This is a genomic window from Legionella anisa (genome assembly GCF_001467525.1).
Taxonomy (GTDB): domain Bacteria; phylum Pseudomonadota; class Gammaproteobacteria; order Legionellales; family Legionellaceae; genus Legionella; species Legionella anisa.
On sequence record NZ_LNXS01000019.1, the window covers coordinates 115,344 to 173,014 of the forward strand.

Sequence of the window (57,671 nt, forward strand, 5' to 3'; positions counted from 1 at the left end):
GGACTTACATACGCTTTATCTATATCGTCTGAATTCATAACTAATCCAAAAATAACTATAATTTAAATCAGGTATTTTATAGCTTTTTTAGCTAAGTTACCATTATCCTAGAAAAAGTAGTTTAAACGTGCTATAGCGTTATCCTCTAAGTTATAGACAAGGCCAAGTAAAGTGAGGTGAAGGAGTGTACACAAAAGTACATGACTGAGCCGAACGAGCTTGCAACGATGTATAGAGCTTAGAGGGTGGCGCTATAACTGAAATTAGGGGCTGAAGATGAGTTTAAAAAAAGCAGAGTTACATGTCCATTTGGAAGGAACCATCACTCCCAAATTAGCAGCACAACTGGCTGCACGTAATAACTTAGTTCTGCCTGAAGGCCTTGTCGCTTCAGATGGGAAAAGCTATTTATCCAAAGACTTTCTCGATTTTTTAAAAGTTTATGATACGCTTGCGGCGGTGATTCGGCATCCTCAGGATTATTATGATATTACCTTAGATTATTTACGAGCCCGCGCACAGGAAGACGCTATTTATGTCGAGATGATGTATTCACCTGATCATGCCGAACTCTCCAGCAAAATTCCTTCTGCAGAACATTTAGCTGCAATTCAACAAGCAATTGACGATGCTGAGGAACAATTTAATATAGTAGGACGTATTATAATTACTGCGGTTCGTCATTTTGGCGTCCAAGCAGTAGAGCACGTTGCGCAACAAACTCATAAAGATAGGTTTCCATGTGTCACGGGCTTTGGTCTAGGCGGGGATGAAGCAAAATTTCCTCCGAAACTTTTCAGTAAAGCATATCGCATTGCAGCCGATGCGGGATTGCAATGTACGGTACATGCAGGTGAATTTGCTCCTGCAAGCGGAATGGTTGAAGCAATGGAGAGTCTTCCAATCCAACGTATAGGCCACGGAGTTAATTCAATTTATTCACCTGAAACAATGGCCATGGTAAAAGAGAGAGGGATTACTTTAGAAGTTTGTCCTTCAAGCAATATCTTTTTGGGTTTGTTCAAAGATATGAACGAACATCCCTTACCTAAATTTTATGACGCAGGCATCAAAATCAGCATCAGTTCAGATGATCCGCCATTTATGAGCACCACGCTGGGCCAAGAATATCAACGTGTACAAAAATCGTATCACTACAGTGATGAGACAATGAACAAAATCACTCATATGGCTATAGAATCGGCTTTTGTTGATGAAAAAACCAAGGCAGAGCTGCTCGCAAGAATTTAATTTAATCTCTCATTAAAGAGCTAAAATTTAAAGCCTAGGTAGAGACGAAGTCTTAACCTAGGTTGAGCTATTAAATCTTTAATTTCTCTTCATTCACACGAATATAAGCTTAATCTTTTTGTTGATTCAACTCACCCAAAAGCTGCTCAATGTAGCGCCTGCACGTCAGCGGGTGATGCAAAAAATTAATAATGCGGCGTGTGCCACCAGTTCCAGTAATGGATATCATCCCATAGCTCAACATACTGCCTAAGATCGATTGACGAATATCGATTGCTTCAATCTTGCTTAATGGAATATCAATCGTTTGTCTTACAACAACCCCGGTGCGGATAATAACATGATTTTTCTTGATCGTGACTGAAGAAAAATAATAGGTCATCCACGTCATTCCTACCCATAGCAAAGCTAACGCAGCCAAACCGTATCCAATTTTTTGTAAAATCTCCAGTTCTACATAAAATACGATTGCCAAAGCACCGCATAAGGCAAGAACTGGCCAAAGAAATATTATCCAATGCATTCGTGTAAAAAAAATAACATTACTGTCGTATGGCTTCTCAAACATGGATTCACCTATAATCCTGAATTATTTACTAAAAAATTATAATATTGCATTTAGCTTGAATTTGCTATTCTATACTTCGTATGAAGTATATACTAACTCTCTTAATTTTTTTTAGAATCGAAAAATGCGCTCAATCAGTCGTTGCCTTAATAAACAACTTGCTGACCTTTGCCAACGCTCTGTTCAATTGGAAGAGCTAACAAATAAAATCAAGCTCATTCTACCTGAAGTTTTAGCAAATGAATGTCAGGTAGGAAGTTTTAATAAGGGTTGTTTGTTATTAACAACTACTGATGCCGCCTGGGCATCGCAACTACGGTATGCGATTCCTGAACTGCGTGATAAATTACGTAAAGAAGCAGGTATGTATCAGCTTTCTTCAATTAAAGTGACTGTTGTTGAAGCCAAAATTCATAATGAAAAATCGCGGCAGCCTCAAAAACATGGATTATCAGAAAAAGCTAAAGCGATCATCGTTAGTGAAAGTCAAAGTTGTACTTATGAACCATTACAAAAAGCATTGTTGCATTTGGCTGATGGTGATGATTAAGCAGCCTTTAGATAACAGGTCATGAAGGGATCTTTCACTTTTTATGCATTGTAGCCTGGGTGCAGCGCAGCGGAACCCGGGTTTCGCTGCGCTGCACCCAGGCTACAATGCTATTTTCAAAATAGGTCCATATTGAGCGCTAGTGCAAAACGACGTGTTACCCATTCTGAACCAAGATAAGTAAAACAATCGTGCAAGTAGTCATTCAACTCATCCTCTTCCATCACATGTTCTTGACCAATAGGTTCAACATCATGATGAAAATAAGTATCAAAATAGTGTATTGAAAAATCAATATAATCTCGAGTATGAAGAATAAAGGAATGCCATAGCTCATCAAGAATAAGTAATGGACCAAAAAGATAGGTTTTTTTGCCCTGTTTTGCCCTTTGCACATTAAGCCACATCCAGGACAATAAATCCGCGAATAAGACCTGACTCTCTTGCTCAGAAAACTCAGGATGACGCTGGCGAAAATGGTTTAGTACCGCTTTATTTTTATAATCAAGCAGAGCGGATAAATTAATCATCCGCAACATGCTTTTTTAGTACTTGGTCTTTGTGTTACATAACGTACAATACGGCAGATCATTTCTTCTTTCGTCATTATTATCTCCACGATTGTGATTATAAATAAACGGTGCAGACAGTCTAACCAATGTCCATAATGGAAGCAATTTAATTATTTTATTTTTCACTTCAATTAAATTGTTCAAGCTCAATCCTGAATATTCAGGATGAGCGCTTAATCACCAGATCACACAACGATTTTTATTCACCATAGGGCTGTCATTCGGAATGTGGAAGGCTTCCTGAAATTGGGGAATATTAGCCAAACTCCCATTCACTCGATATTGGGCTGGAGGATGCGGATCAGTAGTTACTTGGTTACGCAATTGTTGCGGTCGAATGTTCATTGCCCAAACATGTGCTGTTGCTATAAAAAATTGCTGGTCCGGCGTCAAACCAGCAATTGTAGGTGCATTTTTATATGCGTCAGAATGCTTGAAGGCTCTATAGGCAAGAGTGATTCCTCCCAAATCAGCAGTAGCCTCTCCTACAACCAGTTTTCCTTGTACATGCAAACCATCACCTACATCATATTGTGAAAATTGAGTCACAATACATTGTGTTGCCGCCTTAAATTTTTCTAAATCACTTGGTGTCCACCAATTCTTTAAATTACCATGACTATCAAATTGTGCACCTTGATCATCAAATCCATGAGTCATTTCATGTCCCATCACAAAGCCAATGGCTCCATAATTTAATGCAGCAGGTGCATTAGGATCAAAAAATGGTGGTTGGAGAATGCCCGCTGGAATATTTAAATTATTCATGGAGGGATCATAATATGCATTAATCGTTTGTGGTGTCATAACCCATTCAGTTCTATCTATAGGTTTACCAATTTTATTAAGATCGCGTTGGGTTAAAAATTCATTGGCTCGAATTACATTTAATACGTAGGGTCCTCGATTAACTACCAGTTTGGAATAATCCCACCACTTAGAAGGATAACCAACTCGTTCTTCCATCATATCAAGTTTTTTCAATGCAGCCTTACGCGTAGCAGGAGTCATCCATGATAAAGAATTGATGTCCTCACGCAAAACTGCGCGAATATTTTTGAGTATGTCCAAAGCCTGTTTTTTATCTTCGGGAGAGAAGTAGCGCTCTACATACATTTTTCCTATGGCAAAACCTAAAGCTCCATTTTCTGTACCGACAACCCGTTTCCATCGAGGTAATATTTTCTCAGCACCAGTCAAAACCGCTACCATTTTAAAATTTTGATCGACAAAAGGTTTCGATAAGTACGAAGCAAAAGCATCAATTAAATGCCAACGCAAGTAAGTTTTCCAATCCTCTAAAGAAACAGTTTTTAATTGTTGGTTCATATCCTTAAAAAACTCAGGCATTGCTAAATTCATACTTTTTATTTGAGCTTGTCCCATTGCCGAAAAATATGCAGGCCAAGAAAAATTGGGGGTCACTTTGGCAAGCTGGGCTCTATCCATAATATGATATATCGCATGAGGATCGCGCTGATCTACTTGAGACATGGAAAACCTAGCCATTTGTGTTTCTAATTTCATTACAGTCTTGGCATCAGCTGCTGCTTTATCTGGAGAATCGCCTAATAGCTCAAACATTTTAGCAATATGATTGATATAAGCCTCACGAATTTGTTTAAACTTAGCATCATCTTTTAGGTAATAATCGCGATCAGGCAAACCTAACCCGCCCTGCATGGCAGCAGCAATCATCTCTTCACTATTTTTAAAATCTTGCATGCTTCCAAAATTAAAGAAAACGCCTACACCTATGCGATGCAAATGTGCTATTTCACTTTGTAGATCCGTCAAATTTTTTAAATCATTAATGCGATCAAATTCAGGTTGTAATGGTTTGATACCCAATTGGTTGATGCTGGTTTCATCCATACCGCTGTAATAAAAGTCACCTACTTTTTGCTCTATGCTACCTGGTTTAGCTTTGGTATTTTTTGATGCATTGATTAACATCTGGTGAATAATATCTTGGACTTTTTCATTGATAAGATTAAAGCTTCCCCAGCTTGAATAATCAGCAGGAATTGGGTTGTTTTTTTGCCAATTACCCACTGCGTAAGAATAAAAATTCTTACTCGGTGAAGTATTGGTATCCAACCAATCCAAATGAAGTGCTTGTTCCGTTATTTTTTGTGGTTCGGTGTTTGCAGAATATATTGAGGAGCTGCACAACAAAGCAAAAGCAAAAAGGCTACTATAAAGTTTCATACCACAACTCTCCACCAATTATTTATTGTTAACTCACTAAGAATCTAAATAAACCTAGCCAGGTGGAGGCAAAACCATAACCAATAATCGCTGTAGTCCAGTTTTCCTGGGTTATGACTCATCTTCACCTTACACTTGTGCACCATTTAGCAAAAAAATGCCATGTGACCAAGAGACAGGTTACTCCCAGGCTACATTTTCCTACGCTTCGACAGGATAAAATTCAGTTTGCATTGCAGGGAGATATTCTTCCGTATCAAAATAAGTATATTCCCAAGCGTCTTGTCTTGCCATTAATTCACGTAATAATCTGTTATTCAGCTCATGTCCTGACTTATAACCTTCGAATGCGCCAATCAAACTAGAACCTAACAGATACAGATCACCAATTGCATCCAATACCTTATGAGAAACAAACTCTGACTCAAAACGAAGTCCATCATCGTTGAGAACACGATAATCATCAACAACTATGGCATTATCCAAACTTCCGCCTTTTGCCAAATCGCATTCTCTTAATTTTTCATAATCAGAGAGGAATCCAAACGTACGTGCTCTGCAAACCTCTTTGACATAAGAAGTTGTAGAAAAGTCAAAACTTACTGTTTGTGGTTTATCATTGAAAGCCGGGTGATCAAAATCAATGGTGAAGGAAATTTTATACCCATTATAAGGATAAAATTGAACAAATTTCCCATTATCTTCTACACGAATAGGCTTGAGAATACGTATGTACTTTTTGGGTGCATTTTGCTCGCGTATACCTGCTGATTGAATCAGGAAAACAAAAGGAGCCGCACTACCATCCATAATTGGCAACTCTGGAGCATTCACATCAATGTAAGCATTATCAATGCCCAGCCCTGCCAAAGCAGAGAGTAAATGTTCCACGGTTGCGATTTTAACAGGCCCCTGGTGCAATGTGGTACATAACATAGTGTCACCCACATTCTCATATGACGCGGGTATTTCTACTACAGGTGAAAGATCTACTCTTCTAAAAACGATGCCTGTATTCACAGGAGCAGGTCTCAAGGTTAAAAGCACTTTTTCACCGGAATGCAATCCAACACCAGTTGCCTGGATCACCTTTTTAGGAGTTCTTTGTTTTGTCATTCAGTGCTCACCTTGTTCCTCATCATTTTTTAGTTTTACTTTGCACGCAAAACTTCGTGATCGTATCAATATTTTAATATTTAGTCTAATTATTTTTGTATCAAAGACTTAAATTTCCCTTCCTCAGCACTATGAAGAGGAAGGATCAGATTATTTACACCTCTTCTTGTCGACGTAAAAACGCAGGAATATCAAGATAATCTACATCTGGAATACTCTCACTATTTTGTTTTATAGAAGAGGACATATTTGCTTGAGCTTGTTTGCGAACAAGGGCTGGTCTCTCTAACTGCTGATAATCTAAAGAACCATCACTACGCGTTGTTTCAATCAAACGTGCACGATGTCCGTGTTGTGGTTGTGCTTGCTGATAACGTTGTCTTCCATCACCCAAACCTGTCACAATAACAGTTACACGCATTTCATCCGTCATTTCTGGATCGATAACTGTTCCTACTACTACAGTTGCATCATCAGAAATAAATTCTTTGACTACATCTCCTACTTCCTCAAACTCACCAATTGACATATCAAGTCCAGCGGTAATATTGACTAGAATTCCACGGGCACCTGAAAAATTTACATCTTCCAATAAAGGAGAAGCAATTGCAGCTTCAGCAGCTTGACGTGCTCTTTGCTCACCTACAGCGCTGCCTGTACCCATCATAGCCATTCCCATTTCGGACATTACAGTACGTACGTCTGCAAAATCTACGTTGATCAAACCTGGGCGAGTAATTAAATCTGAGATCCCTTTAACTGCACCGAGTAACACATTATTCGCTGCCTTGAATGCATTAAGAAGACTAATGTTTTTTCCTAAAACGCTGAGTAATTTATTGTTAGGAATTGTGATCAATGAATCAACATGTTCTGCTAAACGCCGAATTCCTTCCTCGGCTGCTAACGCCCTCTGCTTGCCCTCAAATGAGAATGGCTTAGTGACAACGGCTACGGTTAAAATGCCTAATTCTTTGGCAATTTCCGCAAAAACAGGCGCAGCACCAGTTCCAGTGCCACCGCCCATTCCTGCAGTAATAAACACCATATCTGCGCCGCTTAAGATTTCGCGAATATGGTCTCTGTCTTCTTCTGCTGCTTCACGACCTATTTGTGGATTTGCACCAGCACCTAAGCCTTTAGTTAGCTCATCACCCAGTTGAATGTGTATTTTCGCATTTGAGCCTCTTAATGCCTGCGCATCAGTATTAGCACAGATAAATTCAACTCCATCAATATTTTCTGCAACCATATGCTCGACGGCATTACCACCACCACCGCCAACACCAACTACCTTAATAACTGCATTATTACTATGGTGTTGGCCTTCCATTAATTCAAACATAACCCTGCTCCCCTCATATGTTTAATCTTTTAACAAAAAACTGGCAGTACACTTTTAGTCGAGTCGATTACCAGTTTTCATTTTTTAAACGTTGTTTGAAACCTAAAAATTACCTTGGAACCATTCTTTCATACGTGCCCACAAACTCTGGGTATTATCACTCATTTTAGGTACATTGTAGTTTGATTCATACTGTTGCTGATAACCTTGCAACAACAATCCTACGCCTGTAGCAAATGAAGGATTTTCGGTTGCTTCAGCCAATCCAGAAACATGATGAGCACAACCTTTTCTCACTGGCATTTCAAAACAAAGTTCTGCAAGTTCAATGCCTCCTCTCACATTAGCAGCACCGCCAGTTAGCACAATGCCTGCAGCCATTCTATCTTCAAAACCACTGCGTCGTAATTCATTTCGTACTAAAGTAAATAGCTCTTCATATCGCGCTGCAACAACATCAGATAAGGCTTTAGCTGATATTTTTCTTCCAGGTCTATCATTAACACTGGTCACTTCCAACATTTGATCTGAATTGGCTAATTCGGTTAATGCAACCGCGTGATTCAGTTTAATCGATTCTGCCGCTTTTGTTGGTGTGCGTAAAGCCATAGCGATATCATTGGTTACTTGATCACCTGCGATAGGAATTACGGCTGTATGCTGAATTGCACCTTCACAAAATATCGCAATATCTGTAGTACCACCGCCAATATCAATCAGGCAAACACCCAGATCTTTCTCATCATCGGTCAATACAGCATGGCTTGAAGCAAGTTGCTCGAGAATGATGTCATTTACCTCTAAACCGCAACGACGCACACATTTAACTATATTTTGTGCAGCACTTACTGAACCGGTGACTATATGCACACGCGACTCAAGTCGTACTCCTGCCATTCCTATAGGTTCACGGATGCTACCTTGTTGATCGATGATAAATTCCTGAGGTAAAACATGCAGAATTTTTTGATCTGCAGGAATTGCTACTGCTTTTGCGGCATCAATTACACGCTCTACATCCGCCTGCGATACTTCTTTATCGCGAATGGCAACGATACCATGCGAATTCAAGCTACGAATATGACTACCAGCAATACCTGCATATACAGTTCTCACCTCACAACCTGCCATAAGTTCAGCCTCCTGAACAGCACGTTGAATGGAATTCACAGTAGCCTCTATATCAACCACAACACCACGTTTTAAACCACGAGAGGGATGACGACCTATTCCGATAATTTCTATTGCACCGTCAGAGGTAACTTCTCCAATTAATGCAATTACTTTTGAAGTTCCTATATCCAATCCAGTGATAATATCTTTTTCTATTTTTTTTGCCATTATCGTTCCGTTTGTTGTTTCCACTGCACCGCCATACCACGTGGATAACGCAGGTCCACGCTAGACAATTGCTCAATTTTTTCTGCAAATACCGCAGGATATGCTTTACAAAAACGCAGCAATCGTTCTTCTAACTCTTTCTTTCCTAAATATATTTTTACACCATTGCCTAAAAACAATACCCAAGATTGGTTTTCTCTTAGATGCAGTCCAGCAGCGTTTAAACTATATATTGATAATATCTTACTCAATTTTTCGTAAACTTGTAAGACTTCTGCTTGTTGAGATAGTGGTCCTTTTAATCGTGGTAAGTTTAGACCCTCTGGTACAGCACCCTCATTAAATAACCTGCCGTCCTCAGTCATCAAGGCATTATCCCAAATCGCAACTGGTTTTTTTTCAACGAGCCTTATTTTTAATGTATCTGGCCAAACACGCTCCACGGTAGCAGTGTCGATCCAGTTCAGCTCATTTAATTCACTCTCCAATGCTCTTACCGATAAAGTAAAAAAGCTATTGCTCAAGTGTTTTGATAATATACCTTCCAATTCTTTATGTGTAACATGTTCATAATTTGCAGCAATTTTGATTGTAGTGACTGGAAACCGCTCCGCATCGGACACATAATAATAGCCTAATCGCCAAGTTAAGAATATGGCGCTTAAACTGAGTACCAATAACCAAGAGATATACCGCAAATTCCCGGAATCAACATCCCTATTTTTATTCATGGCATTCACAGATAATTGGTTACTAAATGTCGCCGGCAATTCTGATGTACCGTCGCAATACGAATCAACTCGTCCAGCAACTCAGGATAAGTTAAACCACTTGCCTGCCATAGTTTTGGATACATGCTAATCGAAGTAAAACCAGGTAAGGTATTTACCTCATTAAAATAAATCGTTTCGGTTTTGTCATTAACAAAAAAGTCAATGCGCGCCATACCCTTACATTTTAATCGGATAAAAATATCTGCGGCTGCCTTTTTTAATTGCTCATACAAAGACTGACTTAAAGGAGCGGGTATAATTAGATCTGTTTGTCCACTCTCTAAGTATTTCGCTGAATAAGAATAAAAACCATCAGGATGATTAACACGTATTTCACCAGCAATGCTGACTCTTGGAGCTCCTGCAGGTACAGCACTCTCCAATACTGACAATTCAATTTCTCGTCCAGGAATAAATGATTCAATCAAAATCTCTTCGTCATAACGTAATGCATCATCAACTGCTACGAGTAATTCAGCCATATTTTTTGCTTTATGTATGCCTACACTGGATCCCATTGCACACGGTTTAACAAATAAAGGCCAGCCAAATTCTTCTGCAACTTCCTGACAAAAACGTTGTCGTTCAGTTGCTGGGGTATGCCATGAGAAAAGCTTATAGTTCGCTGATTTTAAACCATTGACGCAGACGATACGTCTTGCCATATCTTTATCCATTCCAATGGATGACGAAAGTACATCACAACCAACATAAGCAACACCTGATAATTCAAGCATTCCTTGCAAACATCCATCTTCATATAAAGGGCCGTGGACTACGGGAAAAACCACATCAGCATCAACAGATAAACGTCCATCAATAAATAAGCTTGGCATAGGTTTGGAGTGTTCTGTGACTACTGGGAGTTTTTCTTTATAAGCGAGTAAATCTTGATATTGATGAAGATGAAATAATCCATCCTTATCCATTGCTACAGGGATAATGTTATATTGTTTCGCATCCAAATGTGCAAGAACAGAAGCAGCTGAAATTAATGAGATTTCATGTTCTCCTGATTTTCCACCATAAAGCAGAACTAGATTGAGAAGCTTGGACATTAACGGTCTCCGATTATATGAACTTCGCGCATCAACTCAATTGTTGTCTGCTCACGAACTTTAGTTTGTACCAAATGTATCAATGCTTCAATATCTGCAGCAGTTGCTGAGCCTTGATGATTGATAATAAAATTAGCATGCTTCTGAGAAACCACTGCACCTCCGATATTGAACCCTTTTAATCCACAAGATTCAATTAGCCGAGCTGCAAAACTCCCTGGAGGATTTCGAAACACTGACCCACAATTGTATTCATTAGTTGGTTGTGTATTTGCCCGATGAGCCAACAAATCTTTTATAGCGTGTAATGAAGTTTCTTTATCACCAGGATTTAATTTAAATGTGGCTGAAATAAACCACTCATCAGGAGGTCCCGAAACATGTCGATACGCTACTTCATATTCCTCAGGTTTACGAATTCTTATTTCACCGTTTCGAGTCATGGTCTGCAGTTCAACTACAAACTGCCAGGTTTCACCACCATGACAACCAGCATTCATTCGTAATGCCCCTCCCATGGTCCCTGGGATTCCAGCCCAAAACTCGCCACCAGACAAATTATTGCGCGCACAAAAACGAGCCATGCTCGCACACGATACCCCAGCTTCGACTTTAACAGTCTGCGTGTCTAAGAGTGCCATTTCTTTTAGACATCCTTGAGTCAGAATCACTGTTCCTGAAAATCCACCATCGCGAATCAAAGAATTGGAGCCCAATCCTAACCACAGTAAAGGTTCTGTTTCAGGCAGCTGACGAAGAAATAAAGCGAGATCAGGGATATTTTTTGGCTTATATAGCTTGGCAGCAGGCCCCCCGACACGCCAGGTTGTATATTCCGCCAAAGGCTCATTATAGAGCAAACTGCCTTGAAGTTCAGCTTCTACAAGACCACAATCATTCTCTGTTGGACTCATGTTGCCCTCACACTTCTTTCATCAAGTTCACAGCAATTTGACCAATACTCCCAGCACCTTGCATCAGAATCACATCGCCATCTTTAATCAACTGATTCAGCTTTGCTTTAAGCGATTGCTCATTTACAAGAGTTACTTTTTTATCTTTACCTCTAATTTTTTGTGCCAGACTCTCACTGGTTATCCCTGGAATTTCGGGTTCCCCTGCAGAATAAATATCAAATAAGAACAATTCATCGGCAAGACTTAACACATCAACAAATTGATCTTGCAAGGATTGAGTTCTTGTATACCGATGTGGTTGAAAGACGTGTACAAGACGCTTATTGGGCCAAACATGTCGAAACGCATCGATGGTTGAGAATATTTCTTGGGGATGATGGCCATAATCATCGACGATAAGAGCCGTACCATGCTCAAATTTTTTCTCGCCTAACATTTGAAAACGACGACCTACTCCCTGAAATTTTGCTAAGGCACGTATAATCGAAGCATCATCCACACCTAATTGGGTCGCGATCGCAATAGAAGCCAAGGCATTTAGCACATTGTGACGACCAGGATACTGAAATTGAATGTTTAATGAGGAATACGGTACGGGGCGTACTACCGTAAATTCACTAATTAGTTCATTTTGCGTCCAATTAGTCGCTCGGTAATGAGCCTCCTCAGCAAACCCGTAAGTTAATGTAGGTCGTTCAATAGCCGAGAGGATCTTGCGCACCTCTGGGTCATCAATACATACCACTGCCAACCCATAAAAAGGCAAATGGTGTAAAAATTCAAGAAAAGTTGTTCTTAATTTATTAAAATCATTCTCATAGTTATCCATATGATCTGCATCAATATTGGTTACTATAGCCATCATAGGTTTTAAGAAGAGAAATGACGCATCACTTTCATCGGCCTCAACAACAAAATATGGAGATTGACCAAGTTGAGCATTAACACCCAGACTGTTCAATTTTCCACCAATCACAAAACTTGGATCTAACCCACCTTCAGCCAAAAGACTACTTACCAGGCTTGTTGTTGTCGTTTTGCCATGAGTTCCAGCCACAGCAATGCCATGACGAAAGCGCATGAGTTCAGCAAGCATCGCTGCTCGTGGAATTACTGGAATCATTTGTTCGCGAGCGGCCATAATTTCGGGATTATTCATACCAACTGCTGAAGAACGAACTACAACATCAGCACCTTTTATATGTTCCGCTTTATGCCCCATGTAAACAGGGATTCCTAAAGATTTTAACCTTTGTACCGTACTGCCTTCACCTAAATCAGAACCTGTAATACGATATCCTTGGTAGTGTAATACTTCAGCAATACCACACATACCTACACCACCAATTCCAACAAAATGTATTTGTTCTACGCACCCCATCCTTGAAGATATAAATTGTCCTGAATTACCCACAAATTCCCCCTTATGCTGACAGAGACCCTAATCCCAGAGCCTGCCAACGATTTTCATGATCAATGCGCAATAATAACGCAATTACAACACAATTGATAACCATACTTGCGCCACCATAGCTCATTAAAGGTAAAGTTAATCCTTTTGTCGGTAATAGACCCGAGTTAACCCCCATGTTTATAGCAGCTTGTAACCCCAACCAAAATGTTAAACCGTAAGCAGTATATGAAGCAAATAACCTCTCCTGTATATAAGCATTATACGCAATAATCAAACCTCTAATAACCAATATAGTGTATAGAGTCATGACCATTAAAATACCTACGAGTCCTAACTCCTCGGCCAATACAGCAAATAAAAAGTCAGTATGGGCTTCCGGTAAATAAAGCAATTTCTGAATACTTTCTCCCAAACCTGATCCGAACCACCCTCCTCGACCAAATGCAATCAAGGATTGGGTCAACTGATATCCACTGTTATACTGATCAGCCCAAGGATCTAAAAATGCAGTCAAGCGGGCAACTCGATAAGGAGACGAAACCGCCAAAAATGCCAGTGCGCCCATGACTACAATCATTAATCCTATATAATAGCGTAATTTTACACCAGCTAAAAACAGCATAGCCATAACTGTACCTGAAATCACTACCGTAGCCCCAAAATCTGGCTCAAGTAATAATAAAAAAGATACCACTCCTAAAATAACCATTGGCTTAATAAAGCCAAAAATACTATTACTGACAGCTTTTTGTTGACGTACTAAATAACCTGAAAGATAAAAAATCATCGTGAGCTTGGCTAGCTCGGATACTTGGATACCTATTGGCCCAAAAGCTAACCATCGTCGACTTCCGTTGACTGCTCGACCTATTCCAGGAATTAATACAATAAGCAACATCAATACACAAATTAGTAACATCGGCATGCTGATGCGCTGCCAAATACTGCTATCCATCCTAATTACAATAAGGGCAATCATTAAACCAGCAAATAAATAACATGCTTGACGAATTAAAAAATGAAACGGTTGATGAAAGTATTTGGTAGAGATCATGACTGAACTCGAAGCCACCATCATTAGCCCAATAATGAGCAAACCGATGACCACTCCAATTAACCATTTATCATAAAGTGAAATAGGTCTGCTGACCGGTTTGCCTCTTTGATTCACATGTCTTGGACGCATCGATTACAATCCATTCACTAATGAAGCAAACGATTCGCCACGGTGATTAAAATCACGGAACATATCCAAACTGGCACATGCTGGAGACAATAAAACAACATCACCTGGTTTTGCCTGTGACTTCGCTATAACTACGGCATTATCCAATGAGGAAGCACGCGCTATGGGCACTACATTAGCTAGTGCGGCTTCTATCTTATCGGCATCTTCACCAATTAAAATAATGGATCGTACATAATCAGCTATAGGCTGCGCCAATTCACTAAAATCAGCCCCTTTTCCTTGCCCACCTGCAATAAGTACAATTTTTCCTTGCATAGAACCTCCTATTCCATTAATTGCAGAAATCGTTGCACCAATATTCGTCCCTTTTGAATCATTAATCCAATCAACACCATCAAGAGTTCGTACCCATTGACAACGATGCGGTAAACCCGTGAATGAAGTCAATACACTTACAATATTTTGTTGTGAAATACCTGCAGCATCAGCTAAAGCGGAAGCAGCAAGAGCATTAAGCCAATTATGAACTCCTTTAATCAATACAGACTCAACGGGCAAAATGCAAGTATTTCCCTTCGCCAAATATATTTTATCGTTTTGAGTGATCAATCCCCAATCATTTTTTTCCGGGGCTTCAATACCAAAAGAAATACGATTAACCTCTGCAGTTGGCGCAGTATAAAAATCATCGCGATTAAATAAGGCAATCTGTGCTTTATCATATATTCGTTGTTTGGCTTGGATATAAGCCTCCATAGTATGATGCCTGTCCAAATGGTCGGGAGTCACATTGAGAATGGTCGCAGCAATTGGAGTTAATGAAGAGGTTAAATCCAATTGAAAACTGGATAACTCCAAAACCCATAAATCATACTGATGCTCATCATGAAGCATATCGAGAACGGGTGTTCCTATATTGCCAGCCACAGCAACTTTATATCCTGCTGCCTTCGCCATTTCTCCTACTAAGGTAGTAACTGTTGATTTTCCATTGGTTCCTGTAATTGCGATCACTGGGGCGTGAATCTCACGGGCCAAACATTCTATATCTCCATACACAGCAATGCCCATTTGCATGGCCTTTTTTAAAAAAGGGGTATCCAAAGGTAAGCCTGGACTTGCAATGATATCTGACAATTGGCCTATTATTTCATCAGGAATGTGCTGGGTATAAACACGAACATTCGGAAATTCTTTTGTAAATTCGGTGACACTCTGAGCCTGTGCGCGTGTATCAAAAGCAATAAAGGGCTTATTTTTACTCTGTAAATATCGTGCTACCGATATCCCAGTTTTACCCAAACCTGCAACTAAATACAAAGGAGGATTCATGAGTGCACCTTTTTATCGAAGTTTTAAAGTCGCTAATCCACATAATACAAAGACAACAGTAATAATCCAGAATCTGACAATTATTTTAGGTTCTGACCATCCTTTTAATTCGAAATGGTGATGTAAGGGCGCCATTCGGAATAGGCGTTTACCATGAGTATATTTAAAATAACCTACCTGCAAAATAACTGAGATTGTCTCAATAACGAATAAACCACCCATCATTAATAAAACCAATTCCTCTCTGATAACCACAGCGACTATACCTAAAGCGGCCCCTAAAGCTAACGACCCTACATCGCCCATAAACAATTGTGCAGGATAGCTATTGTACCAAAGAAAGCCAAGTCCCGCGCCAACAATGGAAGAGCAAAAGATCGTTAACTCCCCTGTATTAGGAACATAAGGTATACCCAGATAAGGTGCATAGACTGCATTGCTGGAGGCATAAGCAAAAATCCCTAAGGCACCAGCAACCATAACAATGGGCATAATGGCCAAGCCATCTAATCCATCTGTCAAATTCACTGCATTGGAACTTCCAACAATTACAAAATAACCTAAAATAGGAAATAAAATACCTAAGCCTATAGTCAGGGATTTAAAAAAAGGTACAGTCAACTGGGTGTGGACAGGTAAGGTAGCATGCATATATAAATAAATTACAGCAATAAGGGCAATAACTGATTGCCAAAAATATTTCCACCGGGCCGGCAATCCTTTACTGTTTTTTAATACCAGTTTGCGGTAATCATCAACCCAACCCACTACCCCATTCGCGAGAGTAACCAAAAGAACAAGCCATAAACTGGACTGTTGTAAATCACCCCAAAGCAGACAACTCACAGTGATTGCCAACAAGATTAAAACCCCTCCCATAGTTGGGGTTCCTGCTTTGGATAAATGTGTTTGCGGACCGTCATCTCGTACCATCTGGCCAATCTGCAAACCGCGCAACCAGCGAATCATCACCGGACCACACAGTAACCCTACTATAAGTGCGGTCAATGAAGCCAAAATGGATCTGAAAGTTAGATATTGAAAAACTCTTAACGCATGATATTGCCCTTGAAATAGCTGCGTTAGCCAGTAGAGCATAATTGTTCCTCTTGTTTACCCCAACTTATGGGTTTGTTTTAAATAATGCCCAACGGGATAATGGGCCAAAAAAGCGGCCAAGCATACCATAAATCAACACACCATTCAGCATCATACAAAAAAATTCTTTTGGCCTTAGGGTCTGTTTGCAATTCGCTATCTTGAGCCAAAATGCTTCGATTTTAGAGCACCGAAACGGAGCATACACGAAGTATGTGAGTATCGGAGCGCAGAAAATCGAAGCATTTTGGCCAAGAAAGTAGAATTGTAAATAGGCCCTTCGATTATGGTTGCCACATAGGTCAGACACACTGGACTCCATTCAGTCTACATCAGTTGGTGTACAATTTTTTCCATGGCACTGGATCGAGATCCTTTTACCAAAACAACCGTACTCGGGGATAACTTTTCCACCAGGTTTTGCACCAGTTGTTCTTGATTAGTAAAATGCTCGCCACCAATACCAAATGACTCGGAAGCCAATTTGCTATTGGAACCACAGCTAAGTAATTGATTGATCCCCAAGCGACGTGCTGCAAATCCAACTTCCTGATGGTGCTGAGTTGCCCAAATACCCAACTCACCCATGTCCCCAAAAACAAAGATCTTTTTCCCAGGGTATTCTGCCAATACTTCTAAAGCAGCTAAAACGGAACGTAAATTTGCATTGTAAGTATCATCGATCACAATCGATTTATTTTTTCCTTCAAGAATGGTTAAACGTCCTTTTACTCCACCAAAGCAATTTAGTCCCTGTTGAATTTCTTTTACAGAAATGCCTACAGCATGGCAACATGCTGCAGCAGCCAAGGCATTACGAACATTATGTAAACCAGGAACTTTTAAATGGATATCCGCTTGTCCGTTAGGTACGATTAAAGAAAACTGACCACAGCCATTCGCATCCAGCACCACCTCTTGGGCATAAATATCCGCAACGTGATCTAAAGAAAAGCGAAGGACCTTTTTTTCAATCAACAGCTCATCCCAGAAATGGGCATAAGCATCATCATCATTGACTACTGCAACACCAGCAAGAGATAAACCTTGATGTATTTCTCCTTTGGCACGAGCGACACCATCTATAGAACCAAAACCTTCAACATGTGCTGGAGCAATGTTATTAATTAAGGTCACATCAGGATGGACCACTGCAACAGTATGCGCGATTTCGCCTGGATGATTTGCTCCTAACTCAAAAACTGCATAACGATGTTTGCTATTCAATTGTAAAATGCTTAATGGAGCACCAATATGATTATTTAAATTTCCTTTGGTCGCATGGGAAGGAGCCGGTAAAATAGCAGCAATCATTTCTTTGGTTGTGGTTTTTCCATTGGATCCGGTTAACGCGATGACAGGACAATGTATATTTTGTCGATGCGCAGCTGCTATTTTGGCCAATGCTTGTATCGGATCCGGAACAACAAATTGTGGTATATGTATTCCATCTACAGCATGATTCACTATTGCAGCTACTGCACCCCGCGCTTCAGCTTCCTTAATAAAATCATGCCCATCAAAGCGTTCGCCGCGTATGGCAATAAACAAACTACCTGGTTTTAGTTCGCGGCTATCAATACAAATACCAGTAAGTTCAGCATTGATCTGACATGATTGGGCAAGTAATGCAGCAACAGTATTTAGGTTCATAGTATTAAGACATGGCCAAAAGTCTAGTGTACTAACACTTGAGCATAGAGTTCAAGAGGGTGGCGCAGTAAAAGCACTTTAAGAAGCGCAGAATGACAAAAAGCTGTAGCCTGGGTGAAGGCGAAGCCGTAACACAGGCTACATTATATGCGGATTTATACAGCAGCAGACTCAAAATGAGACTGATTCATTTGCAACAGACGATGATAACGAGCAATACGCTCCTCAGTCAGTAACTGACGCTGATCATCGAGTAAGTGAGCATCCAAACCTTCACTTAATTGTCTTGCTGTTTCTAACATTACTGTAAATCGCTCAATATCAATACTGGAATTTTTTGAAGAGTGCATATATAAACAAAGACCACGCACGCTAAAGGCACCTATATTTTGCAAATCAAAAACCCCTGTCGCAGTTGCTGCTGCCAAGCTACACAAAACTGGACCTTGGCCATTAGGAAATTGATGGCGATGAAATAATTGACCTTGTCCAAAACGTAGTCCAGCCGCCAAAACGGTTTGTAATAATTCATATCCTGCAAATTGTCTGTTTTCTTTTGCAAGTAAAAAAATCATCAAAGTAAAAGGATTATCTGTTTTTGCTGTGTCCTCAACTGTTACTTTAGGTTCTGGTTTTGGCTCTGTCATTAGTTTGATTTCATCTTCATCATCCTGCGGCATCAAACGTGGTTGTGAAGGCTTTGCATTCGGTTTTTTAAATACGTGCAAGTCCTCATCCACTTCTATTTCATTCTCCATGGCTGCAGCATTGATTTTGCGTACAGCAATTATGTCATCATTATAATTTTGTGTGTTATCAGAACCCTTTTCGTTTTTTTCCGAACTAGGTTGATAACGTTCGGGACTTAAGCTCTGTCTTCGAGCTTTCATTAAGCGCCCAATTGCTACGATAACACCGATTAACAACAGGACATTAAGAATTAAGCTCCAATTTGCCTGCATCATTTACTCCATAGCCAAAGCTTGTGTTACATCAACCGCAACCAAGCGAGATACCCCAGGTTCACGCATAGTTACCCCAATCAAATGATCTGCCAACTCCATCGTAACCTTATTATGTGTAATAAAAAGGAACTGTACGAATTGTGACATCTCTTTCACTAAAGCGCAAAAACGCCCGACATTTACATCATCTAAAGGTGCATCCACTTCATCCAGCATACAAAATGGTGAAGGATTCAACTGAAAAATAGCAAAAACTAATGCCACTGCAGTCATTGCCTTCTCTCCTCCGGATAACAAATGAATCGTACTGTTTCGTTTTCCCGGAGGTTGTGCCATTACTACAATACCAGCTTCCAGCAGATTATCACAAGTCAATTTAAGTTGCGCTCTTCCACCACCGAACAGGCGGGGGAAAAGTGCCTTGAATGAAGAGTTGACTTCTTCAAAGGTGTTTTCCAGACGCGAGCGGGTTTCTTTGTCCATTTTTTCAATGGCGGTTTCAAGAGTTGCCAACGCTTGATTTAAATCATTATACTGCTCATCCAAATACATTTTACGTTGTTGTTCTGTAGTAAACTCCTCAATCGCAGCGAGATTAATCGCCCCTAAGCGTTTGATTTTTTCAGAAAGAGCGATTAATTCATCTTCACGCATGACTTGAGTCACACCCTCAGGTATTTGTTCAAGTAATGATTGTGGTAACAAGCCTAACTCATCAAGAGATTCATGCACGGAGCTTGCACGCACTACTAAGGCCTGCTCTTCCATTCGAGTTTGGCCTATTTGTTCTTGGATCCGTTTTACCTCGACATCATAGTTTAAAATATTCTTCTCACACTCTTCAAGCTCCATTCTAAGTTGTGATAATTGCTCTCTACTTAAATTTAATTGCAATTCTACTTCACTGTGTTTTTGCAATTGTTGGGCAAGTTGCTCTTGGAGTTCCTCTCCCGGGCCTTCAGTTTGCAAACAAAGCATTGCCAGGTTTTCCAAACGCTCCTGCAAAATATTTAAACGCTCTTGCTCCCGCAAAATGCGATCGTTGAGTTGCTGTATTTTATTTTTTTCTCTATCGTATTCCAACTCGGCATGATGCAGTACACCTCGCGATTCTTCTACGTGTTTATTTTTTAATGCCACACTTTGCATCCATTCTTGTTTTTCATTCAGGCACTGTTCTTGTCGTTGCTCATAGTCACTGCATTGCTCTTCTAAAGAATGCAATTGCTCCTTTATATTGCATTGTTCTACGACTATTTCTTCTAAAACACATTTCAACTCTTCGCATTCAAATGCTAAAGCAGTCGCTTGTTTTTCGGCATGAATAACAGCTTGTTCATTGGTATTCAAAGCAAGGCTGTTCGTTCTTAGTGCTTCATTACTGGCATTGACATTGAGCTTTTGTAATTCAATTTCTTTTAAGCTTTTTTGAAGCTGCTGATGCGTCTCATCACGTTCTGCTCTTAAGACGTCGATCCTCTGTTGTAATTCCTGCACAACCACAGACAACTCAGTAATTTTTTGTTGTCGCGCCAATAAACCCAACTCGTCCTGTGTCTCGGGAGTAGCAAATTTCACCCATCCTTTTCCTAACCAAAAGCCGTCAGGCGTTATAATCGATTCATGTTCTGTCAATTCGGGCAACCAACTTAATGCTTCATCAAAATGTTCTGCGGTATAGATATGCTCCAAAGGATGTGCATTTGCCGGGATATCCCCTTTTATCTTATCTATGAGACGTGGGTAAGACCTGGAGTTAAGCGTTTTCCTTTTCAGAGTGACAATATTTTCGCCTTGTTGTTCGCAAATTGCTCGCTGCGGCCATAGCTCCTCAAACGTTTCCAAAACATATGCGTGTAATGCTTCATTAAGAACTCGTTCACAAGCAAATTGCCATTTCGTTTCAACGTCTAGAATATCCATCAATCTAGGTTTTGCTGACCATTCCTTAATAGGATTTTTATTGTTTTGCATACCTTGTCGTGCCGCACGCTGTGCTGCCATCAATGCAGCATGCTCACTGTTTACTTGATGAAAATCATCTTGTAACTCATGCAGTTGTTGCTCTATATCTTGCAACCTTGCGCGCAATCGTTCTGTATTCTCATGGCTTTGTTTTAATTGAATCTCATCAAACTCTTGGTCTGCAATTAATTTAGTATGCTGATCTTCTAAGTTTTTTCGAATCTGTTGTAAATCCGCTATAGAAATCGTTTCTTGCTCTAATTGAAGTTTCTCTAACCTTAAAAGAGTGTGTTGATGTTTCTCTTCTAAATGTTGTGCTTTAACCTGTGTGACTTGAAATTCTCTTTTCAGATTGCTGGCATGGGCCTGGACTTCTTGCCAACGAAGTTCCCATTCACTGTGTTGTTCTTGCGCATCTTGCCAATGTGCTTCATGTTCTTTAAATTGAACCCTTAATTGTTCCAGTCGAGTTTCTAGATTATGTGCATTCTCCCGACAATGAAGTAATTCTTCTTTATCGTGTTTGAGTTGTTCTTGTGCGACTTGCCAATCATTCTGCATTTGCTGTTGATCGTGTTCCAAACGTTTCTTTTCACGTATTTGCTGTTGAATGGTTTCTTCCAAACGTGCAATTTCTGTCCCTAACTGATAGAAACTCGCTTGAATTTGCTGCGTTTGCTCATCCACATCATAAAGTGTTTCATTTAAAGTGACTCGCTCTTTATTCGCTTTGGTTAATGCACTTTGCTGCTGTTCGTAACTCACCGCCAATTCGTGTATTTGGTGTTGCTTTACTTCTTGCTGGACAATAAAATCTCGCCATTTGAGTGCTAAAATTTCCGCACGACATAGTCGTTCTTCATCTTTGAGAATAAGATAACGTTCGGCGGCTTTAGCTTGACGTTCTAGACGTTGCAATTGTTTGTCCAATTCCTCTCGAATGTCTGCGACGCGAGTCAGATTTTCGCGTGTGTGCTCAATACGTTGTAATGTCTCACGCCGTCGCTCTTTATATTTGGAAACACCTGCAGCCTCCTCAAGATAAACTCTTAAGTCCTCAGGCTTGGCCTCAATTAACTGGGAAATCGTGCCTTGACCAATAATTGAATAACCACGAGCTCCAGCACCGGTACCAAGAAAAATATCGGTAATATCTTTACGTCGACAACGACTGCCATTCAGATAATAAGAAGAATCACCATCTCGAGTCACTACACGCTTTACAGCAATTTCACCATAACTCGAAAAAGGACCAGTTAAGCGTCCAAGACTATTATCAAATACCAGTTCAACAGAAGCCTGACCTACAGACTTACGATTAGAAGAACCATTAAAAATAACATCGGTCATGGATTCACCGCGCAAATTTCGTGCAGAACTTTCCCCCATAACCCAACGTACTGCATCAATAATATTTGATTTTCCACAACCATTGGGGCCCACAACTGCAACCAATTGGCTTGGGAAATGAACCACTGTGGGGTCTACAAACGATTTAAAACCGGCTAATTTTAATTGCTTCAAATGCATAGGAATGGCAATTTTAAACAAAAATAAGTGGGGCATTATAACCGAGGATGAACAGGCTATCCATATAAGGACAAAACCTCTTACCAATTGGCACAAATATTATTTTGCAAGGCAACGATTTATTTAAATTGTTGAAACAGTTGAACCCAAAATGGTGCTATCGCATCATCATAACATTTTAGGTGCACCACTTAATTGAGGATTACTGCCCCCCCCTTAGTACCATGATCTATACTATTGATATAAATTGTTTTCAGGACGTTTTGAATGTATTTGCAAGGATAATAACCGTGATTCCTCCTGACAAACCAGAAAATGAAGCGGAACGCTTAGCAACACTTTATAAATTACGAATATTAGATACAGAGCAAGAAGAGCGTTTCGATCGAGTAACTCGCATTGCATGTAAACTTTTTGAAGTCCCTATTTCTGTAATTTCATTTTTAGAAGCTGAGCGCCAATGGATGAAATCCACTCAAGGATTTGACATCAAAGAGGCTGCGAGAAAAACATCATTTTGTGGTCATGTTATTCTTTCAAATGAAATTATGGTAGTTGAAGATGCAACGAAAGATAAACGATTTTATGATAATCCTTTTGTCCTGGGGAAACCAAATTTCAGATTTTATTTAGGTTGTCCTTTGAAAATTAAAAAATATAATGTTGGTGTACTTTGCTTGATTGATAACAAACCCAGGTCAATAGATTATGTCGATCAAAATGTCGTTTACGATCTCGCTCAAATGGTGGAAATGGAGCTGGAATCATTACATTTATCCATCACTGATGAATTAACAGGCTTATCCAATCGGCGTGGATTTTTAAAACTAGCCAGCTATTTGTTTCAAAAATGCCAACTTGAAAATAAAGTGTTTAACTTATTATTTTTTGATTTAGATAAATTTAAGCAAATTAATGATAAATTTGGCCATGCGGAAGGTGATAAGGTATTAAAAATATTTTCTAATTCTCTTCTTCAGAACTTTCGAAGTTATGATGTAATTGCACGTTTAGGCGGAGACGAATTTTGTGTATTTTGTTCTGGATTAAATCAAAAAGATGTCTCTAGCATTATTAAACGTTTAAAAGACTCATTGAAATCTGTAGAAACAAAAGGATATACAATCGAATTCAGTGTAGGTAATATCCAATATAATCAAGAAGAGCATCGGACACTTGAAGGCATGCCTGCTTCTGCTGATTCCAAAATGTATGGTGATAAAAAAGGTAAATAACGTGATGCAATGGCTGGTGCCCATATCAATAGTTTAATCGCTTCAATTCATTTCGAGATATGAAATAATGAGAAATAATTTCATCATTACACGCTGAAACTCCTGGCATTGAAATGCATTTCAATGCCAGGAGTTAGGAACAACAAAGTAATCGCTCATCATGTAGAAATTCTACTTCTTTACTCTGTTCGGTTGGCAAAGCTAATTTATTAATCTGAATAGCTTTTAGTTGTTTATTTAGTCCATTTTTTATGATTTTTAGTCTTTCTTCCTGACAATTTGTAAGTGCAGGCATTTTGTTATAATAAGTAATGAATAAAATGGGGTGTAATTTTATAACTAATTAAAAAAAAGCAATTAATTCGTAATTGATCAATGGGATCAGAATATTACGCCAAAGCGATATTTTTCTCAGTGAAAAACCCATCGAAATAGGAGGCAATTATTGGAACTGATTTGACAAACAAATGAACAAAGATATAATTCTGCCATTTGGCAAAAATGGACAGATAATGACACGTTTACTCAATAAGTCACTCACCTTAATTATACTTGGCGCCACGTTACTTTTTTCCAATCCAATTTTTGCAGATCCACCCAATCTGACTTTAGTTAAAAATGAACTCAAAAATTATTATGATTCAGGCCTTTATCAAAAAGAGTTCGCGCAAGTGATTAAAAAAGCACAAAAATATATTGATCAACAAGCGGAGATAAATCAAAAAGAAAAATCACCTAAAAAATTAGCTCTGGTGTTAGATATTGATGAAACCAGCTTATCAAATTATAAGTATATGATTCAACGTGATTTTGGTGGAAATCGTAATCAATTTCACAAAGACATAATGGCAGCTAATGCTCCAGTGATTAAGCCTATGCTTGCCTTGTATCATGATGCCCGAAACCATGGCATCAATGTATTTTTTATTACGGGAAGAAATGAAACTGAGCGAAAAGCAACAGAGAAAAATTTAAAAGACGCAGGTTATTCTGAGTGGTCTGGCCTGTATTTGCGTCCCAATAATTACTCCGCTAAATCGATTATCCCATTCAAATCAAGTACACGAAAAATGATTACGGAAAAAGGCTACACAATCGTTGCCTCTATAGGTGATCAGTGCAGTGATCTTAAGGGCGGGTATGCTCAAAAGGTCTTTAAACTACCCAATCCCTTTTATTATTTACCTTAAATAAGGTGCACACGTAAGTGCTTACGTGTGCACAAATCCCTAAGCTTTTTTAGGACTATCAGGCACCATTTGATTTGTATCCTGATGGACTATATCTTTCAAAACAAGTGACATCAACAATTGAACTTGTTGTTCATACATAGTTCGATCATATCCGCCTTCTAACCCCCAATATATTCTTTCAATATGAGTTTTATTTTCTTGATACAGTTTAAATAGACTTTCATAAAAATAGGTTAAGTCTTTTGAGTTAAAACGAGTTTTTCGTGCCTCGGCAGCCCCCATTAATTCACCATCAACATACTTTCCACAATAAGCGGTTTCTTCTTCATGTGAATCCCAACCGGTGGGCAAAAATAGAGCCACTTTCTGATGATTTTTTTTTGCCTCTTCGATTTGCTCCTCAATTTTCGCTAACGCAAAAACCAAAGCAGGATGTACTAAACCTGATTTACGTAGCGTGCGGCTCAAATCGACTGCAAAATAGTCTAAATTTCCTCGTTGCCACAATTGAATTTTTTGTCCTGCATCTTTTCCACTCTTTTTGAAAGCCTCAGTAATAAACGCATCATCTTGTTGGGGATAAACTCTTGAGTCAAAAACGTCTATATGACATATATCCATATCTGAAGCAGAATTCATTAAAATATCACATAAACCATTGTCTCGATTTACGTCAGTCCCAACAATAATGTGTTTCAGTGGCTTACTCGATAAGCTCTGTAGGTATTTAATTAGTACTGCTGACTTATTTAAAATACAAAAACCACTTCCTTCATCACTGTAAGCATGGTGAGTAGGCAAACCAAAAGAAAAATGAACTTTTCCCGAGTGAAATAAAGTCATGGCGATATCTTTAATCAACACTTCAAATACTCCCGGAGTAATAAGAATATCTGGAGATAATTGTTTCCATCCTTTTTGTTGGGCTTGCATGCAATAAAGAATGATTTCCTGTATGTATTCTTGTGTATGTACCGCGAGTAACGCGCGAAGAATTTCATCTTTTTCAGGAGATTGAGCAAAAAGTGCCAATGCCGCTTCTGCATTGCCTTTCTTCATTGTGGAAAATAGTTGACTCCAGTGTGTAGGTAACTGCACAACATCTGTAGTAACAACAGGTAATGAAGAATCTGTAGATTGAGTTTCTGCGATCACCTGAACCATATGCTTTAGCCGTTTAAATTGGTCTTCATCAGCACCCGCAGGCATGTTATGCATTTGTTCTATATCTTTAGCAGAGGGAATTTGAATACAGCACTCTTGATTTTTTTCTTTATGTACATCCACAGAGGTCTTATGTCTAAAGAAATATTTATGCTTCATCATCATTTACCCATAGGAAAATAAAGAGAAAAGAAGCTTTGCGCAAAAGCCAAAACTTCTGCCATTTCTCTTAGATTATAGAGTCTGGTCTGATGATGCAATGAGGAAAAAATCAAATTAACTTAATATACAGCAATGCTATAGGATGGAGGTTCATCATAACTCTCAATCCCTTCTTTAATATCCATAAGCTCTTGAGACAAACCTTTACGCGCTCCTGACTCAATTGCTTTAGGACCGGCAAAAAAAGTTAATCCGATTCCAGCGGTAGCCGCTAGAGAAGAAGCCATGCCGAAAACAAATTCTGTTTCAAATAAACTTAGACCTAAGGCAAAGCCCCAAGCACTAAGTACTGAACTCGAACCAAAAGTCGTTATAAAACCTACAACACTGGCACTAATGAGTAACGCCCCAAACACAATAAGAAGACCGCCTAAAACGTGTTTTCCAACAGAATTGTTTCCTGATGCACATTCAGCAATCTCACCTAAACGTTTTGCAGATTGCTTATCTGTAGGATTAACGAAAACATTATTCAAAATACAAACAGCACGTCCATAAAAATGATAATCAATTTCCTCGTTTTTTTGTTTTTTCATTTTTACTTCTGCATCAATTAAATTGACTGCACTGATTATATGTTTTTGGAGTGCAGTAGGCTGATTAGGTCTATTCTGAGCAATAAAAGCAATTCCATTATTAAGAATTTGTTCTTCTAAAATAGGTAAATGGTGCTCTTGAATTGCAAAACATTCTGGCATACTTTGACTATTACTTCCAAACCAGGCAGTAGCACTATAGCCTGTTAGCGTTGGATAAGGTAAATCCCCATGCTCAGCAACATGAGTACTTTCAATAAGACTTCCTAAAATCTTCTCAAACGCAACATCCTTTTTTTCTTGTTTGACCTTAAGGTACATATCCCATAAAAAACCACACAAACGAAGATAATTCGCTCGATGGATTGGGTTTGTATAGTCAGGAGCATATCCTCCAGGGTAAAAAGTCAGTTGATTCAAATATCGAACAGCGAGCAGACATATACGCACTTGGGGAGAAAGTCCGGTCAAGTGCGTGTCTTCGTAATGAATCAGTGCTTCCCAAATTTTATTGGTCAAAGTCTGCACTAACTCCAAAGGATTTTCTTGTAATGTGTGTAAAAATAACTTGGCAGCAGGAATATGCTCCTTTAACCAGTCTCGGCGAGAATACAATTCATCCAGACTTGCCTGAGCTTCATTAATTGCGCGTTCGTAAGGAGCCATGCGTCTTTTGAGCTTATCACGCTCCTTGAGTAAATTATCTAATCTGAATTGCAACGTGTATGTATTTAATACCTGAATAGAACTCCCATAATAATCAGGCCTTGGATAGATGATATTTGAAGGCATGCCTAGATTCATATCCATCTGCAACTCTATTGAGGAAATGCTTGAATTTAGAACGTCTAATTGTCTTTGGAGGGGGTTAAGGTATTGTCTCTGCTGCTCTTTAATGAATTGTAAGTTTTCAGATATTTGCAGTTCAAGTGGAGGTAATTCTGCTTGCCAGGAAAAGAGATCCGTATAATTGTAAACAACCGGATTAACTGAAGGCATAATGGATCCTCGCAAGTGGGTTACATTATAAATGTGCGGTTGATTATACACGGTGAAAACTATTGATTCAATTATTGCATTTTGCACTCAAAAACAACGTTATCTCACTGAGTTTAATGATAAAATTGACCATAGAAAAATTAAACTTTCAGCCTTTTTGCTACGAAGTTATTATGAGTCATCCATTGTTAGGCCAGATTAATTATGCCAAGAAATATAAGGATTATACCCAGGCATAAAACCGCATCATTTGCTTTCTTTAAAACATTCACCAATGTATAGCGTGTCACCTAGGCAACAAGATACAATACCAACAGTTCCTAAAAATTTTTAAGGACACATCAGTTAATGAGCACCCAAAAAACCTTTGGATCCTATTTTTTTCCCTTTATTTTAATTACAGCCATTTTACTCGGAGGCTTAGTTGGCTATTTTTTTGGAACAATTACTCCCTACTTAAAACCCTTTGGGGAGATTTTTCTCAACTTAATTTTTACGGCAATTGTTCCTTTGATTTTCTTTAGCGTTTCTTCAGCAATAGCACGGGTCGGCTCTATGGGCAAACTAGGTAAGATCGCTTTTTATATGACACTTGTATTTTTATTTACTGGAATCGTAGCAGCAGTTTCTTCTCTTTTTATTGTCAGTCTATTCCCTCCTGCTCAAGGCGTTGTCTTACCACTTACGGTTGCAGAAAAACACGCTGCCTTAAGTTTCTTTAATCAAATTGCGGGTATTTTTACTGTTCCTGAGTTTAGCAAGCTTCTTTCGCATCAGCATATTTTGGCACTCATTATCTTTTCAATCTTAGTAGGTATAGCCGCAGCGAATGCCAATGAAAAAGGAAAAACATTTATTGATTTTTTAAAAGCAGGCGAAGAAATTTTTATGCGTGTTTTTACTTTGATTATGTATTATGCACCTTTTGGTTTTTTTGCCTATTTTGCTGTTTTGGTTCATGACCTAGGGCCGCAATTGATGGCGAGCTACCTCCGAATTGCTGTTCTTTATTATACATTTGGAATCATTTATTTTATTGTTGCGTTCACACTATTTGCCTATTTAGCTGGAAGAGCTCGAGGTATCAAATTATTTTGGCGCAACATTTTTCTACCTGTTGTGACATCAATCGCTACGTGCAGCAGTGCCGCCAGTCTTCCTGCTAATTTAATGGCAGCAAAAAAAATGCGGATCTCTCCTGAAATTTATGAAACAGTAATTCCTTTGGGTACTATTATTCATAAAGATGGTTCTGTAATAGGTGGAGTTTTCAAGATTGCTTTTTTATTCGGAATCTTTCACTTAAATTTTTCAAGCCCGGGTGTACTGCTTACTGCTCTGGGAGTTTCTTTATTAGTAGGTACAGTAATGGGAGCAATTCCAAGTGGCGGAATGCTCGGTGAATTACTTATACTTAATGTATATGGATTTCCTCCTTCAGTTTTAATAGCAATAGCTGCGATTAGTATTATTATTGATCCACTTGCGACTATGCTTAATGTAACATGCAACAGCGTAAGCACTATGATGGTTGCACGTCTTGTGGAAGGGAAAAAATGGTTAACATACTCGTAACCGGATAAGTTACATCCGTTTATTAAAAAGGCAAATTATGAATCAACCTTATAAAAAATTGAATCAACCCTATAAAAAATTATGGCGATCCCGTAAAGATCGAAAAATTGCTGGGGTATGTGGTGGTTTAGGAGTTTATTTTGGTGTCGACCCTGTATGGATGAGAATTATTTTTGTGATTTTCTTCCTCGTTGGAGGCACAGCACTTATTGCATACCTTCTGCTATGGCTCATTATTCCTTTAGAGCCTGAAGACTGGCAAGATGCATAACTTAACCGCCCTAATTTAAGAGAGGAAAATGGCTCAAAGAAACCTTATGAGCTTGTTTTTTGCGTCAGCCCTTATAAATTTTCAATGAAAATTTATAAGGGCTGACCTATTACTGATCTTTTCGTACCCAGTTAGAATTCGCCTAGTGATGAGCAGCAATATCTATATGTGGTGCATTATCATCCACACTATGCGCCAATACTTCCTTAGCAATAACCCTTAGTGATCCAGGAAGTTTTTTAACCTGGTCTGGATTGTCTCTCAAATATTGTATTACCTCGTCATCAGTAGCCAAATTTTGTACGTCTTGATATACTTTTGAAACGGAGGAGTCTTGGAATAATCTGAACTTATTCGTGTTGTTTGTATTCCAAGTGTCTAATGCATCTTTAAAAGCAGTTACATATCGCGCTTTTGTCTGATCATAACTGGCAGTAAAATCTTCTGCGAGAGTGATATCTTTATGGGCGCTATCAGTCCAAGATTTTAGAATCAAATCCTCAATGTCATTAAAAGTCCTGTACAAACGACTTTGTCCCCTAAAATGAACCCTTGGGAAAAGCTGTTTTGAAGCCTTTTCACTATCCTTATCCATAAGATCAATTTTAATGGCTCTGACCTTCTCCAACAGCTCTTCATAACTTTTACCCTTATTCGCAACGAGTTGCTTTAACTCATCAATTTGAGGCTTCATGTCATTGTAGCGTTGTTTGTCTTTTATCCATAACTTATCATAAGAATTAATCTGGGCTTTTATTGCCTTATCTAGACCTATTCTTGCATCTCCTTCAGGTTTTGGTTTAAATCTAGGAGGATTAGCACCAACTGTCTCTAATTCACCCATCACGTTAAGCACTTCTTTTTGTTGTGCAGAGGACAATCCTCTAGGTTGCTCCTTAGATTTCTGTTTAAGTACTCCAGAAACATGCGCTTTATAAGCATCAAGTCCTGCTTGATATACCTCGTTTGCTTTTTCTATGGAGAATCCATAAGATGGCAATCGAGAAACAAAAGAGTGGTTCTTTAGCAAATCCATTAACGCCAATCGTTCCTCTCTAGAATATTTCATAAATTCATTCTGTATCCATGCCTTGTGGTCACTATGATTATCATAAAATAATTTAATCATCTTATTTTGTACAGAACTCAGAGGCTCAATACCTACCAATGAACTTAAGAGAATGTCTGTTTCATGATTTTTATTGTTGTCGAATAATTTTAACAATGCAGGTAACTTATCAGGCCCAACCAAAGGTTCTGTATTGAAAGCCCTTCGTACCACACTTATTGGAGTTTTCGTGGTATTAATATTCTTAAGTAAAGCCTCTATGGATTTGAAAGTACTCTCATACTTCTCTCTGTCATCTAATGTGGCGATATAAGAAATCAAAGGTTTTATCGCTAACAAATTATGTGCATGAGCAGGAAATGTTTTTGAAAAATAAAGCATTTGCTGCATTTCTTTAAAAGTTAGTGACTTTAAAACCTCAGCGCAAACTTTGTCTTTTTCAACAATTCCTGCTTCCAATAATTGCCTAATCCCTGCTATAGAGCTTGCTTGTTCCGCAGAGGACAAATCCATATAGGAATCAGAGTCCAGATAGTGTACAAAAGCAGGTGCAAGAGAGAGCCAATCTTCCTCCATATTTGAGGAATGGATCATTGGAGTTAAAGAGTCAATAGAGAGCCCTTCTTCCGCCATGCTTCGAAAATTATTTATTAGACTCAATAAGTAATGCATGTCTTTTGTAGAATAAGCTTTGAGCTTTTCTTTTATAGTATCAACTGGAACTTTCTCTAACAGGATACGTATTCCGTCAAATTCAGAAGCATATTCAAAATCTTTGCTCAGTAAATAAGGACCAAATAATTGCTTAACCTTATCGAATTTATATTGTTCATCAGTAAATAGATCCTGCAGTCCTTCCAGCACTTTATTATATTCTGCAATTTTAACTTGCTTTTTGGTTTTTAAACTCGTCGGGAAGAATTCTTTTAAAAAGTCTTGAGAGCCCGCGATTAATTCAGGTTGTAACTGCAAAATTGAATTAAATCGGGAGATAAACTCTTTACCTTCTGTAGCAAGAATTTGTTCAACTAGAGGTAAAAACCCTAAAACGCGTGGACCTACGTTTGCCATATTATTCCAAATGGCATCCAGCTCTTTAATGGGTGTCCGTGGTGCTTCATACTTTTTTTTCATTTTCTCAATGAAACGCTTCAAGACATTTAAATGTTCTGGGGCTTTTAAGTTTTCACCAATCTCAGCCAATTTCTTTAATAACTCAACATTGGACATTCCTGATCGTTCTAATATTCCTTCGTATTGAGCCAATAAACGTTTGCGATGCTCCGGTTGATTCTCCATTCCGCGCACAAATTGATTAAATAATTCACTATATACTTGCTCGTTTTCTTTCACATCAATGAAGCGGTCAAGAAAGCTTTTGATAGCAAGTAAATGATCTGCTTCCAGATAAACCTTTTCTGTAAAACAAGTTGCGGGCAAAGTTAAAAGACTATCTCGGATAATCGGGTTATTCCAAAATGAAAGACTCAAATCAGGATTAGCCGCACTGTATTGGAGCATAGGTAATATCTGTTCTACATATTCTTTCCCACTATATTTAGGGCTTAAAATATACTCCAAGGCCAAATTACTGGCTGTAGGATCCATCCTCATTAAGGATAGTTGCAATATTTTTTCTTGTTGGGCGTTTAATTCAAATTTTAAATCGGATAACTTTTCAATCTTTCTGCCTTCACGTAATTCAGTAATTTGCTCTACCACCTTGCGTTCTTTTATGAGTGTAGCTACTTGTTTTTGAAATGCTGCAAAGTATAAAGTTGGCGTGTTTTCATAGATTTGTAACAAGGCTTCCATTTGCAGTTCAGTCATATTACTCATATCAGTAATAAGTTGATTCCAGGATTTGGAATCTTCCGGTAAATCCGCAATTCGCAGTACCAAGCCTTGAATTGCAATCTGCAATTGATTTTTCCGTGCTTCTGCTGGGGTATCTAGAATAAACTTTGGCTGTTCGGGTATTTCTATCTCAACTTCGAATCCTCCCAGATCCTTAAACATGGAGTCAAGCCTTCCATTTCTCTCACAATTTTGACCTATAAATTCTTGTAACGCTCTAATGCATTCACCTGAATCATCTTTATAACGTGTTTGAATTTCCAGCCATTTCTTTTCCAGATCATTTAAATAATTTGCAAAATCTTTAATTAATTGATCTTTCTTTTGAGGATCAGCTTGGCCTATTTTATTGATTCCTTCCGAAGACAGTTTTGCCTTCGCTTCATGATAGAAACGGGACAAGTAATTATCTTTTGCGGCGCTATACTCTCTAAGACGCAATAACAAATTAAATTTATCGTTTGGTTGGTATTTAGAGAAATCATGTTCCTCAGAAAATGCATTCATCAAAGGATGTTTAACCCGATCCAGCTCATCAAGCAAATTGGATTCAGCCAAAAACTTACTCCATGCCTGAAGTTCATCATCAATTTCTTTAGTAATGTAGTACTGAAGAACTTCGCCTTCTTCACCATTACGTGCTGTTCGGCCTCCTTTTTGCCCTAAATCATTTTCATCTTGTACGGAACCTAAGATTACCGTTTCAACACCCACGTTATCACCGCGTCCAAAACCAGCCGCTATGAGAACAACTCCGCGTTCTTTCTGTCCTAAATAATCCCCTTCCATTTGTTTTTTACGACGTAAAATTTCTGCTGGTGATTCATGGGACTCATTGGTGTAAGAAAGAAAATATTGTTGATATTCTTCTGCAGTAAAATACTTTTGTATTGCTGCGGTCATTTTGAGGACTTCTTTATCCGTAGCACAGCACCATAAAATAGATTTTTTCTCACGAATGCGTTGCCTAATATCTGCCGCTATCTTTTCTAAACGAGCCTCCTGTGCCTTTTCCGTATTCTTATTGTCAAAAAACTGAGGTGTAGGCCATTTCCGCAAATCTTTTTGATTTGTGGGTACACGAAGCACGGCCGTAGCATGCTCTTCATTTAGCTCATTGGATTGCGATGAAGATACTGTTCCCGTAAATCCTTCCCAATGCCCCCATAAAGTTTTCAGTCTTTGAGAAAAAACTTGGGAACTGATAATGTTACTCTCAGGATGGACATGATAATTTTGCGGCTCATCTTTTAATGCGGCTTGTTCATTTAGACGTGCAGCAAGAAGTTGATGAACACCGTGGCTAAATGAAGAACCTACAGCAGCTTGCATGTCTTTTGTGAGAGGATATATTTCTCGTAAAGGAAATTCTTCTTCACCTACTTTCACCTGTTCTAAGCGGACCGTGTACTGAACACCGAATTGCAATGTTGCAGCCTCATGTGTTGATTGCAACCAGCCTAGTAACTCCATAGGACTTAAGCTTTCCAAATACAGTAAGCCATCTTCATTTGCTTGTTCTGCTAAAAATTGAAAACACTCTATTATCTGCTTTGTAGTCAGAGGATGTTCTTTTGGATCATTTTTGAATTCAGCAGGTAAATTATCATAAAACTCATTAAGACCCCGATAAAACCAAGCCATTTCTTTAGGAGTAATCCCTGTATGACGGGCATAGTTAAACTGAGTTTTTTGGCCTTCATAATAGAGAAAGTCAAATTCATCGCCTAAGCCTACTCGATTTGCTTTATCAATGGGGATAGGCTTGCCCTGGCTTGCCTGCTCATCAAGAAATAAAGACAAATCGCCTGGAGTAGTATAAACCACTTGAGCATTGACATAGGTATCATGTTCGGAACGCGCATGCACATTGGCGGTGGAAATACCAAGAAAATCAAAAAATGGTTTATAATCGAGCAAATCACGCTCTGCGAGACTCCATTTGGCAGTACACACATCCACTTTTTTACCTAATCCTACATGGCGTGCTGCACGAAGGGCAACGAAATGGCTTTTTCCCTCTCCTGTTTTTAATTGTAAAATACTGGATGGATCGTCTGAAAGTAATAAATCGTTAGAAATCAAAGCAAACTGTTGTGCTAAATGAGGGTACTTACCCGTTGTACGACCTAAAACTTCAAATAAAATTGCCCAAACCTGGGTTTTTGTCTGCATGTTATTTGGGTCTTCACTAGAAGCCTCAGAGCACTTCTTGAATGCTGCTTTTAATTCTTCCTCGGTCATTTCGCCAATCGGCTTTTCATAACCGGCTATTTTAGATACTCCCTGTTCAAGTTGTTTCAAGTACTGGAACATGAAGGTGAGTTGAATTCCTGATTGAGCATCTAAAGGTTTAACTTCCTTGCCTCGAGTTACATAAGTCAACTCAAGCATTCTGGCTAAATCTGCTTCCCGTGTACTGGATAAGCGTTGATAATCTTGCCTAAATGTTGATTGTTCTTTTGTCAGAAAATCTCCAAGGGCTTTATCTAATGGCCGAGATTCTTTATTTTTAATGAAGGTTAATAAATTTCGCGTATCGGGTGCAGGCTTGCCTGGATAATTTTGGGCGAGTGCGCTAAGTTCCTCTTTTGATAATTTTGATAAACGAGTAACTAATTTAACTGCTTTAGGATGATCCCCTTTTAAATAATCTCCTCGAGGCACTGTTGGATACTGATTCGAGGAAAAACTACTCCACGCAGCAATGTGTAAAACCAATGCTTTCTTGTCAGCATCTATTTTTTCTAAAGCGAATTGTTCTTCAAGCTCTGGATACTTGGTTAATGCTTCAATCCATAACTGGCTTGTTGCTTTCCAGTCTTCATTGCGAATGGGAGCATGATCCAAACGAATAAGATCAGTGCATTGTTTAAAGATGGAATCAAACTGTTCTGGAGGCTTCTTGCTGCTTAACAAACGGGCTAAAATAACCTCACGAAGGCCATCATAATCTTTATGAGTTAAGCTTGTGACAAGAGAAGTAATGAATCCAGGTTCTTCACTTGTTCGAATTGCCAATCGAGCCAAATTCGCTTGTTGTACTCGATCGAAGGTTTCTGCTTTTGATAAAATTAATCCAAAAACACTCTTCCATTTTCCTTCTTTATCAAAATCAGGCTGTACTTCATCGATAGTTCCAGGAATAAAGGGACTATCCGGTTCAGTCAATATCGCCTCTAGAATACTAATAGGAAAACTGGAAGTACTGTCTTGAGGTTGCAAGCTACGTAAAAGTCCATCGAAATAACTAGAGGTCCAAGCTCCTTTATCATGTTTTTCTAATACTTTTTCAAGGGTGGAGAGCAACGGCTCCACTTCATTAATATAGGTTTTATTCAGCTGCAACCGTTTGAAAAACTCAACAATAGGCTTTAATGGTTGATTTGCTAACTGTGCCTCAGAAACAGCAATGTGGCTGGTAAAGAATTTGCTCAATCGGCGATGGTGTTCTGCAAAGAATTTATCAAGTCCTAAATCCTTGAGATCGCCTGCATTCACCATTCTGTAATCACCAGCAATAGAGCTCTTAAACTTCAATCCATGGATGTCTTTTAATTGCTGCATTAATTGCTTACGCTTCTCCGCGATCTCTAAAGGATGAGCATCCATTTGTTGAATGCCATCAAGAATTGCTTGCCAAATTACTTTTCTTTGACCTGGCTCATCCGGTAAGGTATCCGCATCTAAAGAAAGTAATTGGTTGGAAAGAATAAGTAATTCATTACTTGTCACCCTTTTCAAAGCTTTGGTGGCTTCAAAAAATGTGTTTAACTCCGCTTCGGATACTCCGTAGACGGTGGCCAACAACAATCCTTGATCCAAATGCCTGTGCTGTTTTGGGGCATTTTCAAATAAGGTGAAAATGCGCGCTAGATTTTCCTCTCTAACATCCTCTGGCAGTATATTAAGGCATTCAAAAAAGGTAGTATTGTTGGGATACTTCGTAAGAATATCTTTAAGTTTTGCCCAATGATCCCCCAGTAACCCGAAAATCTCGAGAGGAAAACGTCGATAGGCTTGATGCGTTTCATAAAAAATATGATAGAAGTGTGCGGCAACATCATTTAAAATAGGCTGGTTTTTACCTGTATTAAAGAAATCAAGTAATTGCTGAGCGCCTAGCCATTCAGTATGTGAAGCCCAAATTAATTCAGCTTTCGATAGGTTTGCCTCACTCAATATCCTGTAATCCTCAGGCTTAATATGGCTTTTAGAGGCTAAAGCACGATTGGTATGAAGCGGCTCCTTCCAATGATGAGTAAATAGTTTGTCCATCGGCGGACTGTATGTTGGACTTCCATTTTGAAACTCAGCAAGACGAAGTGACTTATCAACTAAAACAAAGCCCTCATGACATACAGCATAAGGTACTCCTCCCTCTGTTAAATCAGAATGGGGAAGCGCTTTTATAAACTGTGCTTGTAGCTCTAGGCTGGGAATATTTTCCAATGATTTTAAAATGCGTTCAAAACAAGGGAATAGATTTTGTCCCTTGGGCTTTAATGAACGTAAAAGTTCTGGTGTAAACTCTTTTTCTAAGCCCATTTCCTTAATGCGGCTATAAAAATAATTGAATCCTTTCCACAAGTTAGAAATATCGTCCCATCCAGCAGCCTCCATCTGCATATCAAGGAATTCTAGGAAGAGCTCTTTCTCACCGCTCTCGTCCCTTGATAATTCCGCTAAGATGGTATCAAAAGTATTTAAGGCTGACTCTTGTAATAATGGGGAATAGGTAGTGCAATAATAAAGATAATTTTCACCAAAAGCTTCTAAGAATTTTTTTCCTAATCGATCTTCGATGGTTAATAAAAGATTAGAAAACCGTTCTAAACCGTAATTGCCGTATCGAGAATAAATTTGGCCCAAACCTTTTACATGGATAAAACCTTCATTTCTCATTAAAAGATCAAATATACGTTCTTTTTGTCCTTCCTGGTCCCTATCTGTGTAAATGTTTTGAATTAATAATCCAATCGCTCTTTCTTTGGATAATTTTTTAGGTTGTTGAGAAAACCATTCAATTATATCCCGCTCAGGAATGGAAGATCTGAAACCTGCGTAAAATAGTTCCCAATTGTTTATAACCCATGTCCTGTTTTCTTCTTGCTTTAGAAAAAGTTGCCAGGACTTAGATAATTTCTCTCCATGCCACAAAGCATCTAACCTTAGCTCACGTTCTTTTTTGGATAACTCAGGCTGCATTTCAGCCAATAATTGCATTTGTTGCAGCAAATCTTGCAGACGAGGTACTTCATCGTGCTTATTAAACTGCCGATAATCTCCTAAAATACGCTCGACTTTTGGAATAGAAGTAGTTAATTCTAAAGTCAATGGATTATGATCGGTTGTATAGCCTAAAGTGGGTTTGTATCCTAAAACCAGTTCCCCAGATCCCAAACGTTGGGTGTAAAAACCCCGAGGTAAATTAGATACATTCAAGCCTCCAGACAATTGACGATGGTATTTCAACAGCATTTGTGCTGCATAGGGCGTCATTTTTTGAATAATATGTTTCGCTGGAACTTCAGGATTGGCATTTACCCAAGTATGGAAAAACGATTGCAGTATTTTTTCATCATGCGTTTTTAATGTTATCTTACGATCGTCAATAGGATAATCGAGATTCAGCTCATGATAATATTTCCCTAGTTCATCATGAATGTTGGTATAATCAATCAATAAAGGAGGCAATACATCTTCAAAAGCAGTTCCTTTTTCCATTTCATTTTCTAAGGAGCGGCTTCGTTCTTGTTTTATTTGCTGTTGCTGTTGCATTTGTAAAGCAATGCCGCCAGCTCGACTCAGTGATAGCTGCTGTTCTCCTAATGTTTTAACACATTCTTTTCCAAATTTTCGGACTAACGCTTCACTTTCGAGACCTTTTTTGTCCTTTATTTGGACTTCTTTTTCATGATCTTCAATTTCTTCAGCTACTACTTGAGATGCTACTTTAAAGTGGTTGATCTTCAATAAATCTTCATCACTCTTCTTACGCGCCCTCTGAACTAAGATATTATTTAAGTCACTATAAAGCTCATAAATTTTTGCCAATTGAGGATTATTTGAAGGCTTTTCTAATTCAGGGATATGAATAGGGCAAGTCCAGTTCTCATTATGTTCAGCTCGTTTGCTTACTTCCAAAAGAAAATCACCTAAAGCATCTATTTTTTCAGGAGTTGTTGTGCAATCCGTTAAACTGATTTTATCAAAATAATTGAGCTCATTCAGTTGTTCTAACAAATCAGCAATATCTTTCGTTGCTCCAGGAACAAAAGAAAATTGAAATTGCTTAAAAGGAAAGTACTTTTCTTGCTGTAGATGATTAACTAGAGCTTGTGTATACCCCCTAACTTCTTTTGCAGGGCACCCGGCATAAAAAACAGGTGGGTTCTCTGTTTTGCGAAGCAGTTTATTAAACTCTGGTTTTAACTCGCCTTCTTTATTTGAAAGATATGTTAATAAAGGTTCTAAGCCATGCAGACCCATTTCCCTAACACAACTTTTAAATTCCAAAACATCTTGTTTATCCGACAGTAAATCAGGGGATTGTTTTAAGTAAGCAACCCAATATTCCGCAGATACATTCCAGAATTCATCAAGCAAAGGAGGTAAATACCCGTTAATAGAGAGCCAGCGGTTACGGGCAAAAATGTGCTGCAGATTTTCATTGATGAGTTTTAAAGACCTGTTATTGCTAGGATTTTCAAAACGACAAACAAAAGGATTACGCTGCATTAAATAACAAACTAGATTTTGTTCTATTTCATGTAGTTGATATTTTTCAGGTAAATCAATAATTAAATTCTTTTCTTTTGCACACGCACGAAAAGTATTAAGGACAAAACAGGTGGCTAGATCATGTATTGATCCTTGATGTGAATGGCGGCTACGCCGATCCAGCTCATCTCTTATTCCCCACATTGCTGTCTGACCATGAGGTGCATAAATTTGTTGAAACTTATTAAAATCGATATTCTCTGGAACGCTCAATCGCACAGTATTATTTTTGCGATCTGTTTTTAAAAGATAAAATGTAGATTTTTGTGGAAGGTCTCTATAATCCATGCTTTTAACATATTCAGAGGATAGCATGCGATCAAGGGCTAAATAAAAAGAGCGCATTTGTAGATGTAAATTCTCCTGAAGGTCTTCATGATGCTGGGGAGGAGTATTCAAGTCGAGGAGCCGGAACTGCTCATGATCTGGATAAAATCGAAGAACATGAGTTTTAAAATATTCCCAGTTATAATTAGAGCCACTAGGATTGCTAGCTGTAGTGAACCAAACCCATTCCACTAACAGAGAAAAATAATCTGCTTCTGTTGATAATCCCGCACCGCAAGATTCGACTTCTTGAGCATATTCAGAACATGCGCGTATGCCTGAAGACATCGATAAAGCGGCAGTACCTCCTTTTATTGTAGGATGTTCTTTTCCCTTAAAAAAGCGGTCGATGATCTTAACCTTATCATCTTCTGCTATCGGTGACTCACTATAAAGATAAGGCTTTCCTTCTTTATAATAAAGCAAAATCCATTGCGAAAGCCCTTTATTGTCACCTTTTGAGCTACGTATATAGAGAGAATTTGTTTCATTTATCTTAGAAGTATCAAGATAATCTAAATGATCTAACTCAATTACCTCCGGGATAGGCTTCCTCCCTCTTGCAGATGTTGCCCGTGCCGAACGACTCATATCCAACGTGGTAAATGCATAATTTTTCAATACATTCATCTTATCTAAATCGGAATCTAGTTTTTGTGCCTCAAATTTTTCTTTAAATCCTATTTCTTGAGTACAAGATGGCGGAACAGTATAATTTCTTGAACTCCAGCCGGAAGAATTTATTGTGCGATGGATAAAAGGGAGTAATGTCTCACTCACTTCTTTAGGATCGAATCCAGCTCCACTGTTTTTAATGCAACTCTCGAAAAACTCTACGTAAGAACCTTGCCATCCAACAGCGATGGCCGCTTGTTCCAGTTCTTCTAGATTAAACAAATGCTTACACTGTAAATCCAACACTTCTAGGATAGCCCCTATATTCACATGTTGGTCTTTATATTTGGCATATAGATTAGGAAATCGATTTTCGTAAGGATGAGGCATTTTAATTAACCATGTTGATTATAATATATACATTTAATATAGTAGATTTTTTAGAAAGTGACTAAATGCTTTTTTTCTTCGAACCTACTATAACCCTTCTTTCTTAAGCATCTTGATCTATAGTTGCTCGCAATAAATTCTTTATGGATAATATTATTTATTATCGAGCAAATATAACGTGATATGAAACATTATAGAGCATAATGCTTAAGGAATTATTATAAGAACGATGGGTTTTGGATAGCGGGGAATTTCGAACTCCAGCCTCTTGAGTAAGAATATTTTATAAAAACATTGATAGGACAGCCCTGGAAACACTTAACCGCTCCAGAGCAAGCCTGCTTATAATTCATTTTGGGATAGAACAAAGGAACATGCATTTAAAATCGCTGCGATTCTAAGTGCCGATTGAACCGCAACTTTATTCAACTCATGTTCCAACAACTGCTTAACGTGTGAATGAATACACATACCGCAACCATTGATTGCAGAGACTGCTAAAGCAAATAACTCAAAGTCAGCTTTAGGTATCCCAGGATTTAACATCCCATTCATACGCAAATTAGCAGGAAGTGATGCAAGTTCCTTATTTTCTGCCAAATGAATGGCACGATAATATATATTATTCATTGCCATCAGAGCAGCCGCTGTTTTTACTGCGTGCTCCAATTCAGGAGTGATATGCAGGGCTCCGTCTGATTGAATGGCGTCAATAATACGCCTATCTTTCAATGTGTATGCTACAGCTAATGCAACCCCATAAAATTGGGTTTCTGTTAAACCGGTTTGTGCCCTATTGCCAAATAGGTTACTGACATTAAGACGAATGTCTTTAGCAAAATCAGGTATCGCTTGTTTCAACTGTTCTATAGACATATAACTCTCCTTTTCAGAACTTCCCCTCTTTATAAGAACTTCTGAATTTTTGTTCGGATTATAATGTTTCACCGCCAATAGGACGGTTACAAGGACATAATTCATCAGTTTGTAAAGCATCCAAAATACGTAATATTTCTTGAGGATTACGGCCAACATTTAATGAGTTGACACTCACATGTTGAATCACATTATTCGGGTCAATAATAAACGTTGCCCTTAAAGCACACCCACTTTCCTCATCTCGAATACCAAACCCATGAGTCAATTTCCCATGCACATCAGCAAAGCTGTATTGATCCAATTTATGTAAATCCTTGTGTTCTCGTCGCCAAGCGAGTTTGACAAACTCATTATCTGTACTTCCTCCCAGAACTACTGCATCTCTATCATTGAATTCACTATTTAATTTTGCAAATTCCACAATTTCTGTTGGACATACGAAAGTAAAATCTTTTGGGTAGAAAAAAAGCACTTTCCATTTTCCTGGAAAGCTTTTCTCAGTAATCACTTCAAAAGCACTCACACCATTTTCTTCATGATTATTAAAGCCAGGTTTTGCTGCAATAACAGAAAATTCTGGAATTTTTTGACCAACAGTTAGCATAAATTTCTCCTCAATTCGTTTCGTTCAATTAAATTATAGTTATGGTGTATAATTATTTAAAATGAATAAAACAGATAACTTTAATCGGAAAAATCGATGAGTAGATTAATTAGTCTGAAACAGCTGCATTACTTGATTACACTATATGACCACCAACATTTTGGTCGCGCTGCTGCAGCATGTTTTATTAGTCAATCGACTTTAAGTGCAGCAATTACAAGTCTTGAGGAAGCCTTAGAAGCACAACTCCTTGAACGTGATCATAAAACATTTTTATTCACCCCCTTGGGTGAAGAAATTGTTCGTCGCAGTCGACTCATTATTGAACAAAGCAATGACTTAGTGGATTACGCACAAAACCAAGGAAAAATAATGCAAGGTAAGTTTTATCTTGGGGTTATTCCTACCATTGCTCCTTTTATTTTAAGTGAACTACAAAATCTATGTCAGCAACTCTATCCCGATCTCACCTTATTCATCAGAGAAGACACTACAGAAAACGTTTTGAACTATTTAAGTGAGGGAAAACTTGATCTTGTGATTTTAGCGCTTCCTTATCCAACCCAAGACCTCCACACACAAATATTATGCAAAGATTACTTTAAACTGGTCTTACCCAAGACATGGTCACATAAAGGATTTGACAAGGAAATCAATAAACTACCTGAAAACAGTATTTTTCTTCTTGAAAAAGAACACTGTTTGACAGGCCATGCATTGCAGGCATGTCAATTAAAAGAAAGCAAAAAAATCAATCATTTTTTTGCCACCAGCTTACATACGTTAATCCAAATGGTAAGTCATCAACCCGGCATTACTTTTTTACCTAATCTTGCAATTAACAGCGGCATTCTTACAGGAACTGATTTAATCTCACTTCCTTTAAAAACGAACCATGCTTATAGAGAAATTGGCGTAGCCTGGCGCTCCACCTCCCATAAAACGCAAAACTACATTCTATTGACGGAGCTGATTAAGCAGATTGTTGTTAGAAAATGTGATGATATGGAGCAATAAAACAATAGCTCCTACAGTAAAAATGTGTGGTTAAATCTTCTTAAATAAAACGCCATGTATTATAGTTCTCCTAAAAAATTTTTGGAGAACATTATGCGGAAATACCTCACTTTCATCCTTTCTATTCTTCCCTTTTTGCTATCAATAAACTCTTATGCAGATGCAAAAAAAACCATTCGTATTCCCCAACTGTCCAATGAAAAGGTCTCTGTCTGGACAACTGTAATTTACCCGAATAAAGATCAAATTTTAAAAATGCATCGGCATGAGTACAATAGAGTGATTGTTGCTTTAGATAGCGGATTAATAAAAGTAGTTAACAATAAAGGAAAAGAACATTTCCTAAAATTAGAAAAAGATAAAGCATATTATCTCTCTAAAGATGTTCCTGGTGAACTACACACCGATGAGAACATGGACAAGCATCCAATAAAAGTTGTAGTCATTGAATTAAAAGATTGAACGGTTTCGCAAAAAACGCGAAACCGTCAAACGCTCTTATGATTTTTTGACAGAATTTTTATTTTGAAAACCACAATGATGACCATGGCGCATAGGCAATAAAACACCCAGTTTTTGGTAGGTTTTAAATTGGGTTTGAGCCCATAAAGTATTTATTTTTGCATTAACACTATTTTTCTTTTCTACTAATCTGGATATATCACTCCATTTGGCACTAGGAGTTGCTAATTTACCTCGTATTTGCATAGAGAGCGCACGTTTTTCTTTAATTAATGGGGCCATTTGCGCATGAAGATTTCTCTTGATTTTTGCTAATTCGGAACGTTGTTCTGGAGTTAACAACTTACCGACATGCTGACGATAATGTCCTGTTTGATTTACAGAAACTACCGTCGCACCAGATGCTGATGGTTGTGCTGTAGCAATTGAGGCACTCAACACCAGGCTACTAATTAATAAGAACCGTTTCATATTCATTTTTTCTCTCCTATTAGGTTTCATTAGACCTCTTTCGAAACTTGCTGCTGAGAGAGCAACGCGAGTCAACACGAAGCGCAGAACCGGAGTGTAAGTCCAAGTACATGATTCGAGCACCGTACCAACGAAGCAGGTCTTTTCTGCAGTAGGGTTTTGGAAGAGTCTATGGGCAAGTGTAATAAGACAATGTAATAGGAATATGACAAATGCGGTGTTTCTTGTAACAACACTGTTACAATGCTCAACATAGAGAAGTTTACTGTTATAATGCCTGCGTACATTATTTTACCAGGTGATTCATGAGTACACGAAAAAGTCACATATTGATTATTGATGATGATCAAGAAATTACGCACTTGATTAATGATTACTTAATTAAAAATGGTTTTCGAACTACCTGGACCTTGAATGGTTTAAGCATCAAACAACTATTAAGAGAAAATAATTTTGATTTAATTATCTTAGATATTATGCTTCCAGGAATTGATGGATTAAATTTATGCCAAATGATTCGTCAAACTCACAGTATGCCTATTATTATGCTTAGCGCAGCAAACAGCATTGCTGATCGAGTTGCTGGCTTGGAGTTAGGAGCAGATGATTACATTTCCAAACCCTTCAGTTCCCGTGAATTGCTGGCACGAGTAAAAGCGCAATTACGACGTACTCAAGGAGAATTGGAGCATGATCGTAAAAAACTCACTCCATTACAACAAATACATTTCGATAATTGGATCCTCGATCGCAATACCCATTCTTTGATTGATAAAGAATCTGTCGCTATCCCATTAAGCCAACGAGAATACGAGCTGTTAGTCATTTTTTTAGAGCATCCTGGACGTATTTTAAGCCGCGATCAATTAATGGATTTGTTATATGAGAAAGATTGTGATTCACAAGATAGAACAATTGATGTCCTTATAGGTCGCTTGCGTAAAAAAATTGAGCTTGATCCACGTAACCCGCGATTATTATTAACGATTCGCGGAGGTGGCTACCAATTCAAAACTAAGGTTGATTTGATATGAGTCAATTAACCAAAACGGCAAAAAAAACATTGGTGGGACTAATACTAGGCAATCTATTAATCATTTTTTCACTGATGCAGTTGGGAAAATATTATTATGAAAACATTCGCTCCCCTCTTCCTCCCAAAGCAGTGCGATCATTAACCCATCTTGTTCTACTGTTACAAAAAAACCCTCAGTCAATGTGGCCTTTAATCCTTAGAAATCAAAGTATTTCCTGGGCAGAAATAACCTTATCTCCTAAACCCTTATACGATAAAAATGCATTGTTGACTTTAAAAGCCCCAATTCTTTTTAATTTGATAAAACAAAATAAAAAATTGGAATTTTCGGTATTTCTCAAGGAAAATAATTGGCTAAATATCAAAGTAATTTCTTTTTTCCCAAGGCAGGCAAATTCAATAGTCAGTTTGTTTCTTATTCTAGTAGGCGCTTTGCTTTTCATTAATTATTGGGCGGTTAGATCACTAAATCAACCAATACACACCTTAATCCAAAGTCTTCATTACAGTGAACATCAAGACAACTGGTTACCTATCCCAGTAACAGGAAATCAAGATCAAAAAACTATTTTTAAAAAAATTAATGACCTGCAGGAAAAAGTGAATAAGCTTTTAGCAAATCGAACTCGAGTGGTCACCGCGATTTCGCATGATCTGCGTACTCCTTTAACTCGTTTAAAATTACGTGCTGAATATTTGGAAGATGATCCCAATTACAGCAAAATAATGACTGATATTAATGAGATGGAACTCATGATTCGAGAAACACTGGATTATTTTAGAGATGTGAATGTTGAAGAAAAACCTCAACTCTTTGATTTGGTGGCCTTGCTTTCATCATTAAAAGATGATGCTATTGAACTGAATTATGATGTTAGTTTTACTAGTGAAAGCCCAAAACTGGTTTGTTATGGTACAGTAAACTTACTCAAACGTGCCTTTAATAATTTGATCAATAATGCAGTTCATTATGGCTATAGGGCAATGATTCATCTAATTAGCCTACAAAATAAGGTGGAAATTACCATTACGGATCAAGGTCCAGGATTAGCAGAAGCGGATCTAGAGCAGGTTTTCTTACCTTTTTATCGTGGCGAAAATTCACGCTCACGTAGTACAGGAGGAACAGGACTCGGATTAACAATCGCCCGAGAAATTATTCAAATGCATCAAGGAGATATTACATTGACGAATAATTTGCAGGGCGGATTAAAGGTAATTGTAACGTTACCTCTTAGAGCCTCTTAACTTCTGTTCAAAAAAATCTAATTGCAAACCAGCTATGCTCCATTGTAGCCTGGGTGCAGCGCAGCGGAACCCGGGTTCCGCTGCACCCTACAATGCATCCAAATAACAGGAACGCTCCCCACATGACCTATTACAAAATTGTAGATTGGGGATGATATATCACTCCAGCTACGGTTGAAATACGATTCACTTAACTTCGGACATTTTGTTACATTGCGTTTGCTGCGCCTTCCAATCGTGCCTTAAGTAAGAAAAGAATCGCTTTCTTTTTCTCATAGGTAAGAGCCTTTGATTGTACTAAACTCAAACAATATTCAGTGAACGTATCAAGCTTTTCCTTACTTGTCTGTGTTGATTCATCAGGGACATGCAATTTTTTGTAACTCTCTTCCAACTCGTTGGCAACAGCATCCATCATTTTTGGATCAGGATTTCCTATATTATCTAACCCCTCTTGTTTGCTGGCTGCAGCAATTTTTTCCAAAAGCTCATTTACCTGTTCTGATGTGACTTCGTTCGCTTGGGGAGATTTTTTCGTAACTCCTCGTAGGTAATCTCGGTTAGTACTTTCCCAATATTCTCTATCGCCCTGGAATGCAATTACAGTCATCAACACGCGAGAATCAATTTCTTTTTGATTGAATAAAGCTCGGTCGGTAATATTAAAGGTCCAATCATTTTTCAGTCTAAAAAATGGCCGATATAAAGTTGCCATTTCTCTATCGGTTACAGGATCATAAATTGTGAACGTTGTACCCCAAAAATTCATACTTGCCTTAGCCAATTTGGTGTAGCCATCTTGTCCATAAACATCAAACGTTGGGAAAAAGGCAAACAGTTTTTCATCAGCCGACCCAATAAAATTCTCATAATTATCATAAACATCAAAGTGAGCAGTCAGCGAAAAAAACTTTGACCGTGCATATGCCAATTTATTATCGAATGGATCAAAAAATTCATAGGTCAACAAGAGACTTAGAAATTTTCTATATAAAGTACCCAGTTTTCGTGTTTTTGTTTCAATATCGTAGCTCGTCGTTAAACTGATCCAATGCTCTTTAATGTACATCTCATCAGGAATTTCTGTGTTACCAAGAGCAAAACTTGTATTGATTGTAATTAATGATGAAAACAAAATGGCAATTACTTTTTTCATATAGACCTCATTCTAAATAAATATTCCGTTGTTTTATTCTTTTCAGAATGGATTTGAACCTATCAAATCCATTAGACTTCTTCGGAAAACTCGCTACAGAGAGAGACCCGCATCTTCGAAACAATTCTCCTCGGTAGTAAAGTTTCCAAGAAATCTATTTTTGATTAAGAACATGGCCGATTATATGGGAGTTCTCTTAAGGGAGTATTAAATGAATTTAACGTGAGTTGTTTGGACTTTGTGCTGGACAATTGTTTAAAAAATCTAATGAGTCGAGTTACTTAAGTTTTCATTAATTTTTTGCGCGTATAATAATAGTGTTTCATTCATGGATATGTTCCGATGCCTATTCGTCCAATGTTAAAGAGTGACTTAAGTAAAATATTAGAAATTGATCCTATTGTCTTTCCTGACGAAGATCCCTGGTCTCTAAGTGACATGGAACGTTTTTTTGACGCACGATATTCTTACGTTTCCTATGACGAAGAGACGAATAAAATTAATGGCTATCTCTTTTTACAAAAACTATCCAAAACTTCTTTTTTTATTGGAAATTTTGGCGTTCACCCCAATTCTCAGGGTAAAGGAATTGGTCAGGATCTGATGAGCACTGGATTGAATAAAGCACGAGATGAATTTAAATCAAATCAGAATCTAACGGTTAGCCTACAAGTTCGAAAGGACAATCCTAGGGCCAAGAAATTTTATGAAAAAAATGGTTTTTCCGTATCTGGTTCCAGTACGACACATGAGCAGATGCATTTGAAAACCCATGGGTTGAAAAGTGAAAATAAAAAAACAATATCTTTTATATCTACTCCTCACATCGATCAAGTTTCTGACCTAACAGTAAAAGATAAATTAAACAGCATCGTGACAGCGCTCATTTGCAATATTGAGAAAAAAGAAAATGATCGTTATACTTCGGGCCTTAATTCTCATAAAGTCCAAGAATTTAAGAAACTGCAACAAGAGATTCTTGGTAAACAGGACTCAGAGATTGATCCACAAGAGATTATTCAGCAAATCCGTAACCTATGTCAGATAAAACGTAACCCAATTCATTTCTGGAGTACACCTCACAGTGTAAAAGAATTGAATCAATTACTACTAAAAATGGGGTTGAACATAGATGACCCAAAATCTGAAAATACTTTATAAGAGGGTATCCGGAGGGTATTAGCGTTGCTGAAACTATTTTTCATGTTTTTTGTGTTTTAGTGTGATCAAATCCATTCTGAAGCTACAGCCTGAATCCACAGTCGCTTTAACTCCATCCATTGCAACTGCACGCTCGCTTAGATTAACCGTACGTACCACAAATAAAGCCAACAACATGCGTTTAGCAACATAAAAAGCATAAAATTATTTTATGCTTTTTATGTCGAACTCACGTTAATTTTGCAGGCAGACTCTTAACATCAGGATTTTTTGAATAGGCATCAAGAATTTCGTTAATTAATTGTTCTACAATACTTTCTTTCATCTCATCCTCAATCAAACCAACTTTTTCTTTCATATTATTCAATCGAGCTTCTAGTTCTTTGGCAACGGAACCATTAGGAAATAATGCGGCCAAAAGACGTCTTGCTTCTGCGGGACCAAGATGACGATACAAGTGGTTTCTCACTGTAGCATCTTCAGCGGTAGTACTGAAAGCCCATAATTCAACCGGTCCCAAAGTCAAGGTAAGCAACTGCACATTTACTCCAGTTTTAGTAGCATATTGTGCTAGGAAAGTACCTCCCCCTTGTCTTGGGCCATGTACTCGAGTGCGTAACGCAGTTTTTGCTGTATCGGAAAGTCCAAATATTGAAGTGGTTTTTTCAATTGCTTGTGAAGGTCCCGCATCCATAATGTAAATTGCAGTAGCAAAATCGATCATGACAGGATCAAAGTCATCTACCGATTGTGATAATAAAGCAATTTGTACTTTCCATTTACGGCCTTCACGCATATCGATAATAACCTGCTCACGCACTGCAGCAGATTTTGAAGTACGGTGAAACTCGTCATATACAATACGTTTGTGATCTTCTCGAATTTCTTGCACTCTTTCTTGATGATATTCTTTGTATTGTTCCGGTATGTTGTTTAAGCTCTCTTCAGTTAAATAATAGTGCCTTGCCAATACATAACGTGCCAGCATGTACATAACAGCAGTTTGTCTGTCAGCAGCGTCCCCGCCACTTTTCGCTACTTCATCAAGGTCAAGCGATACGACACGCGCATCACCAATATCAAAACTACTCACACGCGACAAAATAGGATACTCACGAACTGCAGCAGAGATCATTCGCGAAAATGCATTAATTAATGATTCACCTGTTGGTGCCGTTATTCTTTCGTATAAGTCTTCGATAGAGGGGGTACGACAAATTGATGCAGCATCAGCTAATAAAGGCATTGCATAACGTTGAGCAAGCATCGCTTCATGTACAAAACCTGCGGAATAAAGTGAGTCTGTCACCTCCCACCAGGTTGATTTTGAATCACGAACAAATCCAATTTCCTCTAAAATACTGTCAAGAAATTCCTCTACCCCAGGGGAATAAGGTGCTGGATTAAATTCATCAGCCAAACTTTTATATAATTCATCTACTACCATACCCGCCAGATCCGGCATACCATCATAGGGTCTTTCCGCTCCAAGGGGAGTAGTTAATAAAGTAATAAAGTTAACTAAAAAAGCACGCTCTAGTGCCGTAGGATACCGACACCCTAATTGAGTATCAAAAGGATTGATTGAATACTCAGGAGTCATTCGTAAACGGTGATAAGCAACTAAGTGGCGTTTTGATGCCGGTAGTGCTTCTTTCAACAATGAGATGAGACCACTACTTGAAGGTCCAATATCAATAATCGCAATACGTGGTAATCGTAATAATCCCCCGGATAAGCATAAAGCTAAGTTAACCGCATTGGATAAAACGGATTTACCAGAACCTGGACGCGCATAAACCAAGTCAATCCAAGTCGTTTGTTCCGTGGATCCTGGCTGGAATGGCCAAGGTTTACCATCAGGCGTTCTAAAGAGTAATGCTCCTTTTGACCAAGGTGAAGCAGGACGCGTAATAGGCAATATCGAAACGATTGAGCTCAGTGGAGCAACTGTAGGGACTGCCATGCTGTTAAGGGTAGCACCTAACATACTGGAAACAAAACCACCAAAAGGATCGCCACAAATTTCTGAAACATCGGTTGATCCCCAACCTTCAATTGCTTTTACTAATTCAGAACTTCTTTGACGTAATAACGCCAACCTGTCTTCAGGCGCCCAAGTAGTGGCAACAACTCGTAAGCGGATTATTGCCTCATCGGTGTTAAGCTGTATGTATTTTAATAAGTTCACCGAATCACTGATCAAACGATTTTGTGCTGAACTAAAAGTTAGAATCGCCGCTAGAAGTCCTTTAAGCTTAATGGTCGCTAGTCCTTCACTTTCAATTAAAAAAGATATTCTCCAAGGAATATGTGCGGGTAATATACGTGTAAATAACTGAATAAAGGGTCTTAGATCTTTTGGGAATAAATCAAGGTAGGTTGATGAGTAAATCTTATCTCCAATCCTAACCGTACGTAAATCCAATACTTCTGCATCACGAGGAAATACTTGTTTTGCTAATGAGGGCCATAATAAATCAGAAGCATCACCGTCAAAACTATTAATTTCACGAACCGTAACCTTATCTCCGGGTAAACTTGCACGCCAATCATCTGCCGTATAATCAGGGTCAGCAGTCATGCGAATTGCATGTATTGCATCATGAACTTCCAGTAGTTTAGCGAAAACATGCAGCGAATCTAAATCATTCATAACGGAACGAACATACGCATCATGAGTATCACGTAGCTCTGGAATTGCTGCATAGATAGTCTGGCTGTTTTTAAAAGGAGGAGCCTTCATATCTTTGATCATTTTCATTTTAGTTTTACTTGCTGTTTTCAATTGTTCAGAGGGTAAATTGAATGGTCGTGTAATTAACACAAAATAGACACGTTCTTCCGCGCAATACTGCGCCATATAATTGACTCGCTCCTCAAACAAGTCCGTTAAATTAAGTTCCAGTCTTCTTGCACTAGCTGTAGCTGGTTCGTAAGTATCTTGGATCAATTTCCTTATGTTTTGTTTATCATGGCTAAAATAAACCTGTAAGGCATGCCCTGGACGTCCCATAGCGCCCTGAAATGAGTTAGTGATACCCGCAACCAAATTGTCAAATTCTACACTTCCAATAAGAGCTGATACACCTTCAATTTTCAAAATAGATACCAAAGAACCATCATGATTAACCAATACTGTTGGACTATCTGCTGTTTCTAAGTCAATATAAGATTCTGTTGTTTGCTTGAGCGAAGTACTTAGCCAGGCAAAGAAGGTATCTATTCCTTCAAAAAATGATTCTGACCAATGCGCCATTCCGTTCCTCACATTTAACTAACTTGAAATTTCTTCCAATGCACTAGCCGCCCATTTTTCAATCTGTTTACGAAATTTGGCGCGCGAAGGCAATAGAAGTATATCTTTAAACAATTGAGCTCTTCTCTCTTCGTCACTTACACCCGCATCGATCATCAGCTGACCAAATATTGCAGGGTCACTGGTTCCCTCTCCAAATTTTTCCTCCACAAGTTGTGAACGAAACTTGAATGCTCGATAAATATTTTGTGCACTGGATTTATATCCGGTATCGTTTGTGATCGCACAAAATAATACGTGACATATGCTGTTTAATTCAGGTTGGGTTAGCTCGGGAAGATAAATCAAAGTTCCTCCACCATAACCACCAACACCAACAGACTCAATAAAAAAGCACTGTGCACAAAAACAACAAGAGGTTGCTAAGTTATCCAATTTATTATTGGCATAATTATTATCAAGGTTAATCACCTCTTGAAATAAGCGCGCTTGAAATCCACAAAATCTACACGTATATCTATCTCTTTGAAATACTTTTTGCTCAAACGCTTTAAATCGTTCGTCAACCTTCCTGGCTGAATATAAACGCCATGAACCAGGCGTAGCCATTAATTTTAATTTGTGTTGTTGTTGATTAACTGCCATCTTCTTGGCTCACATTTATAATAAACTTTATTGGCAATTATTTATTTAATACCTATTAAAAGATCCTCTACCCTTTAGCAGGGAGAGGATCAGAAATGAATCTTACCATTTTTATTATATAAGCAACTACTATGCTATTAGCTGCCGGTTGTATAAACTGTTCCTGTAGGTCCAGCAGTTGTACCACCACTGCCTCCGAACATTGTTACCCCGGTTACTCCTAAAATAGAAGGTAGGAACAATAAGGCCGCAGCAATAAAAACTAAAGCAATTGGTGTACCTATTGGAATTTGGGTCGGGTTATCTTTGTGCTGTTTGAATTTCATAATAGCGCCAATTGAGAAACCCAATCCGGCCAGATAAGAGCCTGCAGTGATTAATTTGGTTAAGTTTGTAAATGACGAGGTAATCGTTGATGCCATGTTTCCTATTGATTGCCCTGCGGCAGCATCTTGACTCACCAAAACCAATACACTTAAACAAACAAAACTGCTTAACCAATATTTGTAACTAGATTTACTAATAACTTTACTCACCTTTTTCTCCCCAATTTAAATTACAGAAATTAACTAAAATAAAAATCGTGCCCTGCCTTGTATCACGATGTCCCATATAAAGTATTATTAATCATCTCAATTGTACCTACAATGTTGATTGCTAATATTCCTCCAAAAACATGTATTAAACCTTTTCCCGTTCCTCCTGGTGGCTGTCCTTGCGAAGCAGAACGCGCAATCAACACCCATCCCCTTACAAAGGCAATTAAACCGATGACCTGAATAATAATTGTCAAAGGCCTCCCCACCACACTTCCAGTACCAAATAAAGTATCCAGTGTTGGATTAGTGCTGCTTACTGGAGCATATTGGAGAACATTTTGATAACCAAAAGTACTCACCATTAATGATGAAAACGCCGATGGAAAATAAATAAATATCGCACCAACTAGCAAATATACAATTGGTTCCTTCATACTAGTATTACTTGACATCATAGTCCGAGCTTCACCATATGTCTTTAAACTATAGACTGCTTTGAACAAAAATGCACAGCCGATTAGATAAGCTCCCCCTGTAATCATACGTTCTACAGGGATCAACGAATTTGCGACATTAGTTAATATATTAACCTGACCCGATATCCAGCAAGCTACTGTTCCGCCCGTACATGTATCAGCCATACAAACACCTCAACTATCTTCTTGACTAAATCTAATTACTCGCCCTGAGCTCGTTAAAACTCGACCCTGCATAGAGTCAATAAGCTTAACTACCCCATATCCTGCGATTTTTGATCCTTCTCTTACTGTAAGTGTAGAACCATTTGTGCCAATTAGCCAAGCCCGACCAGGAATTACTGCATTTATATAGTAATTTATTTGCGGAGATGCTGGTTTTATATGAATTACTCGCTTAACAGGTTTCGGTTTTGTTCGTTCAATTAATACATTAATTACCTCTGATTGCTTCACAACTTGAGTGTTTAAATCGTTAATAACCTGATTTAGTTTTGTAATTTGTGCGTTTAATGCGTTTACATTATTATTGATGTTGCTTACTTGCTGATTCATTGAGCTCACCTCGGACTGAACCGTTTGCTGGCTCGACTCAATAGACGCCACTTTCTGCTGTAACGCCGAACTCTCTTGAACCACGGGTGGAGGCGTCTGTTGGACTACTGGTTGCTGGATTGGCTGTTGAACTACTGGTTGTTGCTGAATTGGTTCAGGTGGAATTTCAGTTTGAACTTCCTTCGGCTGTGGCGTTATTTCCGCTATAGGGGCAGGAGCTTCGCTCTCTTTAGGAGTAGATTTAGAGAACATCCCACCGATAAATTGATACATCAACATAGCAAAAATAATTACACCCACCGCAATTAAAGCATTACGTTTGATATTTTTTGGAGGTTCCCTTCCTCCTGATTCCGTAGGAATAGCGCTTTTCGAATCAAACTCCGAACTCTCTAGTGGCTCGTTCTCAAGAGAATCTAATTCAGCGAATTTATACTCATCATTTTGATCATTATCTGCCATTTTTACCTACCATCAAATTAAATAGATTTTACATCCTGAGTAAATAAAACCCCCACAGGAGTCCCTGCATAGACCTCAACAGTTGTAGGTGTATTAAATAATACTTGTGCTTGCTGTCCCCATCTCTTACCAACGGTAGCCAAACCAATTACAGCATTTTCAAGTGTAGAACGCCCCACTCCATTAGCAACAGTCACGTTATTGCCGCCACCTGTACCTCCAATGGTAACCGTGGTATTGGCAGACTGAAATGCGTTACCAAAGCCCTCTAGAAACGAGGAAGCAAACAAGGATCCGTATCTCAGTAAATAATGGTTATTTGTTTTACTGGAAAGAGCAGTTCTTGCCGTATTAGGATCAATTGCATAAGCAGAGATTGGAATTGTTTTTGGCGCGCCCGGAATTGACATCGTATTAAATGTAATAACCATTTTATTAGCATTCGACGGTAAATTAAAGCTACCAATAAGCTTGGTACCTTTAAGTCTTCCTGAAACGATACTGGCAAGAATAGGACCTGGCTCATCACTATTAACTGAAGTATCAATTACAGCAAAAAGCACGTCACCTGTTCTAATCATATTTACTTGCGTAGAAGATACAGTAGTCGTTGAAGACTGAGCCGCCCCGCCTGGCCCTCCAGGGCCAGCTCCTGCAGCTACCGCCTTCTCATCTTCCTTACTTCCTGCGGTATAGCTCTGTGTAGGTACATTTTTCCATTCTGCAATTAATTGATTCGCAGCCGTTAGCATATCAGAAGTTTTTTGTTGGATTTTCTGTTGATATTTTTGCTCCGCTTGCTGCTGATTTTGTCTGTTGATAATGGATTGCAACTGTTGGTTACTCTCAGTGGAGCCTGGTAGTGGTACTGCAGCAGCTCCTCCTGGTCCTTGACCCAATGTGGGCACTCCACCAAGGTTAAATGCACCTTGCTGAATACTCGGTGCACCCAAGCCTGCAACTTGTGATCCGTCGGGAGCAGTTTGAATGCTCTGCAATTCTGCTGCACTAAACCCAGCATTTTTTAAGTCAGCCGCACCAAACCCTGCATCAGCCAATTCTTTAGCACCAAAACCCGCCGCCTTCATCTCTGCAGCTGTAAATCCTGCATCTTTTAACTCCTTAGCACTAAAACCTGCATCTTTTAAGTCCTTAGCACTAAATCCAGCGTCTTTTAAGTCTTTGGCACTAAAACCTGCATCTTTTAACTCTTTAGCACTAAAGCCTGCGTCTTTTAACTCTTTGGCACTAAAGCCTGCATCTTTCAGGTCTTTAGCACTAAAACCCGCCGCTTTGAGTTGTGCAGCTGTAAAACCTGCATCTTTCAAGTCCTTGGCACTAAAACCTGCATCTTTTAACTCTTTAGCACTAAATCCTGCGTCTTTTAACTCTTTAGCGCTAAAACCTGCATCTTTTAACTCTTTGGCACTAAAACCCGCATCTTTTAAATCTTTAGCACTAAAACCCGCCGCTTTGAGTTCGGCAGCTGTAAAACCGGCATCTTTGAGCTCTTTAGCTGTATAACCAGCATCTTTTAGCGCCTTTGCAGAACATCCAAGGGTTTTCTTAATGGTCAGCGCACTAATTCCTGCGGCACGTGCTTTCTTCAATGCATCAACACTGCAATCTGCAGTACGTGCTGCTGCAACTACCTCTGCAGGAATTAGCCCAGCATTTTGCAATTCCTGGGGAGTAAACCCTGCGGCAAGAAGTTGGGATGGGGTGAACCCAGCATCAATTAAAGATTGCACATCATAACCTGCATTTTTTAATGCTGAAGCACTACATCCGTTTAATTCTTTAATGCGCTTTGCAGAAACACCTGCTGCGAAAAGCTTCTTCAGATTATCTGGGTCGCAACCGGCAGCTTTAATTTGTGCATCAGTAAGCGGGCTTGCAGAGCCAATTTGCTGTGGAGTAAATCCAGCATTCGCTAAATCTGCATCGGTAAAGCCAGCAGCCTTTAATGCCTGGGCGCTACATCCCGCATATCTTTTAATTAACGTTGCGCTAACTCCTGCCAGTCTTTCTTTTCTTAATACATCAACATCACAACCCGCTTTTTTTACATCATCAGGAGTAATACCCGGCGGCAATTCATTCTCTGCCGCTTTTATATCTGCTGCAGAATAGCCTGCCTTAGCAAGATCATCTGGGGTGAATCCTGCATTTAATAAATCTCTGGCGGTAAACCCTGCTGCTCTTAATTCTTCGGGAGTAAAACCGGCTCTTTTTAAATCTGCTGCACTAAATCCTGCATCGCGTAATTCTTTAGCAGTAAAGCCAGCCGCTTTTAATTGTTCTACGCTGCATCCACTTATCCGCCGAATTGCAGAAGCAGAAACCCCAGCTTTACGTAATTTAACCAATGCATCGACACTACATCCAGCTTTCCGTACATCCGCAGCAGTTATTCCAGCCGGTAAACCACTGGCTCGAGCTATCTCCTCTGGAGTATATCCAGCACCTTTCAATTCATCATCAGAAAAACCAGCATCTTTCATTTCCTGAGCAGTAAACCCTGCATTACGTAATTCGCACGCATTAAAACCACATTCTCTTAGTCTTGAGGCTGTATATCCTGCATCTTTAAGTTGCCTTGCATTAAATCCTGCAG

General features: G+C 38.7%; 42 protein-coding genes (2 of these 42 cut by a window edge). 12 read left to right on the forward strand and 30 right to left on the reverse strand.

From position 1 onward, the window contains the following. Window positions 1-38 carry the 5' end (the start) of a CBU_0585 family protein gene (locus Lani_RS04760; RefSeq protein ID WP_019233526.1) on the reverse strand. It extends 148 nt beyond the left edge of the window, so the window shows 38 of its 186 coding nt (coding positions 1-38); it begins with the start codon at window positions 36-38; its stop codon lies off the left edge, out of view. Between the two features lie 238 nt (window positions 39-276). Between Lani_RS04760 and Lani_RS04765 the strand changes: the two genes are divergently transcribed. After that, a complete protein-coding gene (locus tag Lani_RS04765; protein ID WP_058388419.1) occupies window positions 277-1,251 on the forward strand; it encodes an adenosine deaminase in 975 nt (324 codons plus the stop codon). Between the two features lie 109 nt (window positions 1,252-1,360). Here Lani_RS04765 and Lani_RS04770 read toward each other — a convergent pair whose 3' ends face one another. Then, entirely contained in the window at window positions 1,361-1,819 is a 459-nt protein-coding gene (locus Lani_RS04770) for a PH domain-containing protein (protein WP_019233524.1), read from the reverse strand. A gap of 124 nt (window positions 1,820-1,943) precedes the next feature. Here Lani_RS04770 and Lani_RS04775 point away from each other — a divergent pair, with 124 nt between their 5' ends. Further along, on the forward strand, window positions 1,944-2,369 hold the full coding sequence (locus Lani_RS04775; RefSeq protein ID WP_019233523.1) for a DciA family protein: 426 nt from the start codon (window positions 1,944-1,946) through the stop codon (window positions 2,367-2,369). 116 nt (window positions 2,370-2,485) lie between these two features. On the opposite strand, the gene Lani_RS04780 is transcribed toward Lani_RS04775, so the two are convergent. The 15 genes from Lani_RS04780 to smc all read right to left on the reverse strand — a co-directional run bounded on the left by Lani_RS04780 (window position 2,486) and on the right by smc (window position 22,848). After that, window positions 2,486-2,899, reverse strand: a complete 414-nt coding sequence (locus Lani_RS04780; protein WP_019233522.1) for a glycine-rich domain-containing protein — start codon at window positions 2,897-2,899, stop codon at window positions 2,486-2,488. A gap of 219 nt (window positions 2,900-3,118) precedes the next feature. Beyond that, a complete protein-coding gene (locus tag Lani_RS04785) occupies window positions 3,119-5,152 on the reverse strand; it encodes a M13 family metallopeptidase (RefSeq protein WP_019233521.1) in 2,034 nt (677 codons plus the stop codon). Between the two features lie 201 nt (window positions 5,153-5,353). Then, window positions 5,354-6,268 (reverse strand): UDP-3-O-acyl-N-acetylglucosamine deacetylase, encoded by a 915-nt coding sequence (gene lpxC / locus Lani_RS04790; RefSeq protein ID WP_019233520.1) that lies wholly within the window; start codon window positions 6,266-6,268, stop codon window positions 5,354-5,356. Between the two features lie 154 nt (window positions 6,269-6,422). Next, entirely contained in the window at window positions 6,423-7,613 is a 1,191-nt protein-coding gene (gene ftsZ, locus Lani_RS04795; RefSeq protein ID WP_019233519.1) for a cell division protein FtsZ, read from the reverse strand. A gap of 102 nt (window positions 7,614-7,715) precedes the next feature. Continuing rightward, on the reverse strand, window positions 7,716-8,954 hold the full coding sequence (gene ftsA / locus Lani_RS04800) for a cell division protein FtsA (RefSeq protein ID WP_019233518.1): 1,239 nt from the start codon (window positions 8,952-8,954) through the stop codon (window positions 7,716-7,718). Continuing rightward, the gene (locus Lani_RS04805) at window positions 8,954-9,685 is read right to left on the reverse strand and encodes a cell division protein FtsQ/DivIB (protein WP_019233517.1); all 732 of its coding nucleotides are present in this window, start codon (window positions 9,683-9,685) and stop codon (window positions 8,954-8,956) included. Before Lani_RS04805 ends, ftsA begins: the two co-directional genes overlap by 1 nt. Window positions 9,686-9,690: 5 nt before the next feature. Further along, window positions 9,691-10,785: a D-alanine--D-alanine ligase family protein gene (locus Lani_RS04810; RefSeq protein WP_019233516.1), complete on the reverse strand. Its 1,095-nt coding sequence runs from the start codon at window positions 10,783-10,785 to the stop codon at window positions 9,691-9,693. After that, window positions 10,785-11,699, reverse strand: a complete 915-nt coding sequence (murB, locus tag Lani_RS04815; RefSeq protein ID WP_019233515.1) for a UDP-N-acetylmuramate dehydrogenase — start codon at window positions 11,697-11,699, stop codon at window positions 10,785-10,787. Before murB ends, Lani_RS04810 begins: the two co-directional genes overlap by 1 nt. A 7-nt stretch (window positions 11,700-11,706) precedes the next feature. After that, a complete protein-coding gene (murC, locus tag Lani_RS04820; protein WP_019233514.1) occupies window positions 11,707-13,116 on the reverse strand; it encodes a UDP-N-acetylmuramate--L-alanine ligase in 1,410 nt (469 codons plus the stop codon). 10 nt (window positions 13,117-13,126) lie between these two features. Beyond that, window positions 13,127-14,302 (reverse strand): putative lipid II flippase FtsW, encoded by a 1,176-nt coding sequence (gene ftsW, locus Lani_RS20380; protein ID WP_058388420.1) that lies wholly within the window; start codon window positions 14,300-14,302, stop codon window positions 13,127-13,129. A 3-nt stretch (window positions 14,303-14,305) separates the two neighbouring features. Beyond that, complete coding sequence (murD, locus tag Lani_RS20385) at window positions 14,306-15,637, reverse strand: UDP-N-acetylmuramoyl-L-alanine--D-glutamate ligase (RefSeq protein WP_058388421.1); 1,332 nt, start codon at window positions 15,635-15,637, stop codon at window positions 14,306-14,308. A 12-nt stretch (window positions 15,638-15,649) separates the two neighbouring features. Further along, on the reverse strand, window positions 15,650-16,735 hold the full coding sequence (mraY, locus tag Lani_RS04835; protein ID WP_019233511.1) for a phospho-N-acetylmuramoyl-pentapeptide-transferase: 1,086 nt from the start codon (window positions 16,733-16,735) through the stop codon (window positions 15,650-15,652). A 327-nt stretch (window positions 16,736-17,062) separates the two neighbouring features. Beyond that, window positions 17,063-18,388, reverse strand: a complete 1,326-nt coding sequence (locus Lani_RS04840) for a UDP-N-acetylmuramoyl-tripeptide--D-alanyl-D-alanine ligase (RefSeq protein ID WP_058388422.1) — start codon at window positions 18,386-18,388, stop codon at window positions 17,063-17,065. A 155-nt stretch (window positions 18,389-18,543) separates the two neighbouring features. Further along, a complete protein-coding gene (locus Lani_RS04845) occupies window positions 18,544-19,350 on the reverse strand; it encodes a cell division protein ZipA C-terminal FtsZ-binding domain-containing protein (RefSeq protein ID WP_019233509.1) in 807 nt (268 codons plus the stop codon). A 3-nt stretch (window positions 19,351-19,353) separates the two neighbouring features. Continuing rightward, the gene (smc, locus tag Lani_RS04850; protein WP_058388461.1) at window positions 19,354-22,848 is read right to left on the reverse strand and encodes a chromosome segregation protein SMC; all 3,495 of its coding nucleotides are present in this window, start codon (window positions 22,846-22,848) and stop codon (window positions 19,354-19,356) included. 290 nt (window positions 22,849-23,138) lie between these two features. Here smc and Lani_RS04855 point away from each other — a divergent pair, with 290 nt between their 5' ends. Continuing rightward, entirely contained in the window at window positions 23,139-24,083 is a 945-nt protein-coding gene (locus Lani_RS04855; protein ID WP_058388423.1) for a sensor domain-containing diguanylate cyclase, read from the forward strand. A 512-nt stretch (window positions 24,084-24,595) separates the two neighbouring features. Next, a complete protein-coding gene (locus Lani_RS04860) occupies window positions 24,596-25,273 on the forward strand; it encodes an HAD family acid phosphatase (protein ID WP_040522545.1) in 678 nt (225 codons plus the stop codon). Window positions 25,274-25,312: 39 nt separating this feature from the next. Here the strand turns inward: Lani_RS04860 and Lani_RS04865 are convergent, their stop codons facing one another. Both Lani_RS04865 and Lani_RS04870 read right to left on the reverse strand, forming a co-directional pair. Further along, window positions 25,313-26,602: an acetylpolyamine aminohydrolase gene (locus Lani_RS04865; RefSeq protein ID WP_103030568.1), complete on the reverse strand. Its 1,290-nt coding sequence runs from the start codon at window positions 26,600-26,602 to the stop codon at window positions 25,313-25,315. A 119-nt stretch (window positions 26,603-26,721) separates the two neighbouring features. Then, complete coding sequence (locus Lani_RS04870; RefSeq protein WP_058388424.1) at window positions 26,722-28,197, reverse strand: hypothetical protein; 1,476 nt, start codon at window positions 28,195-28,197, stop codon at window positions 26,722-26,724. A 348-nt stretch (window positions 28,198-28,545) separates the two neighbouring features. On the opposite strand from Lani_RS04870, the gene Lani_RS04875 reads away from it, so the two are divergent. Both Lani_RS04875 and Lani_RS04880 read left to right on the forward strand, forming a co-directional pair. Continuing rightward, on the forward strand, window positions 28,546-29,772 hold the full coding sequence (locus tag Lani_RS04875) for a dicarboxylate/amino acid:cation symporter (RefSeq protein WP_058388425.1): 1,227 nt from the start codon (window positions 28,546-28,548) through the stop codon (window positions 29,770-29,772). A 37-nt stretch (window positions 29,773-29,809) separates the two neighbouring features. Further along, complete coding sequence (locus tag Lani_RS04880) at window positions 29,810-30,043, forward strand: PspC domain-containing protein (protein ID WP_019233502.1); 234 nt, start codon at window positions 29,810-29,812, stop codon at window positions 30,041-30,043. A gap of 142 nt (window positions 30,044-30,185) precedes the next feature. Here Lani_RS04880 and Lani_RS04885 read toward each other — a convergent pair whose 3' ends face one another. The 3 genes from Lani_RS04885 to Lani_RS04895 all read right to left on the reverse strand — a co-directional run bounded on the left by Lani_RS04885 (window position 30,186) and on the right by Lani_RS04895 (window position 42,567). Then, window positions 30,186-41,084: a hypothetical protein gene (locus Lani_RS04885; RefSeq protein ID WP_058388426.1), complete on the reverse strand. Its 10,899-nt coding sequence runs from the start codon at window positions 41,082-41,084 to the stop codon at window positions 30,186-30,188. A gap of 342 nt (window positions 41,085-41,426) precedes the next feature. Further along, window positions 41,427-41,960: a carboxymuconolactone decarboxylase family protein gene (locus tag Lani_RS04890; RefSeq protein ID WP_058388427.1), complete on the reverse strand. Its 534-nt coding sequence runs from the start codon at window positions 41,958-41,960 to the stop codon at window positions 41,427-41,429. A 58-nt stretch (window positions 41,961-42,018) separates the two neighbouring features. Further along, the gene (locus Lani_RS04895; protein ID WP_019233499.1) at window positions 42,019-42,567 is read right to left on the reverse strand and encodes a peroxiredoxin; all 549 of its coding nucleotides are present in this window, start codon (window positions 42,565-42,567) and stop codon (window positions 42,019-42,021) included. A gap of 96 nt (window positions 42,568-42,663) precedes the next feature. Between Lani_RS04895 and Lani_RS04900 the strand changes: the two genes are divergently transcribed. Further along, window positions 42,664-43,584 (forward strand): hydrogen peroxide-inducible genes activator, encoded by a 921-nt coding sequence (locus Lani_RS04900; RefSeq protein ID WP_019233498.1) that lies wholly within the window; start codon window positions 42,664-42,666, stop codon window positions 43,582-43,584. A 93-nt stretch (window positions 43,585-43,677) separates the two neighbouring features. Further along, window positions 43,678-44,046: a cupin domain-containing protein gene (locus Lani_RS04905; RefSeq protein ID WP_058388428.1), complete on the forward strand. Its 369-nt coding sequence runs from the start codon at window positions 43,678-43,680 to the stop codon at window positions 44,044-44,046. 36 nt (window positions 44,047-44,082) lie between these two features. Here Lani_RS04905 and Lani_RS04910 read toward each other — a convergent pair whose 3' ends face one another. Beyond that, a complete protein-coding gene (locus Lani_RS04910) occupies window positions 44,083-44,523 on the reverse strand; it encodes a hypothetical protein (protein WP_019233496.1) in 441 nt (146 codons plus the stop codon). A 299-nt stretch (window positions 44,524-44,822) separates the two neighbouring features. On the opposite strand from Lani_RS04910, the gene Lani_RS04915 reads away from it, so the two are divergent. Both Lani_RS04915 and Lani_RS04920 read left to right on the forward strand, forming a co-directional pair. Further along, a complete protein-coding gene (locus tag Lani_RS04915; protein ID WP_058388429.1) occupies window positions 44,823-45,551 on the forward strand; it encodes a response regulator transcription factor in 729 nt (242 codons plus the stop codon). Beyond that, a complete protein-coding gene (locus Lani_RS04920; protein WP_058388430.1) occupies window positions 45,548-46,801 on the forward strand; it encodes a sensor histidine kinase in 1,254 nt (417 codons plus the stop codon). Before Lani_RS04915 ends, Lani_RS04920 begins: the two co-directional genes overlap by 4 nt. A gap of 208 nt (window positions 46,802-47,009) precedes the next feature. On the opposite strand, the gene Lani_RS04925 is transcribed toward Lani_RS04920, so the two are convergent. After that, window positions 47,010-47,957 (reverse strand): LURP-one-related/scramblase family protein, encoded by a 948-nt coding sequence (locus Lani_RS04925; RefSeq protein ID WP_019233493.1) that lies wholly within the window; start codon window positions 47,955-47,957, stop codon window positions 47,010-47,012. A gap of 342 nt (window positions 47,958-48,299) precedes the next feature. On the opposite strand from Lani_RS04925, the gene Lani_RS04930 reads away from it, so the two are divergent. Continuing rightward, window positions 48,300-49,118 carry a GNAT family N-acetyltransferase gene (locus Lani_RS04930; protein WP_058388431.1) on the forward strand — a complete coding sequence of 273 codons (819 nt, stop codon included), beginning with the start codon at window positions 48,300-48,302 and terminating at the stop codon, window positions 49,116-49,118. Window positions 49,119-49,179: 61 nt separating this feature from the next. Next, window positions 49,180-49,311 (forward strand): hypothetical protein, encoded by a 132-nt coding sequence (locus tag Lani_RS21025; protein WP_263291246.1) that lies wholly within the window; start codon window positions 49,180-49,182, stop codon window positions 49,309-49,311. Window positions 49,312-49,347: 36 nt separating this feature from the next. On the opposite strand, the gene Lani_RS04935 is transcribed toward Lani_RS21025, so the two are convergent. The 6 genes from Lani_RS04935 to dotG form a co-directional block, all read right to left on the reverse strand. Next, window positions 49,348-52,377 (reverse strand): type IV secretion protein IcmB, encoded by a 3,030-nt coding sequence (locus Lani_RS04935; protein ID WP_058388432.1) that lies wholly within the window; start codon window positions 52,375-52,377, stop codon window positions 49,348-49,350. 18 nt (window positions 52,378-52,395) lie between these two features. Then, window positions 52,396-53,022, reverse strand: coding sequence for a type IVB secretion system protein IcmJDotN (gene icmJ, locus Lani_RS04940; protein ID WP_019233490.1), 627 nt, complete (start codon window positions 53,020-53,022; stop codon window positions 52,396-52,398). 137 nt (window positions 53,023-53,159) lie between these two features. Continuing rightward, entirely contained in the window at window positions 53,160-53,558 is a 399-nt protein-coding gene (locus tag Lani_RS04945) for a hypothetical protein (protein ID WP_058388433.1), read from the reverse strand. Window positions 53,559-53,620: 62 nt separating this feature from the next. Beyond that, window positions 53,621-54,202 (reverse strand): hypothetical protein, encoded by a 582-nt coding sequence (locus Lani_RS04950; RefSeq protein WP_058388434.1) that lies wholly within the window; start codon window positions 54,200-54,202, stop codon window positions 53,621-53,623. Window positions 54,203-54,211: 9 nt separating this feature from the next. Further along, complete coding sequence (gene icmG, locus Lani_RS04955) at window positions 54,212-55,054, reverse strand: type IVB secretion system protein IcmG/DotF (RefSeq protein WP_019233487.1); 843 nt, start codon at window positions 55,052-55,054, stop codon at window positions 54,212-54,214. Between the two features lie 17 nt (window positions 55,055-55,071). Continuing rightward, window positions 55,072-57,671 carry the 3' portion of a type IVB secretion system protein DotG/IcmE gene (dotG, locus tag Lani_RS04960; protein WP_058388435.1) on the reverse strand. The gene runs 583 nt beyond the window's last position, so the window shows 2,600 of its 3,183 coding nt (coding positions 584-3,183); its start codon lies off the right edge, out of view — the gene reads right to left on this strand; its stop codon occupies window positions 55,072-55,074.

What these genes read in the sequence shown, in the direction of transcription:
- Lani_RS04765 (WP_058388419.1), top strand. Translation starts at nt 277, where the DNA reads ATGAGTTTAAAAAAAGCAGAGTTACATGTCCATTTGGAAGGAACCATC.
- Lani_RS04770 (WP_019233524.1), bottom strand. Translation starts at nt 1,819, where the DNA reads ATGTTTGAGAAGCCATACGACAGTAATGTTATTTTTTTTACACGAATG.
- Lani_RS04775 (WP_019233523.1), top strand. Translation starts at nt 1,944, where the DNA reads ATGCGCTCAATCAGTCGTTGCCTTAATAAACAACTTGCTGACCTTTGC.
- Lani_RS04780 (WP_019233522.1), bottom strand. Translation starts at nt 2,899, where the DNA reads ATGATTAATTTATCCGCTCTGCTTGATTATAAAAATAAAGCGGTACTA.
- Lani_RS04785 (WP_019233521.1), bottom strand. Translation starts at nt 5,152, where the DNA reads ATGAAACTTTATAGTAGCCTTTTTGCTTTTGCTTTGTTGTGCAGCTCC.
- lpxC (WP_019233520.1), bottom strand. Translation starts at nt 6,268, where the DNA reads ATGACAAAACAAAGAACTCCTAAAAAGGTGATCCAGGCAACTGGTGTT.
- ftsZ (WP_019233519.1), bottom strand. Translation starts at nt 7,613, where the DNA reads ATGTTTGAATTAATGGAAGGCCAACACCATAGTAATAATGCAGTTATT.
- ftsA (WP_019233518.1), bottom strand. Translation starts at nt 8,954, where the DNA reads ATGGCAAAAAAAATAGAAAAAGATATTATCACTGGATTGGATATAGGA.
- Lani_RS04805 (WP_019233517.1), bottom strand. Translation starts at nt 9,685, where the DNA reads ATGAATAAAAATAGGGATGTTGATTCCGGGAATTTGCGGTATATCTCT.
- Lani_RS04810 (WP_019233516.1), bottom strand. Translation starts at nt 10,785, where the DNA reads ATGTCCAAGCTTCTCAATCTAGTTCTGCTTTATGGTGGAAAATCAGGA.
- murB (WP_019233515.1), bottom strand. Translation starts at nt 11,699, where the DNA reads ATGAGTCCAACAGAGAATGATTGTGGTCTTGTAGAAGCTGAACTTCAA.
- ftsW (WP_058388420.1), bottom strand. Translation starts at nt 14,302, where the DNA reads ATGCGTCCAAGACATGTGAATCAAAGAGGCAAACCGGTCAGCAGACCT.
- murD (WP_058388421.1), bottom strand. Translation starts at nt 15,637, where the DNA reads ATGAATCCTCCTTTGTATTTAGTTGCAGGTTTGGGTAAAACTGGGATA.
- mraY (WP_019233511.1), bottom strand. Translation starts at nt 16,735, where the DNA reads ATGCTCTACTGGCTAACGCAGCTATTTCAAGGGCAATATCATGCGTTA.
- Lani_RS04840 (WP_058388422.1), bottom strand. Translation starts at nt 18,388, where the DNA reads ATGAACCTAAATACTGTTGCTGCATTACTTGCCCAATCATGTCAGATC.
- Lani_RS04845 (WP_019233509.1), bottom strand. Translation starts at nt 19,350, where the DNA reads ATGCAGGCAAATTGGAGCTTAATTCTTAATGTCCTGTTGTTAATCGGT.
- smc (WP_058388461.1), bottom strand. Translation starts at nt 22,848, where the DNA reads ATGCATTTGAAGCAATTAAAATTAGCCGGTTTTAAATCGTTTGTAGAC.
- Lani_RS04860 (WP_040522545.1), top strand. Translation starts at nt 24,596, where the DNA reads ATGACACGTTTACTCAATAAGTCACTCACCTTAATTATACTTGGCGCC.
- Lani_RS04865 (WP_103030568.1), bottom strand. Translation starts at nt 26,602, where the DNA reads ATGATGAAGCATAAATATTTCTTTAGACATAAGACCTCTGTGGATGTA.
- Lani_RS04870 (WP_058388424.1), bottom strand. Translation starts at nt 28,197, where the DNA reads ATGCCTTCAGTTAATCCGGTTGTTTACAATTATACGGATCTCTTTTCC.
- Lani_RS04875 (WP_058388425.1), top strand. Translation starts at nt 28,546, where the DNA reads ATGAGCACCCAAAAAACCTTTGGATCCTATTTTTTTCCCTTTATTTTA.
- Lani_RS04880 (WP_019233502.1), top strand. Translation starts at nt 29,810, where the DNA reads ATGAATCAACCTTATAAAAAATTGAATCAACCCTATAAAAAATTATGG.
- Lani_RS04885 (WP_058388426.1), bottom strand. Translation starts at nt 41,084, where the DNA reads ATGCCTCATCCTTACGAAAATCGATTTCCTAATCTATATGCCAAATAT.
- Lani_RS04890 (WP_058388427.1), bottom strand. Translation starts at nt 41,960, where the DNA reads ATGTCTATAGAACAGTTGAAACAAGCGATACCTGATTTTGCTAAAGAC.
- Lani_RS04895 (WP_019233499.1), bottom strand. Translation starts at nt 42,567, where the DNA reads ATGCTAACTGTTGGTCAAAAAATTCCAGAATTTTCTGTTATTGCAGCA.
- Lani_RS04900 (WP_019233498.1), top strand. Translation starts at nt 42,664, where the DNA reads ATGAGTAGATTAATTAGTCTGAAACAGCTGCATTACTTGATTACACTA.
- Lani_RS04905 (WP_058388428.1), top strand. Translation starts at nt 43,678, where the DNA reads ATGCGGAAATACCTCACTTTCATCCTTTCTATTCTTCCCTTTTTGCTA.
- Lani_RS04910 (WP_019233496.1), bottom strand. Translation starts at nt 44,523, where the DNA reads ATGAATATGAAACGGTTCTTATTAATTAGTAGCCTGGTGTTGAGTGCC.
- Lani_RS04915 (WP_058388429.1), top strand. Translation starts at nt 44,823, where the DNA reads ATGAGTACACGAAAAAGTCACATATTGATTATTGATGATGATCAAGAA.
- Lani_RS04920 (WP_058388430.1), top strand. Translation starts at nt 45,548, where the DNA reads ATGAGTCAATTAACCAAAACGGCAAAAAAAACATTGGTGGGACTAATA.
- Lani_RS04925 (WP_019233493.1), bottom strand. Translation starts at nt 47,957, where the DNA reads ATGAAAAAAGTAATTGCCATTTTGTTTTCATCATTAATTACAATCAAT.
- Lani_RS04930 (WP_058388431.1), top strand. Translation starts at nt 48,300, where the DNA reads ATGCCTATTCGTCCAATGTTAAAGAGTGACTTAAGTAAAATATTAGAA.
- Lani_RS04935 (WP_058388432.1), bottom strand. Translation starts at nt 52,377, where the DNA reads ATGGCGCATTGGTCAGAATCATTTTTTGAAGGAATAGATACCTTCTTT.
- icmJ (WP_019233490.1), bottom strand. Translation starts at nt 53,022, where the DNA reads ATGGCAGTTAATCAACAACAACACAAATTAAAATTAATGGCTACGCCT.
- Lani_RS04950 (WP_058388434.1), bottom strand. Translation starts at nt 54,202, where the DNA reads ATGGCTGATACATGTACGGGCGGAACAGTAGCTTGCTGGATATCGGGT.
- icmG (WP_019233487.1), bottom strand. Translation starts at nt 55,054, where the DNA reads ATGGCAGATAATGATCAAAATGATGAGTATAAATTCGCTGAATTAGAT.